The sequence below is a fragment of the Streptomyces sp. NPDC056296 genome, assembly GCF_042268605.1.
GTDB lineage: Bacteria > Actinomycetota > Actinomycetes > Streptomycetales > Streptomycetaceae > Streptomyces.
This window is the reverse complement of record NZ_JBHJRX010000003.1, coordinates 151,349-207,918: the sequence shown is the minus strand read 5'-3', so window position 1 is coordinate 207,918 and position 56,570 is coordinate 151,349. Positions and strand designations below refer to the sequence as shown.

The window sequence follows — 56,570 nt, the reverse complement described above, 5'->3', positions numbered from 1 at the left end:
CTCGCCGACGCGCTGGACCGGCTCTGTGCCACCACCGGTGACCGGCATCGCCTCGACGTCCGTTTCCGCCTCGCCGGCCGGCCCCGCCCGCTGCCCACCGCGCAGGAGGTGGCCCTGCTGCGCGTCGCCCAGTCCGCGCTGGCCAACACGGTGGGGCACGCCCGCGCCGGTGGGGCCGAGGTGACCCTGAGCTACCTCGACGACGCCGTCGCCCTCGATGTCACCGACGACGGGGTGGGGTTCGATCCCGCCGCCGTCCCCGCTCCCGGGCCGGATGGCGGCGGCTTCGGACTGGCCGCCATGCGGGCCCGTATGCACGCCCTGGACGGCACGCTCGCCGTCGAGTCCGCCCCCGGACGCGGTACCGCGCTGGCCGCCCGGCTCCCACTCGCATCCCCGCCCACGCCCGCCCGCGACACCGAAGCCGCCGACGACCCCGAGGCCCAGCCGTGACCGAGACCGCCCCGACGCCGATCCGTCTGCTGCTCGCCGACGACCACCCCGTCGTCCGTGCGGGGCTGCGCGCGGTACTGGAGACCGAGGAGGGCATCACGGTGGCCGCCGAGGCCGCGACCGCCGAGGAGGCCGTCGAGCGGGCGGTACGGGGCGACATCGACGTGGTCCTGATGGACCTGCAGTTCGGCAGGGGCATGAACGGCGCGGAGGCCACCGCCGCGATCACCGCGCGACCGGGGGCACCGCGCGTACTGATCGTCACGACGTACGACACCGACGCCGACACGCTGCCCGCCATCGAGGCCGGTGCCACCGGCTACCTCCTCAAGGACGCGCCGCCCGAGGACCTCGCCGCGGCGGTACGCACCGCGGCGACGGGCCGGACCGCGCTCGCGCCCACGGTCGCGGACCGGCTGATGACCCGCCTGCGTGAACCGCACACCTCGCTGACCCGCCGCGAGACCGAGGTCCTCGCCCTGGTCGCCGAGGGCCTGTCCAACCAGCACATCGCCGAGCGCCTCCATCTGACCGAGGGCACGGTCAAGTCCCATCTGGCCCGCGTCTACACCAAGCTGGGCGTGGACTCCCGCACCGCGGCGGTCGCCACCGCCGCCGCGCTCGGTCTCATCCGGCGCTGAACCGCACGCCGGACCGCGGCGGGTTTCGGATCTCCCTGTTGCATCCGGCCGTCCGAGGGGCACTCCTCCAGGGAGCGAGGAGGAAACGGTATGGAGGACTGGCGCGGCTTCGCACAGCAGATGGCGTCGTTGGCGCGCGATCTGCTGGCCCAGGAGTCGGTGAACGACACGCTGAGCCGGATCACCGGTTCGGCCAAGCAGCTGGTGGAAGGCTGCGACGCCGCCGGCATCCTCATCCTGCGCGGCAGACAGGTGCAGTCGCTCGCCCCCACCGACCAGGTGGTGGTCGACAGTGACGAACTTCAGGGACGGGTCGGGGAAGGGCCGTGTTTCGACGCCGCTCGCAGCTCCGAGGGCCAGCGGCAGTTCCGGATCGCCGACTTCACGGACGAGGCACGGCGCTGGCCCAAGTACCTGCCCGAGGCACGCAAGCTGGGCCTGGGCAGCATGATGGGCTTCCTGCTGTTCACCGAGGACGAGGATCTCGGGGCGCTGAACATCTACTCGTACCGGCCCGGCGCGTTCACCGACGCCAGCGAGACGGCCGGCTGGCTGCTGGCCTCGCACGCCGCGGTCGCCTTCTCCAGTGCCCGTACGCACGCCCAGCTTCAGGAGGCCATCGGCACCCGGCACACGATCGGCGAGGCCATGGGCATCCTCATGGGCAGGCACCGCATGACAGAGGACCAGGCCTTCGCCGCGCTGCGCAGGTACTCGCAGGACCGCAACGTGAAACTCCGTGACCTCGCCCGCCTGGTCTGCGAGCGGGGCGGCCTGCCCTGAGTCCTCGGGGCGCAAAATCGTCCGGGATTCAACCGGGCAACCGGCGTACGCCGGCGCGGCAGCGGGCACACGTCAGCGGTGACCTTGGCTGACTTCCTCTTCACCGTCCTCGGGGCGGGTGCCCTCGCGGCCGCCGTCCTCCCCCGGCTGGTGGCCGGACGGCCACTGTCCATGCCGCTCGTCTTCCTCGCCTGCGGGGCCGTACTGCAACTGCTGCCCACGCCGCTGCCCGAGATCGACCTGGTGCGCGACCGGGTGTGGGTGGAGCACCTCACCGAGATCTGCCTCATCGTCTCGCTGATGGGTGCCGGTCTCGCGCTGAACCGTCCCCTCGGGCTGCGCCGCTGGCAAGCTCCCTGGCGGTTGATCGGCATCACGATGCCCCTGACCATCGCGGCCGCGGGGCTCCTCGCCTGGTGGCTGCTGGACTGGCCGCCGGCCGCCGCGCTGCTGCTGGCGGCCGTGCTCGCGCCCACCGACCCGGTGCTCGCCTCCGAGGTGCGGGTGGGCGCGCCCACCGACTCCGAGCACGACGAGGACGAGGTGCGCTTCGCGCTCACCAGCGAGGCCGGCCTCAACGACGGCCTCGCCTTCCCCGTCGTCATGGCGGCGATCGCCCTGACCGCTGCGGCGGGCACGGGCCTGTCCGGCGGCTGGGTCGGGCACTGGCTCCTGGTCGACGTACTGTACGGCTGCGTGATCGGGGTACTGGCCGGTCTCGCCGTCGGCAAGCTGCTCGGCTGGCTCTTCTTCCGCGCCGGCCGGGCGTCGGTGCGACTGTCCGAGCACCGGGAGGGCTTCGTCGCCCTGGGTGCCACGTTCCTCTCCTACGGCGTCACCGAACTCGCCCACGGCTACGGGTTCCTGGCCGTCTTCGTCACCGCCTGCCGCATCCGCGCCGCCGAACGCGACCACGGCTACCACGCCGTGCTCCACGACTTCGTCGAGCAGGTCGAACGGCTGCTCACCGCCGGGCTCCTGTTCCTCCTGGGCGTCTGTGTCGCGCAGGGCGCCCTGGCCGACCTGACCTGGCAGGGCGCCGCCGTCGGTCTGCTCGTGCTGCTCGTCGCCCGGCCGCTGACCGGCTGGGTCGCGCAGTTCGGCACGGCCGCAGGACCTCGGGAGCGCCTCGTGACCGCCTTCTTCGGCATCCGCGGCATCGGCTCGCTGTTCTACCTCGCCCATGCGCTCGGCACGGAGGGCTTTCACGTCCCGGCCGGGGAGCTGTGGGCCGTGGTGGCCTTCACCGTCCTCGCCTCCGTCGTCCTGCACGGGGTGACCGCCTCCCCCCTGATCTCCCGTCTCGACCGGCTGCGGCTGCTGAAGGCCCGCGACCGCCGGACCGCCGGGCAGACGCCCAGCGAGGACGACGTGGCCGGGGAGCGCCTGTGACCGTCGTACGCCTGTGACCGTCCGCGCGAGGAAGCGACGGAAAGCATGCGGTAGTTGAGCAAGACCCTTCTCAAATGGATTACTAACTCTCGTATAGTGATCGCCTGTTGCGTGCCGTGTGAGAGTTCTCGGCACACACGCGCCCCGAAGGACGACACGAGGGCCGCTCCGGCGGCCTGGCGAGGACCCGATTGATGACCGCGCCCGCCCGCCCCGGCGACCGCCCCGCTCCCCGTGTTCTCCTGGCCGTGGCCCTGCCCTGCGCGGTGGTGTCGGCGCTCGTCGTCGGCGGTGCCGTCGCCGCGGCGCCGCCCTCGGTACGCGTTCCGCTCGGCCTGGGCGCGAGCGCCGCGGCGATCCTGCTGTGCGCGGCGGTGACCGTGGCCGTGTACGCCGTCCGCCGGGAACGGGCCACCCGTCGCCTGCTGGACGCCGCCCGCGCGGACGCGGCCGGGCTCGCCCAGGACCGGGCGCGGCTGGCCGAGCGGGCGGGAGAGGAACAGGAGCGCCTGCGTGCGGAGGCCGACCGGGAACGGGCCCGTGTCGTGGCGGGGTTCGACCGGGAGCGGGAGCTACTCGCGGACGGTTTCGCGCAGGAGCGGGTACGTCTCGCCGAGCAGCGGGCCCAGGAGGTCGCGCGGCTCACCGAGGAGACCGTCCGGCTGCGGGCGCGGCTCGACCGGGCGACCGGTGAGCGCGCCGCCGCCGTCTCCGCGACGGCCAACGCGGCCGGCCGGATGCAGGCGCTGGCCACCGGGATGCTCGCCGACCTGCGCGCCATGGAGGAACGGCACAGCGACGAGGACGTCCTCGCCGACCTGCTCCACCTCGACCACCGCACCGCGCAGGCGGGCCGGCTCGCCGACTCCGTCGCCGTCCTCACGGGGGCCCGCTCCGGGCGTCGTTGGGCGCGGCCCATCGGTATGGAGTCCATTCTGCGTGGCGCCATGGGACGTATCGCCGGCTACCAGCGAGTGCGCGTGCACTCGGCCAGCGACGCCGCGGTCGCCGGGCACGCCGCCGAGGGCGTCATGCACGCCCTGGCCGAACTCCTCGACAACGCCGCGAACTTCTCCCCGCCGACCGCCGAGGTCCATGTGTACGTCGAGGAGGTGCCGGCCGGCGTCATCGTGTCCGTGGAGGACAGCGGGCTGGTGATGGGCGAGGTGCAACTGCGCCGGGCCCAGCAGGCGGTGGCCGGCGAGTCGGCCGGGCTCGGCGGCCTGACCGGTACCCGGCTGGGGCTCTCCGTGGTGGGCCGGCTGTCAGCCAAACATGGGCTCAAGGTGTCCTTCCGGCCGTCCGCGCGCGGCGGTACGGGCGTGCTGATGCTCGTCCCCCAGGACATCCTGAGCGGTCCCGCCGCTTCCGACGGTCCGGCGGCCTCCCCACCGCCCGCCACCCCGGCCGACCTGCCGCACACCTCCACACCGGCCGCCCTGCCACCCACCTCCGCACCGGCCGCCCTCGCACCGTCCACCGCCGGGCCGTCCACCGCCGGGCCGTCCACCGCGGGGCCGGATCCCGCCCTCGCTCCGTCCACCGCCGAGCCGGATCCCGCCCCCGCACCGGCCACCGCCGGGGCAGAGCCCGCCCCCGCCGACGTGGCCCCCGAGCCGCCGCCCACCCACGAGTCCGCGGACCGCGAGCCCGACCCGGCGGACCGCGCGCCTGACCCGTCGGCCGAGTCCGCCGAGTCCGCCGAGCCGTTCACGGGGCTGCCCAGGCGCCGCCGCGGCCGCACCCTCGCCGCGGCCGAGCACGCCCGGGCCACCGCCCGGTCCGCCGAGCCGCGTGCCACGCCGCCCGCCGACGACGCGAAGGCACGCGCGGCCCGCTTCAGCAGCTTCCGCCAGGCCGTACGGGCCACCGGTCCCGCCACCTCACGGGACAGTGCCCCGCAGGCGGAGCCCGCCGCATCCGCACCGGCCGAGACGGCCCCCGACCATCCGTCCCACTCGCACGCGCACCCGGAAGGCGACACCACCTCATGACCGGCTCGACCACCGCCGACGAGAAGCTCACCTGGCTCATCGAGGGCCTCCTGGAGCGCACGCCGGGCGCGCGGCACGCGCTCGTCCTGTCCCGCGACGGACTCAAGCTGTGCCGCACCCCGGAGCTCTCCGTCGACCAGGCCGACCAACTGGCCGCGATCGCCGCCGGCATCCAGTCGCTGTCCCACGGCGCTTCCGTGGAGTTCGGCGACGGCAGCGGCGGGGTGCGCTCGGCCATGACCGAGTTCTACGGCGGGGTCCTGTTCATCGTGGAGGCGGGTGACGGCGCGCACCTCGCCGTCGTCACCTCCGAGGACGCGGACCCGGGACTCGTCGGGCACAACATGAGCGAACTCATCGAGCAGCTCGGCGAGCACCTCACCGCGCCACCCCGTTCGTCATGAGCCGCCCCGGCAGGGACGACGCGCCCGACCGTCTGTACACCGTCACCCAGGGACGCAGCAGGTCGAGCCCCGGCAACCCCTTCGACCTGGTCACCCTCGTCGTCGCCGAATGCGAGCCGGCGCCCGGCATGCAGTCGGAGCACACGGCGATCCTCAGGATGACCGAGGCCCCCACCGCCGTCGTGGAGATCGCCGCCGAACTGCGGCTTCCGGTGAGCATCACCAAGGTCCTGCTCTCCGATCTCCACGCCGCCGGCCGAGTGAGCGCACGTCACCCGCACACGGCGGCCGTCCCCGATCCCGACATCCTGGAGCAGGTGCTCGTTGGACTCCGCAACCTCTGACGCCCGTACCCCAGCACGCGTCCCGCTGGGTGCGTCCGCCGACAACGGCCTGAAGATCGTGGTCGTGGGCGGGTTCGGCGTCGGCAAGACGACCATGGTCCGCTCGGTCAGCGAGATCCGCCCCCTCAACACCGAGGAGACGATGACGCAGGCCGGCGAGGCGGTCGACGACATCAGCGAGGTGCGCGGCAAGACCGCGACGACCGTGGCCTTCGACTTCGGCCGCATCAGCCTCGACGCGCGCAACGTGCTGTACCTGTTCGGCGCGCCCGGCCAGGAACGCTTCTGGTTCCTGTGGGACCGGCTGTTCTCCGGCACGCTCGGCGCGGTGGTCCTGGTGGACACCCGCCGCATCGACGACTCCTGGTACGCCATCGACCGCCTGGAGCACCACGGCACGCCGTTCATCGTCGCCTGCAACGACTTCGGCGGGCCCCGGCATTCGCCCGAGGCCGTGCGCGAGGCGCTCGACCTGGACCCGCGGGTGCCGCTGGTCTTCTGCGACGCCCGGTCCCGCGAGTCCGGCAGACAGGTGCTGATCGCGCTCGTGGAACACCTCCAGGCGCGCTACGCCGCCCAGCCCCGACAGGAGTTCGTGTGAGCACCCACGCCACCGACGCCACCGACGCCGTACCGCTCAGCGGCCCCCGCTTCCAGACGGATCCCGCCCTGCTGTACCGGGAGATGCGGCGCGAGCACGGTGCCGTCACCCCGGTGCTGCTGGACGGGGAGGTCCCGGCCTGGCTGGTGCTCGGCTACCGCGAACTGCACCAGGTGACCGGCGATCCGGTGCTGTTCAGCCGGGACTCCGATCTGTGGAACCAGTGGGAGAACATCCCCGACGACTGGCCGCTGCTGCCGATGATCGGCCGCAAGCAGCCGTCGATCCTCTACACGGTCGGCGAGCGGCACCGTGCACGCGCCGCCATGATCAGCGACGCGCTGGAGGCGGTCGACCCGCACGTCCTGCGCGGTCACGCCGAGCGGTTCGCCGACGAACTCGTCGACCGGCTGTGCGCCAAGGGCGAGGCCGACCTCGTCGGCGACTACGCCATGCTGCTGCCGGTGCGGGTCCTGGCCCGCCTGTACGGCTTCTCCGACGAGCAGGGTCCGGCGCTCGTCACCGCTCTCAACGACATGATCGACGGCAGGGAGCGGGCCATCGCCGGCCAGGCGCACCTCGCCACGTCGATGGTGCGGCTCCTCGCCGAGCGGGAGGCGGCGCCCGCCGACGACGTCGCCTCCCGGATGCTGGCCGAGGACAGCGGCTTCACCGGGGAGGAGGTCGCCCAGGACCTGATGGTGATGCTGGCCGCGGGCCACCAGCCGACCGCGGACTGGATCGGCAACTCGCTGCGCCTGATGCTGACCGACGACCGCTTCGCCGCGTCCCTCTTCGGTGGCCGCAACAGTGTCGCCGAGGCCATGAACGAGGTGCTGTGGGAGGACACGCCCACCCAGAACGTGGCCGGCCGCTGGGCCTCGCGCGACACCCGGCTCGGCGGGCGCCACATCCGCGCCGGCGACCTGGTGCTGCTCGGTCTGCAGGGCGCCAACTCCGACCCGCAGGTCCGCACCGACGGCTCCGCGCTCACCGGCGGCAACAACGCGCACTTCTCCTTCGGACACGGCGAGCACCGCTGCCCCTTCCCCGCGCAGGAGGTCGCCGAGGTCATCGCGCGCACCGGCATCGAGGTCGTCCTCGACCGGCTGCCGGACATCGACCTGGCCGTACCCGCCGGGTCCCTCACCCGTCGCCCCTCGCCCTGGCTGCGGGGGCTGACCGAGTTGCCCGTGCGGTTCACCCCGACCACTGCCCTGGGAGGCACGTCAGCATGACGACCGGAACCGATGAAGCCCGGATCCCGCTGGACCCGTTCGTCACCGACCTGGACGGCGAGAGCGCCCGGCTGCGCGCGGCCGGACCGCTGGCCGCCGTGGAGCTGCCGGGCGGCGTCCCCGTCTGGGCGGTCACCCACCACGCGGAGGCCAAGTCCCTGCTCACCGATCCCCGCCTGGTCAAGGACATCAACGTGTGGGGGGCGTGGCAGCGCGGCGAGATACCCGCCGACTGGCCGCTGATCGGGCTGGCCAACCCCGGCCGCTCGATGCTCACCGTGGACGGCGCCGAGCACCGCAGGCTGCGTACGCTCGTGGCGCAGGCGCTCACGGTGCGCCGGGTGGAGCACATGCGCAAGCGGATCACCGAGCTCGCCGACCGGCTGCTCGACGAGCTGCCCGCGGACGGCGGCGTCGTCGACCTCAAGGCGGCCTTCGCCTACCCGCTGCCGATGTACGTCGTCGCGGACCTGATGGGGATCGAGGAGGCCCGGCTGCCGCGGCTGAAGGTGCTGTTCGAGAAGTTCTTCTCGACCCAGACGCCGCCCGAGGAGGTCGTCGCGACCCTCACCGAGCTGGCCGGGATCATGGCCGACACGGTCGCCGCGAAACGCGCCGCGCCCGGCGACGACCTGACCAGCGCGCTGATCCAGGCGTCGGAGAACGGCGACCACCTCACGGACGCGGAGATCGTCTCCACGCTCCAACTGATGGTGGCCGCCGGTCACGAGACCACGATCTCGCTCATCGTGAACTCCGTGGTCAACCTCGCCGCGCATCCCGAGCAGCGGGCCCTGGTGCTGTCCGGGGAGGCGGACTGGTCCGCGGTGATCGAGGAGACGCTGCGCTACTCGACCCCGACCTCGCACGTCCTGATCCGCTTCGCGACCGAGGACGTCCTGGTCGGCGAGAAGGTGATACCCGCCGGGGACGCGCTGATCGTGTCGTACGGCGCGCTGGGCCGGGACGAGGGGGCGCACGGCCCGACGGCGGGCGAGTTCGACATCACCCGTGCCGCGCAGAACCGGCACATCTCCTTCGGCCACGGCCCGCACGTGTGCCCGGGCGCGGCCCTGTCCCGGCTGGAGGCCGGCGTGGCGCTGCCCGCGCTCTACGCCCGCTTCCCGCACCTGGACCTGGCGGTACCGGCCTCGGAGCTGCGCAACAAGCCGGTGGTCACGCAGAACGACCTGTTCGAGCTGCCGGTGAGGCTGGCGTAACGGCCTCCGGAGCCGCCGGGTCGACGGCGGTCTCCTCACCCGCGGGGCGTTTGCTCCCCGCCCTGCGGGTAACTCCGGCATTCCGGACGCCGATCCCCGGGAGTCGCCATGTGGAAGCGCAAGGCCAGGAAGGGCCGTCGGACCGCCAAGCCGGTCCCCATGGAGCTGTGCGACCTGTGTGCCAGGGTCTTCCCCGAGGACGAGGCCGTGAGCGGCTACGTACCGGACTCCTCCGCGGCCCATCTCACCAACGAATGGTTCGACGGGCTGCGGCTCATCACCGCGTGCTGCGACGACCACTTCGACGTGATCAAGAGCGGTTACGCGCACCGGCCCTTCGTGGACGAGGAGCTGTGGGCGGCGAAGCTCACCCGCGCCCTGACCACGGGCCCGCCGGCGCTCTCCATGGACCAGCTCGGCTGCCGGACCGGCCTCCAGGAGCCGCAGATACGCGCCGCCATCGCCTGGCACAACGAGCGCATGCGTGAGCAGCAGCGCATGGACCCGTGAGGCCGTCCGAGGCTCAGGACGGGCGGGTACCGGACACGCGGTACGGCTCCGCGTCGGCCCACTTGACCTCCAGGCCGAGCCCCGGTCGGCCCCTGTCGGGGCGTAGGGCTCCGCCGTCGGGCGACAGGACGCCGTCGAACAGCAGCCGCTCGACGCGCACGTGGTCGTGGAAGTACTCCAGGTGCCGCAGCCGGCGTACGGCGCAGAAGGCGTGGGCGGACACCGCGGGGGCGCAGTGCGCGGACAGGTCGAGGTGGTGGCCGGCCGACAGACCGGCGACCTCCAGCACGCCGGTGATGCCGCCGCAGCGGGTGACGTCGGCCTGTAGGCAGTCCACGGCCGGCCCGTCGACGAGGTTGGCGAAGTCCTGGGCGGTGAAGGCGTACTCCCCCGCCGTGATCTCCAGTCGGACCGGGCCCCGGTCGCGCAGCATCCGCAGCCCCGCCAGGTCCGCGGAGCTCACGGGTTCCTCGAACCAGCGCACGTCCCACTCGTCGTGGAACCTGTGTGCCCAGTACAGGGCCTCCTTGCGACCGAGCGCGCCGTTGGCGTCGGTGAACAGCTCCGTCCCGTCGCCCACCGCCCGGCGTACGGCGGTCAGGCGCCGCGCGTCTGCCTCCGGTTCCCGCGAGGTCTTCAGTTTCACGCGCGGGATGCCCTGCTCGACCCATCCGGTGAGCTGGTCGGTGAGGCGGTCCTGGGAGTAGTTGGTGAAGCCGCCGCTGCCGTAGACCGGCACCCGGTCGTGGTGGGTCGGCAGGAGGTGGACCAGGGGGAGGCCGAGCAGTCGCGCCTTGAGGTCCCACAGCGCCACGTCGACCGCGGACCGGGCCATGGCCCCGACGCCGGGGCGGCCGGCGTTGCGCATCCGCGCCCCCATCCGCTCCCACAGCGCCGGCGGCGAGGCGACCGGCCCGCCCTCGACCACCGGCGCCAGCACGGAGTGCGCGAAGGCCGCCACGGACACGTCCCCGTAGGTGTAGCCGAGGCCGGTCCCGCCGCCCGCGTGCACCCGTACCAGGACCATGGTCGTGGAGTCCCACTCCAGGGTGCCGTCCTGCTCCCGGCCGTCCGGGCCGTCGGTGGGCACCTCGAAGGCGTGGACGTCGACCGCGTCGACCGTGCACTCGTCCAGCGCCCTCGCGTCGAAGCCGGTTGCCGGCGTCATCCCGTACTCCCTCGGTCCGTCACGTACGCGCAGGCGAGCGGTCAGTCCGCGCCGCCCTCCAGCATGATCACCGTTTTGATGTCGTCGGCACTCCGCTCGAACGCCCGTGTCGCCCGGTCCAGCCGCACACGGCGGTTGAGGAGCCGGTGGAGCCACTCCCGGTCCGCTCGTGCCAGGGCGCCGGCGGCCTGCCGGAAGTGGCGGAGGTTGGCGTTGACGGAGCCCACCACGACGTCGTTCTCCAGCACGATGTCGCGGTTCACCGTGCCCGCGTCCACGGTCAGGCTCCGTCCGGCGGGCGAGACGCCGGTGAGACAGACGATGCCGTACGCCGCCGTCCCGCGCATCGCGTCGAACACCAGCCGTCCGACCCCGGTGGCCTCCACCACGACGTCCGGACGTACGGCGGCGAACACGTCGTCGGCCGCACCGCTGTGGTACGTGGCTCCGAGGGCGCGCACGAGGTCCGGCTTGGGCCCGTCCGTGACCCGGTCCAGGACGTGTACGTCGAGGTCGCGTTGCCGGCCGAGCAGCGCGGCGAGGAGTCCGATGGGGCCGGCGCCGGTCACCAGGACGCTGCGGGGCTCGAACCAGGCCCTGGCGCCCACCCTCTCGATCTGCTCCCAGGCCTTGGCCACCACACTGGTCGGCTCCATGAGCACGCCCGCGAGGCCCAGTCCCGCGTCGACGCGCACGGCGTAGTCGGTCTCCAGGCACCAGAGCTCGGCGCCGTACCCGTCGAGTTCCTTGATGCCGCGTTCGCGGTAGCGGCCGTTGCGGCACATGTCGAACTCGCCGTGCGCGCAGGCTCCGCAGGGCTCCGGGTCGGGGCGCCGCACCACGCCGGCCACCAGGTCGCCGACGGCGAATCCGCTGCCGTGCGGCGCCTCGGCCACGCGGCCGAGGGACTCGTGGCCGAGGATCAGCCGGTCGCGATCCGGCGGTGCCTGGCCGTACGCGCCGGAAGCGATCTCCCGGTCCGTGCCGCAGACCCCCAGGGCCACCCCTCGGACCAGCAGCTCACCTGCGGCCGGCTTCGGCTCCCCCACCTCCTCCACCCCGAGCGAGCCGTCGCCGCCGGGGCGGACGGTCAGTGCGCGCATGATGCTCATCCTCTCGGCTCACCTTCCCGGAGCCGGTTCCCCGCATCCTCGGGCCCATGCGGGGCCGTCCGGTCGGCGCGCGGCGGGCGTACGGGTGGCGCCACGTTTGTCCGGCCCGCCGACGGGTCACTCAGTTCCGCATCCGCGAGCCATCGAAGGGACCGCCCGAGGAGCATCCCGTGAACCGCTTCCGGCAGCCGTTCCACCGTGTGTGGGACCGGTTGGCCGCGTCCGCCCTCGTCCGGCGCGGCCGGGACCTGGAGCTGATGCACCGGGCACTGGGGTTCGCCACGCTCGCCCTGGTCACGCTGGCGCCGCTGCTGATCGTGGTGGCCGCCTTCGATCCCCTGGGGGCGCGCGGCGGGTTCGCCTCCTGGCTGGCCGACGGCATGGGGCTGTCGGGGCGGTCCGCCCGGGTGCTGACCGACATCATCACTCCGCCGACCAAGATCGTCGGCACCACGAGCGTATGGGGCGGTATCGCGCTCGCCGTGTTCGGCGTGTCCTTCGCGGCGAGCGTCCAGAACGGCTACGAACGCATCTGGGAGCTGCCGTCCGGCCCGTGGCACCGCGTCTGGCGCCAGGGGACCTGGGTGGTCATGCTGACCGCCTACCTCTACCAGGAGGTGCAGACCCGCACCGCGCTGCACGGATCGGTGCGGATCGCCCTGTCCACGGCCACGGGCATGCTGTTCTTCTGGTGGGGCCAGCACTTCCTGCTGGGCGGTCAGGTCCGCTGGCGTGACCTGCTGCCGGGGGCGATCGCGACCATGGTGGGCCTGATCGGCCTGCGCGGCTTCTCGTACCTGGTGTTCACGCCGCTCATCCTCGACAACGCGATCAGTTACGGCACGGTCGGCATCGTGCTGGTGGTGGAGTCCTGGCTGATCGGGGTCGGGTTCGTCGTCTTCGGCGGCGCGATGGTCGGCCACTGGTTCTGCGAGCACCACTGGTGGACCCGGAACATCGACCGTGAATGACCCGTTCGCCTCCGACGCCCCGTCCGGTTTCCAGGAAGGCAGACAGCGCATGACCCGTCCGCTCACGAGCACCACCGTCCGGCGTCGTGCCCGCGGTACGGGTCTGTCCGCGCTCGTCGTGGCGGGCGCGCTGCTCGCCACGGGCGCCGCGTGCGACGGCCCGCCGTCCTCGCCCCACCCGGAGGTGCTGCCACAGGTCGAGGCGCCCTACGACCGGGCCGTCCGTGCGGCGCTGGACGAGGTTTCCGGCAGCCGCCTGCTCTCCGTGGCGCTGCGCCGGGTGTCCGATCCGCAGCCCGTCTGGTACACCCGGGTCGCCGCCCAGGACGGAACCGTGCACCTGGTCCGCGTCGACGCCGTGCACGGGCGGCTCCTCGGCACCGCCGTGCCGGACGGGCAGTCGGCCGCGGACAAGGAGCGGGTCTCCGCCCTGGCCGCCTCGGCGGAGGTGCTGCCCGAGGAGGCCGTCGAGCAGGTGAAGAGTCCGGACTTCGGCAAGGTGACCGGCATCCGACTGGAGGAGGACCGGCAGCACGAGGCCGTGTGGTCCGTCGACGTCACCACCGTCCGGCGGGACGACACGCAGACGTACCTGGTCGACGCCGTGACGAAGGACGTCCTCGACCGACGGACGGCTCCGCCTTCGGCCTGAGCGGCCCGGAGGGCCGGGGGCCTGGGAGGACGGCGTGCCGGGAGGACGGGCGTGCCGGGTACGGGCGTGCCGGGGACACCATCCTCCACGCCGTACCGCCATGGCGCTCCGCGGCCGTCGGCCGGGCACCCGGCGCGCGGCGCCCGCGCCCGGCCCCGGGCATCGCGTCACCATCGCGTCACCGACAACGTCGGCGCATCCCGTCGGCCAGTACCGCGGCGACCGTTCCGGTCACGGCGGCGCCCAGCGCGAGCGGCCGGCGGTGGCGGGAGAGCCAGAACTGGAGGCTGCGGGCATGGGACTCGTCGTCGAAGATCCCGTGCGCGCCGTAGTCGGCCGGTGCGGTGTCGTCCGGCGGCTGCCAGAGGTTGACCGGGCGGGACGGATCGACGGGCTCGTCCGTCTGCTGCCCGTCGTAGCCGGTCCGGGCCAGGTAGCGGTCCAGTAGCCCGGGGGCGAGCTTCTGGCCGAGCAGGGTGGCGACGGTGGAGCCGCCGACCCAGTACTCGCGCCGCTCGGGGCGGTCGGCGGCGTACAGGACCGCCTCGGCGGCGACCTCGGGCTGGTAGACCGGGGCCACCGGGCGCGGATGCCGGGGCAGCCGGCTGAGGACCCAGCTGAACTGGGGCGTGTTGAGCCCGGGCATCTGGACCATGGTCACCCGGACCCCGCTGCGGTCGTGCAGCAGCTCGCAGCGCAGGGAGTCGGTGAAGCCCTGGATGGCGTGCTTGGCCCCGCAGTACACCGCCTGGAGCGGGACGCTGCGCTGGGCCAGGGCCGAACCCACCTGGACGATGGTGCCGCGATCGCGCGGCGTCATGTGCCGCAGGGCGGCCTGGGTGCCGTGGACGAAGCCGAAGTAGGTCACCTCCGTGGCCCGCTTCAGTTCCTCCGGTTCGATCTCCGCCACCGGGGCGAAGACGGTCGAGAACGCCGCGTTCACCCAGACGTCGATCGGGCCGAGCTCCTCCTCGATCCGGGCGGCCGCCGCGTCCACGGCCCCCGGCTCGGCGACGTCCACCACCAGGGGCAGTGCGCGTCCGCCCGCCTTCCGGACCTCCTCCGCCGCCTGCTCCAGGGCGTACTCACCGCGCGCGAGGAGGGCCACCGAACTCCCGCGGGCGCCGAAGGCCCGGGCGGTGGCCCGGCCGACGCCGCCGGTCGCCCCGGTGACGACCACGACTTCCGCCCTGGAGTGCCGGCCCCCGCGGCCGCTCACTTCTTGCCCCGGCCGGGGAGGTGCTCGGCGTACTCGGTGAGCTTCCGGCGTACGCCCTTGGTGGCGATGCCGGTGGCCTGCGGGTCGTGCAGCGCCGCTTTGACGGCCTTCTTGCCCTGCTCCTTCATGATGTGCGGCGGGATCGGCGCGATCTCCGCGTCGACCTTGAACTCCAGGACCACGGGCCGGTCGGCGGCGAGCGCCTCGTCCCAGGCGGATCCCACCTTCTTGGGATCGGCGCAGACGATGCCCTTGAGGCCGAGGAGCTCGGCGTAGGCGGCGTAGGGGACGTCGGGGATGTCCTGCGAGCCCGGGTACTTGGGGTCTCCGGCCATGGCGCGCTGCTCCCAGGTGACCTGGTTGAGGTCCTGGTTGTTGAACACGCAGAAGATGAGCGGTGCGGTCCCGGTCAGCCGGTCCAGGTAGCGCTTGACGGTGATCATCTCGTTCATGCCGTTCATCTGGAACGCGCCGTCCCCGATGAAGGCGATCACCGGCCGGTCGGGGTACGCGAACCGCGCCGCGATGGCGTACGGCGTCCCCGGCCCCATCGTCGCCAGCGTGCCGGACAGCGAGGCCCGCATGCCCTCGCGCAGCTTGAGGTGCCGGGCCCACCAGTTGGTGCCGGAGCCGGAGTCGGCCGTGAGGATGGCTCCGTCGGGCAGGCGGGGCGACAGTTCGGCGGCGACGGCCTGAGGGTTGATCGTCTTGCCGAAGTGCTCGCCCGCCCAGCGGTCGCACAGGTCGTGCCATTCCCGGACGTCCTTCTCGATCTTCTCCTGCCAGCCGCGGTCCTTCTTGCGCTGGAGCATCGGGATCAGGGCACGCAGGGTCTCCCTGGAGTCACCGACGAGGTGGGCGTCCATGGGATAGCGGATGCCGATCATGCGGCCGTCGATGTCGATCTCGACGCCCCGGGCCTGGCCCTCCTCCGGCAGCCACTCCGAGTACGGGAAGCTGCTGCCGACCATCAGCAGGGTGTCGCAGCCCTGGATCATGTTGTCGCTGGCCTTGCTGCCCAGAAGGCCGATGGGCCCGGTGACGTACGGCAGGTCGTCGGGCAGGACCTCGCGGCCGAGCAGGGCCTTGGCGACGCCGGCGCCGAGCAGTTCGGCCACCTCCATCACCTCGGCCTCGGCGTTCGCCGCGCCCTGGCCGACCAGCATGGCGACCTTGTCGCCCGCGTTGAGGACGTCGGCGGCCTTGCGCAGCTCGTCGAGGTCGGGCAGGACCCGGGGCCTGCTCCAGCCCACGCTGGAGAAGACGGATCCGTGCTCCCTGGGCGGGGAGGGCTGGGCCTCCTCCTCCTGCACGTCGTTGGGGATGATGATCGTGGCGACGCCCCTGGTGGTCAGCGCGGTCTTGAAGGCCCGGTCGATCACGTGCCGGGCCTGGCCCGGGTGCACGACCATCTGGCAGTACTCGGACACGTCCGCGAACAGCTGGTCGAGGGCGATCTCCTGCTGGTAGTGGGTGCCGAGCGACAGCCGCTTCTGCTGGCCCACCACCGCCACCACGGGCTGGTGGTCGAGCTTGGCGTCGTAGAGGCCGTTGAGCAGGTGCACGGCGCCCGGACCCGACGTGGCGATGCAGCAGCCCACCTCGCCGGTGAACTTGGCGTGGGCGCAGGCCATGAACGCGGCCATCTCCTCGTGCCGCGCCTGGATGAACTCCGGGTCGCCGTCGGCCCGGTCGAAGGCGCCGAGCAGGCCGTTGATGCCGTCACCCGGATAGCCGTACACACGCTGGACGCCCCACTCGGACAGGCGCTGGAGCACATAGTCGGCGACTTGGGTCATGAGGCTCTCCTGGGCGTGGGGGGGACGACGGTCGGCTTGTGGAGTTGCCTTCCCCGGCAGCCCGTAAACCGGGCGGTACTCACCCGTTCGGCCAGGAACCGACCGACCTTTGCATAGGACAAAGGAAGGTGAGCACCCGTCCGCCGTCCGACGGCACGGGCCCACGAGCGCACGGGCTCCCGCGCCGCACACCATGGACCGGAAATCGGACGCGCATGTCTGTCACCAGCACTCCCCCCGTACGCCGCAGTCCTCCGCCGGGGCGGCGCGAGAGCCGGCCGGGACGAGTGGCCGGACGCCCGAGGAGGAACTCGTGCACCGGATGGCCGCCTGTCCCGGGGTCCGGACCGCGAGGCCCTGCGCGAGGCGGCGATCACGGCGTACCTGCCGGCCGCCCGGCGGATCGCCCGGCGCTACGGCTCCCCCGACCGGAGCCGTGAGGACCTCCACCAGGTGGCGCGCCTCGGGCTCGTCAAGACGGTGGACCGCTTCGATCCCGGGCTGGGGCACGCTTTTCTCTCCTACGCCGTGCCCACCATCGACGGTGAGCTGAAGCGGTATCTGCGGGACTTCACCTGGCAGGTCCGTGTGCCGCGGCGACTGCAGGACAAGCGCCGCCGGGTGCGGCTCGCCCAGGAGGAGATGAACAGGGCCGGGCGCGCCGACGGCGGGACCGTCCGCGACATCCAGCGGCTCACCGGCATCGACGAACAGGACGTGCGGTTGGCCCTACGGGCGGACCTGGTACGCAACCCCCTGTCCGTGGACGAGCAGCGCGGCACAGGGAAGGACTCACCCTCGCGGAGACCATCGGCGGGGACGACCCGAGGCTCGAACAGGTCACCGACCTGGTGGCGCTCAGGACCCTAGCTACAGTGTCTCTCCGATCAGCAGCTCGTTGTTCTGGTCATGCTCAGCAGGGGCGATCTGACTGACGACGAGTGGGCGGTGCTGGAGCCGCTGCTGCCGAAGAGCAATAACCGGTGCGGGCGGTGGCGGGACCACCGGCAGGTGATCAACGGGGTCATCCGCCGGCTCAGCACCGGTTGCCAGTGGCGCGAGCTGCACGATCGCTTCTTCCCGTGGCAGACCGTCCACAAGCGGCACATGCTCTGGTCGGCTGACGGCACCTGGGAGGTCCTGCTCCAGCATGTCCAGGCTGTCGCCGACGCCAAGGGCGACATCGTCTGGGACATCAACGTCGACTCCACCTCGGTCCGGGCCCACCAGCACGCTGCCGGGCACTAAAGGCGCCGCGGGCACCGTCCAACTCCTCAAGAGGGGCCGCACAAAGATCAGGTCACCCGCGCGCGCACTTTCGCCTGCGCTCGTTCCTGGAGGGGGCGGTGCGGCAGGCGAAGTTCTCGGCCGCTCGCGCGGCAGGCTGATGACGAAGCTGCACCTAGCGGCGGAGGGGAAGTGCCGCCCGCTGTCGCTGGTCATCACCCCGGGGCAGCAGGCGGACTGCACCCAGTTCGAGCCGGTCATGAACAAGATCCGCGCCCCCCGGCCGGGCCTGGGGCGGCCCTGCCCCAGGCCCGACAGTGTCAGTACCGACAAGGCGTACAGCAACAGAAAAACCCGTACCTACCTGCGCAAGCGCGGTATCCGCCATGTGATCCCGGAGAAGCGGGACCAGGTGGCCGGCCGCCTGCGCCGAGGCTCACGCGGAGGGCGCCCCCCAGGCTTCGACACAGAGCGGTGCAAGAAGCGAAGCGCTGTCGAGCGGTCGATCAACAAGTTGAAGCAGTTCAGAGCCGTCGCCACCCGCTATGACAAGCGTGGATACATCTACTTGGGCACCGTCACCGCCGCCGCTGTCCTCATCTGGCTCCGATCATGACCGGAGAAGCAGGCGCTATCTGATCACGTTCGTCTGCTGCCTGGGCGGCCGTGCAACCTCTCCGCGACCCCGGCGGGACAGCGGCGAGTTCGCTGCCCCAGCCTGGGTGCGCGGTGGTGGTCATCGGCTTGCAGGTCGTGCTCAGACCAGGGTGGATATGCAGAACGGGTGGCCTGCGGGGTCCAGCAGGACCCGCCACCGGTCGGGGTCCGGCTGGAACTCGGGCTTGACGCCCCCCAGGGCCAGCAGCCGGGCCTGCGCGGCATCCAAGTCATCGACGCCCAGTTCAATGTGGGCTTGCTTTGCCTGGGAAGCGGCCGGCCAGGTGGGACGGCGGTAGTCGGCCAGCCGGTTGAATCCGAGTCCTGCCGCGCCCTCCTGGCCGAGGAGGACGAAGTCGTCGGTGGAGAAGACGACGGGCAGACCGAGGGCCTCGGCGTAGAAGAGGGCCAGTTCGGCGGGGTCCGGGCAGTCGAACGTGACGGCCGAGTAACGGAACGTGGGGGTGGAGGTGTCTTCCGTGGTCATGAAGAGGACCCTAGGCCGGGACCAGGACAAATTCGGTCCTGGTCATGTGGAACAATCAGGAACGTGATCAGCGCATCCGCCCGCCTGCTGCGACTGGTTTCCCTGCTTGCCGCCAAGCCGTCGTGGACATGCGGCGAGCTGGCCGACCGGATGGCGGTCACCGACCGCACAGTGCGGCGGGACATAGCCAAGCTCCGGGAACTCGGCTACGCCATCGAGTCCGACCCGGGGCCATGGGGCGGTTACCGTCTCCGCGCCGGAGCCCGGACGCCGCCGTTGATCCTCGATGACGAAGAAGCACTCGCCGTTGCTGTCGGACTGCGCGAGGCCGCGCTCAGCGGTGCTCTCGGCGGCGACCAGGCCGCGCTGTCGGCGCTGCTGAAACTGCAGCAGGTTCTGCCCCAGCGCATCGCGGACCGGCTGACCGAGATGGACGACGCCTTCGTGCACACCCCCAGACCCGACGAGCCGCAGATCACGCCCGGCATGCTGCTGGAACTGGCCGCCGCGTGCCGCCGAGGCGAGCGTGCCCAACTGTCGTACCGCGACTGGGAAGGAAACGCCACGGTCCGGGACATCGACCCGTACCGCCTCGTTCACACCGGACGCCGCTGGTACTTCGTCGCCCGGGACGTGATGCGGGACCAATGGCGAACCTTCCGGGCCGACAGGGTCGACCGACTGCAGCCAACCGGGCACGCGGTGGAACTCATCGACCCACCCGACCCGGCGCTGCTCGTCTCCCGCTCCGTCGCCACCGGCCCCTACCCGCTCTCTGCCACGATCCGTCTCCCAGTGTCCATGAACCAAGCCCTGCGGCTGATTCCTGCGACGGTCGGCACCCACCGTCCCGAAAGCCCCGACACCACGATCGTCGACATCGGTGGTCCCGACGCAGACGGGCTCGCGAGGTACCTCCTCAGCCTGGCCACACCCCTGCGAGTCCTCTCACCGGACGCTGTCCGGCAGGCCCTGCTACGTCGTACCCAGGAACTCTCCGAGGACAACGCGAAAGGTCAGTCCCGGTAGAGCGACGTTGCGCAGGAACGAGCTCTGGCTCAACGACCAGAACAAGGCGCTACTGATCGGGAACGCACATCTGCGGCGTTGTCGTCGGTTGCCAGGGCTCCGCCCTGTCACCCTCCTCCGCCTTGGCAGCTGCACGCACCAGACCCCGCTCGGCCCCGCTGCAAGACGCCGTCACTTGGAGCCGACCTGATCCAAACAACACCCCCCAGTCGCGGAACTGCCGGCCGGGAGCGCGCCATCCTGAAGCTCTACTTCGTCAACTCCCTGCCCCAGCGGCAGGTGGCGGAGATCGTCGGCCTCTCGCAGATGCACGTCTCACGTCTGCTGGACCGGTCCCGCACCTTCCTGCGGCGCGGCCTCCTCGGGAGCTGACGGCCGCCGGCCCGGCGCGCGGCCGGGCCCCGACGGACCCTTGACCGTCGCCCTCGGGGCAGGGTAGACATGCGGCCATTGATGTTTACGTAAACATGAACCACACCCCTGACAGTGAGAGCACCTTCGCCATGCTCGATGTTTACGCAAACAGGACGAGTGACCACACCTTCCAGTCGGGAGCACACGATGGCACGCCGTACGCGCAGCAGACGCCTCCTCGGGGCCGCCGCCCTGACCGCCCTGGCCACGGGGGCCGCCCTGATCAGCGTTCCCGCCCAGGCCGAACCGGCCGCGGCCGCCGCCTCCGTCACCGTGCGGCCCGACCCGTCGTACCAGCAGGAGGAGTTCGAAGGCTGGGGCACCAGTCTGGTCTGGTTCGCCAACGCCACCGGCGACTACCCTCCCGAGATCCGCGAGAAGCTGGCGCGGCTCCTCTTCGGCGACGACGGCCTGGGCCTGAACATCGCCCGCTACAACATCGGCGGCGGCAATGCCCCGGACGTCAAGGACTACCTGCGCGCCGGCGGCGCCGTCGAGGGCTGGTGGAAGGCGCCCGCGGGCACCACCCGCGAGGACACCGACTGGTGGAGCGCGGACGATCCGGCCGACTGGAACGAGGACGCCGACGCCACCCAGCGCTGGTGGGTCGAGCGCATCAAGGACGACATCGACCACTGGGAGACGTTCAGCAACTCCCCGCCCTGGTTCATGACCGTCAGCGGCTACGTCTCCGGCGGCTTCGACTCCTCCGCCGACCAGCTCAGGACCGAGTCGGTCGACGACTTCGCCGCCTACGTGGCCGGTGCGACCAAGCGGCTGGAGAAGGCCGAGGGCATCGAGGTCGACACCGTCGACCCGTTCAACGAGCCCAACACCCCCTACTGGGGCACGCGGCTGGGCGCGGACGGCGAACCCGTCGGCGGCCGGCAGGAAGGGGCGCACATGGGCCCCGGCCTCCAGCGCGAGGTCCTGCGGGCCCTCGCCCCCGCGCTGAAGAAGGCGAAGGTCAAGGCGGGCATCTCGGCGATGGACGAGACCAACCCCGGTACCTTCGCGACGAACTGGAACGCCTACTCCCAGGCCGACCGCGACCTCGTCGACCAGATGAACGTCCACACCTACGGCACCGGGCAGCGCACCACCGTGCGGGACCTGTCCAAGGCCGCGGACAAACGCCTGTGGATGAGCGAGGTCGGCGGCGACTGGGGCGACGGCCAGGACTTCGAGGACATGCGGCCCGGCCTCGGTCTCGCCCAGCAGATCGTCGAAGATCTGCGTGAACTGGAGCCCCGCGCCTGGGTGTTCTGGCAGCCCGTCGAGGACTACGACAACATGAAGCCGGGCGGCGAGTCGGCCAAGGGCGGCAACTGGGGCAGCATCCAGCTCCCGTTCAGCTGCACCGCCGAGGACACCCTCGAGACCTGCCCGATCCGGACCAACACCAAGTTCGACACCGCCCGCAACTTCACCCACTTCATCCAGCCCGGCGACCGGCTGATCAAGACGGACGACACCTCCAGCGCCGCCGCCGTCACCCACGACGGCAAGGGCGCCTCGCTCGTCCACGTCAACCGCACCGCCGAGGCCCGCACGGTCACCGTCGACCTGTCGAAGTTCCGCCACGTGCGCCGGGACGCCACCGTCACCCCGGTCGTGACCAGTACCGACGGCAAGCTCGAACAGCGGGCCCCGATCAGGGTGAGCGACCGCGCGGCCACCTTCACCGTGCCCGCGCGGTCCGTGACCTCCTTCGCGATCAAGGGCGTCTCCGGCGTCGCGAAGGACGCCGCACTGCTGCGCGAGGGCCACACCTACACGCTGACCGGCGTACAGAGCGGCAAGGCCGTCACCGTCGCGGCGGGCGGCACCGACCTGGTCCTCGGCACCGCGGCCGGGGCCGGCGCCCAGCAGTGGCGGCTCAGCGCGGTGCGCCACGACAGCGGCGTACGCGACCGCTATGTCTTCACCGACCCGGAGAACGGCACGCGGCTGGCCGTACGCGACGACGTCCCGGTGGCCGAACCCGACACCGGCAGGCGTGACAAGTCCGCCGAGTGGCTCATGTCGACCACCGGCGACGGCACCTGGACGCTGGTCAACGCGGCCACCGGACGCCTGCTCGAAGTCGGCGGCCAGGCGACGCACGAGGGCGCGGCCGTCACGACGTGGCCGCCCAACTCCGGTACCAACCAGCGCTGGACGGTAACGGACGTGTCCGCCGGCTGACACTCCCCGCCTCATGGCCGAACGGCCCCGCCCGCATCCACCCGCGATGCGGGCGGGGCCGCGGCCCGTACAGACAAGAACTGGCTCGGACCGAACCCGTACAGGCAGAAGGAGACGGCATGACCATCGACCCTCGCGAGCTCGACGTCCGCCGCAGGATGGCGGCGCGGGAGCTCTACTCGGACGGTGCGCCGGGGCTGGAGGGCCTGGCGGAGGAGCGGCTGCGGGGCAAGGAGCTGGCCGACGCCTACAACCGGACCGGCGCCCGGGACGAGGAGGGCCGCCGGGCGCTCCTGAAAGAGATGCTCGCCTCCGTGGGCACGGGCGTGTGGATCGAGCCGCCGCTGCACGTGGCCTACGGCAATCGTGTGCACCTGGGCGACGACGTGTACGTCAACTTCGGCCTCACCCTCGTCGACGACGTCGAGGTCCTCGTCGGGGACCGGGTGATGTTCGCCCCGCACGTGACCATCAGCACCACCGGGCACCCCGTCCACCCGGACCTGCGCAGGGACGGTACGCAGTTCTCGGCGCCGGTGCGCGTCGAGGACGACGTGTGGATCGGAGCCGGCGCGCTGATCATGCCGGGGGTCACCGTCGGCCGCGGCTCGGTGGTCGGCGCGGGCAGCGTGGTGACGGCGCACGTGCCGCCCATGGTGGTCGTCGCCGGGACGCCGGCACGGGTGATACGCGAGATCACGGACGCGGACCGGGAGTGGACCTACCGTCCGCCCCGCACCCTGGGCCGCAGCTCCGAGTGATCGCGGGACGACCGTCGGGTGGTCCAGTCGCGCTCGGCAACTCCCGCCGTCCGCCCCGCACATGGCAGGGGGACGCGGCGCAGTACGATGATCGGAAATTGCGGCGGAGCGTCACCTCCCGGACCACGGAGCCTGCCATGACGACGGACCATTCCCAGCCACCCCACATCGACACCGGCCGGGCCCATCCCGCGCGTGTCTACGACTGGCTGCTGGGCGGCAAGGACAACTACCCCGTCGACGAGGCGGTGGGCGAGACACTGCCGCCCGAGGCGCGGGACGCGGCGCGGCAGAACCGCGCGTTCATGAACCGTGCGGTGGCCCACCTCGCCGCGCGGGGCATCGACCAGTTCCTGGACATCGGCACGGGCATCCCGACCGAGCCCAACCTCCACCAGATCGTCCAGCGGACGGTGCCGACGGCCAAGGTCGTCTACGCCGACAACGACCCGATCGTCCTGCGGCACGCGGAGGCCCTGCTGGTCAGCAGTCCCGAGGGGGCCACGGACTACATCCAGGCCGATGTCCGCGAGCCGGACGAGATCGTGCGGCACGCACGCGAGATCCTGGACTTCGACCGGCCCGTCGCGCTGTCACTGATCGCCCTGATGCACTTCGTTCCGGACGAACAGGACGCCCACGGCATCGTCCGCGGCCTGGTCGAGACCCTCCCGCCGGGCAGTCACCTGGTCCTGTCGCACGCCGCGATCGACCTCTTCCCGGAGCTCGCCGAGCAGGTGATCGCCCAGTACGCCAAGGGCGGCATCCGTCTCGGCTTCCGTACCCGGGCGGAGGTGACCCGCTTCTTCGACGGACTGGAACTGCTGCCGCCCGGCCTGGTCACGACCACCGAGTGGTACGGCGCGGGCCAGGAACCGCCCGCGCCGGAGGAGAGCGGCATCTACGCGGGCGTGGCGCGGATCCGCTGACGCCGGCGCGGGCGTGGCGCGGATCCGCTGACGCCGGGGAGACGCGCCGGGGCTCAGCGGCGCCGCCCGCGCGTCGCCCAGCCACTGCCGATCCCGGCGACGTGCAGGGCCAGCAGGGCGAGGCCGACGAGCATGACGTTGGTAGCGGTGAAGATGTCGTTGGTCGAGATCTCCGCCGCGTTGATCAGCCAGGCGATGAGGAACAGAACCGCCGCGATGATGGCGAGCACGGTGTACACCCCTTCGGATCGGCGGCACCGGAGCGGTGCCGTGTCACGCGTATGCCCCCGACCGGTCGCGTGACACGGCGGAAGGCACCGCGCGCTTCGTACGGTGTTCGTACAGTGGAGGGAACGGGACCGTCCGCGGCGCATCGAGGCCGGGTACGGTCCGTCCCGCACCCGCCCACCGGAGCACCCACCCATGCACGACCCGTCCACCGCACCGGACGACGGCTCCGGCACCCTGTTCGGCCTCGACGCCCTGACGCCCGGTCCGCCGGACGCCGCGCCCGCCGCCGGACCGCTCTTCCGGGACTCCGCCGCCGCCCGCCGGCTGCTGCCCGTACGGGAGATCCACGCCGAGCCGGCGGCGGCCGCCTCTCCGCGCGGCCGGCAGGTGATCGCCCGGTTCCCCGAGGCCCGTGTGGTCGAGGTGGACTCGCACTGGGGCGTCCCCGGCCTGCACGGCAACGAGGGCAACGTGGAGCGCTGGGTGCGGGTCAAGGGCGAGACGCTGGTCCTGGGCGAGAGGAAGACGCTGACCAGCCGCCCCAACGGCCGCTCCGCCGACTGGATCGCCCCCGGCGCCTCCAACGGCTGCGCCATGGCCTGCGCCTACTGCTACGTGCCGCGCCGCAAGGGGTACGCCAACCCCGTCACCGTCTTCACCAACATCGACCGGATCATCGCCCACCTCGGCCGGCACATCGCCCGGCAGGGACCCAAGCCCGAGCCGAACCAGTGCGACCCCGCAGCCTGGGTCTACGACGTCGGCGAGAACGGCGACTGCTCGGTGGACGCCCTGATCTGCGACAACACCGCGGACCTGGTGCACGCCTTCCGGCAGTGGCCGACGGCCAAGGCGTCCTTCGCCACCAAGTTCGTCAATCCCGACCTGCTCGCCCTCGACCCGCGCGGGCGGACCCGGATCCGCTTCTCCGTGATGCCGCCGGACGACTCCCGGCTGCTGGACGTGCGCACCTCTCCGGTCGCCGAGCGCATCGCCGCGGCGGGCGACTTCCTGGACGCCGGCTACGAGGTGCACTTCAACCTCTCCCCCGTGGTGGTGCGGCCGGGCTGGGAGGAGGCGTGGGCGGAGCTGCTGCGGCACCTCGACGACGTCCTGCCGGACCGGGTCAAGCGCCAGGCCGCCGCCGAGGTGATCATGCTGACCCACAACCGGGAACTGCACGAGGTCAACCTCGGCTGGCACCCGCGCGCCGAGGAGGTGCTGTGGCGGCCCGAGCTCCAGCAGGCCAAGCGCTCGGAGAACGGCGCGCTGAACGTGCGCTACCGCAATGACGTCAAGGCCGGGGCGGTGGAGCGGCTCCGCGCGCTCGTCGCCGCCCGTGCGCCCTGGCTGCGCGTCCGGTACGCCTTCTGAGGGTCGCACCGCCCTGCCCGCGCTCCGCGTCGCTCCGGGCGGCGGGTAAGGCGGACCTAACATCAGATAACGTGCCGGGTGCAACCATCCGCCGGAAGGCCACACTTCCGGCAAGCACACACCTGGGGAGCCGGCCTTGCCGCACACGATCGACGCGACCGGAGAACGACCGGACGCCGTCACCGAGGAGGGCTGGGTCGAGCTCGGCTCGCGCGCGGAACTGCGCGAGCTGCTGGGCGAGCCCTGGCCCATCGTCATTGACAAGGTCCACGACCGGCTCACGGACGAGGACCGGGAGATACTGGCCCGCTCCCCGTTCTGCCTGCTGGCCACCTCGGACGCCGAGGGCAACTGCGACGTCTCGCCGCGCGGTGACACCCCGGGCTTCACGCACGTCCTCTCACCCGGCACCCTCGCCCTGCCGGACCGGCCGGGGAACCGCCGGGGGGACAGCTTCCACAACATTCTCGACAATCCGCACGCCGGACTGCTCTACCTGATCCCCGGTGGCAAGGAGGTGCTGCGCGTCAACGGCCGGGCCCGTCTCCTCACCGACGCCCCCTTCTTCGACGCGATGGCACGGGACGGGCGGCGTCCGGACCTCGCCCTGCTCCTGGAGATCGACGAAATCTATCTTCACTGCCCGCAGTCCCTGAACCGGGCGGGTCTGTGGAAACCCCAGTCGTGGAAGGCGAGTTGAGCCCGTCGTCCGGCCGGCGGCGAACGGGGCGCCAGGGTCGCCGCCGGGGCGGTGTTAGCCCCGCCCCTACCAGCGCTTTTTAGGTTAGGCTAACCTTCGCCACGTGAGATCTGGTGAAGACGCAGCCGGCCCCCCGCGCCTGCGCGGTCATGAACTGTCGGCGACCGGTGTGACCGTGGCGTACGCCGGTGTCGATGTCGTGCACGACGCGGAGGTCCGGCTCAGGCCCGGTGAAGTGACCGTCCTGGTGGGCCCGAACGGCAGCGGCAAGTCGACGCTGCTGCGGACCGTCGCCCGGCTCCAGCGTGCCCGCAGTGCCACGCTCAGGATCGACGGGGACACCGACGGCCTGGCGCTGACGTCCCGTGAGTTCTCGCGGTACGTCGCCCTGCTGACGCAGGGGCGTCCGACCCCCGGCGGGCTGACCGTCCGGGACGTCGTCGAGTTCGGCCGCTATCCGTACCGGGGCCGCTGGGGGCGGCCGGATCCGGACGGCCCGGCCGCCGTCGACCGGGCGCTCGCGCTCACCGGCGTCGACGGCCTCGCCGACCGCGGCGCGGACCACCTGTCCGGCGGGCAGTTGCAGCGGGTGTGGCTCGCGAGCTGTCTCGCCCAGGAGACCGGGGTCCTGCTCCTGGACGAACCGACGACGTACCTCGACCTGCGCTACCAGATCGAACTCCTCGACCTCATCCGCGACCTGGCGGACGACCACGGCACCGCCGTCGGTGTCGTCCTGCACGACCTCGACCAGGCCGCGGCCGTCGCCGACCGGATCACGCTCCTCGAAGCGGGCCGGATCGTCGCCGACGGCCCGCCCGAGGACGTGCTGACGCCGGAACGCCTCAGTGCCGTCTACGGCATCCGGATCGAAGTCGACACCGACCCCCTGACCGGCCGGCTGCGCACCCGCCCGATCGGCCGCCACCACATACGAACCCCCGAAAGGCTCGGCACCACCTCATGAGACGCCTCCTGCTCACCGCGGCCGCCACCACCGCCGCGGCGCTCACCCTCGCCGCCTGCGGCACCACCGAGCCCGCCGCCGACAAGACCGAGAAGAAGGCCTCCGAGGCCATCACGCTCAAGGACGGCAAGGGCACCGAGGTGAAGCTCGACGGCCCGGCCACCAAGGTCGTCGCCACCGAGTGGAACGCCGTCGAGAGCCTCATCTCGCTGGGCGTCGACCCGGTCGGCGTCGCGGACGTCAAGGGCTACAAGACGTGGGACACCTCGGTCCCGCTGAAGAACGAGCCCAAGGACATCGGCACGCGCGGCGAGCCGAGCATGGACACCGTCGCCTCCCTCGCTCCCGACCTCATCGTCGCCACCACGGACCTGCCGCCCGCCGCCGTGAAGCAGCTGCGCGAGGTCGCCCCGGTGCTGGAGCTGAAGTCCGCCGACGGCACCGACCAGATCGGGCAGATGCTCGACAACATCGACCTCATCGCCAAGGCCACCGGCACCACGGACAAGGCGAAGACGCTCCGCGCCGACTTCGAGGCGAAGGTCGCCGAGGGCAAGAAGGCCCTGGCCGACGCCAAGATGGCCGACCAGGAGATCGCCTTCGCCGACGGCTACGTGACCTCCAACCAGGTCTCGATCCGTCCCTACACCGCGACCTCCCTCATCGGTGAGGTCAACGAGGCCATCGGCCTGAAGAACGCCTGGAAGATGAAGGGCGACGAGGCCTACGGTCTCGCCTCCACCGACGTCGAGGGCCTGACCGCCCTGCCGAAGGACACCCACTTCGTCTACATCGGCAACGACGAGGACCCGGCCGCGACCCCGTTCACCGGCGCGCTGGCCAAGAACTCGGTGTGGAAGTCCCTGCCGTTCGTGCAGGCCGGCGACGTGCACCGGCTGAACGACGGAATCTGGATGTTCGGTGGCCCCGGGTCGATGCAGGCGTACATCGACGCCGTCGTCGGCGCGCTGACGAAGTAGCGAGGCCATGGCCGTCACCGCAACCAAGCCCGCTGCCCGTCCGTCGACGGCTCCCACGTCCCGGTCGGGTGCGGCCGCGGTGACGGCCGGACTCGTCCTGCTGGTCGCCGTCCTGGCCGTCGTCGACATCACCCAGGGCACCGCAGCCGTGGGACCCGCCGAGGTGTTCAAGGCCCTGACCGGGCAGGCCGATCCGGACGACGCGTCCGTCGTGATCGCGTCCCGGCTGCCCCGGATGGCCGCGGGGCTCCTGGTCGGTGCCGTCCTCGGCACGGCCGGTGCCGTGCTCCAGGCGGTCAGCCGCAATGTGCTGGCATCCCCCGACACCCTGGCCGTGAACGCCGGTTCCTACCTGGCGCTCGGGCTGGTCGGCGCCACCGGCGTCTCGCTGCCGATGATCGCCTCCTCCGGCGTCGCCTTCGCCGGCGGTCTGGCGGCGGCGGCCGTCGTGCTCGGTCTGTCCGGGCTCGGCACGGGCACCGTCCGGCTGGTACTCGCCGGCACCGCGCTGATGCTGGGCCTGAACTCCATGACGGAGGGACTGCTCCTGCTCTTCCCCGAGCAGACGGACGGCCTCTACCAGTGGAACCAGGGCAGCATCGGCCAGAACGGCTTCGACGGCATCCTGCAGATGCTGCCCATCGCCCTGATCGGGCTCGTCGGGCTGATGCTGACGGCCCGTCGGGTGGACGCGCTCGCGCTCGGCGACGACGCCGCGCGTGGACTGGGCGTCCCGGTGCGGGCCACCCGGGTCACGGTCGTCGTCCTGGCAGCGCTGCTGTCGGCCGCCGCGGTCACGCTCGCCGGGCCGATCGGATTCGTCGGCCTGTGCGCACCCGCCCTCGTCCGCCCGCTCGCCCGCCGGTTCCGCGGCTTCGCGCGATCCCGTACGACCATGCTCGCGGCGGCGCTCACCGGCGCGGCCCTGGTCCTCGGTTCCGACGTGCTGCTGCGGACCCTCGTCGCGGACGACCTCTCGGTGGCCGTCCCCACGGGTGTCGTCACCAGCCTGGTCGGCGCCGTGTTCCTGGTCGTCATGGCGCTGCGGCTGAAGGACACGGCCGGGGCCGGCGCGCCCGACCGGCTGCGCATCCCGAGCCGGACGGTGTTCCTGGCCACCGTGGCGGTCCTGGCCGCCGCCCTGGTCGGCCTCGTGATCGCCGCCGTGCTGGTCGGCGACAGCAAGCTGCTGCTCGGTGACGTCGTCAACTGGGCGCAGGGGCGGGCCGGACGGACCGTCTCCTTCGTCCTGGACACCCGGGTGCCCCGGGTGCTCGCGGCGCTCTGCGCGGGCGCGGCGCTGGCCCTGGCCGGCACACTGGTGCAGGCCGTGACCCGCAACCCGCTCGCGGAACCCAACGTCCTGGGCGTCACCGGCGGCGGCGCGCTGGGGGCCGTGATCCTGGTGACCACCGCGCCCGTCGCCGGCACGTGGGGCGTCGCCGGTGCCGCCTTCGCGGGGTCCGCCGTCACCGCGGTCCTCGTCTTCGGGCTCGCTGCCCGGGGCGGCTTCCAGCAGAACCGCCTGGTCCTCGTCGGCATCGGCACGGCCTCCGGGACGGCGGCGCTGATCAGCCTGCTGATCGTGCTCACCGACCCGTTCAACGCGACGAAGGCACTGACCTGGCTGTCCGGTTCCACCTACGGGCGGACCATGCCGGACATCGTGCCGGTCGCGCTGGCCCTGGTCGTCGGCATCGGCGTGGCGGTCGCCCGGCGCACCGAGCTGGACCTGATCTCGCTGGACGAGGACACACCGCGGCTGCTGGGCCTTCCGCTGGGTCCGGGACGCCTCGGCTTCCTCGTGCTCAGCGTCGTACTCAGCTCGACGGCCGTGGCCTGCGCGGGCACCATCGGCTTCGTCGGGCTCGTGGCCCCGCACGCCGCCCGCGCCCTCGTGGGCCGGCGGCACGTGCGGGTCCTGCCCGTCGCGATCCTCCTCGGCGCCACGCTCGTCTGCGCGGCCGACCTCATCGGCCGCACAGTGATCGCGCCGGCGCAGCTCGGCGCGGGGCTCATGACGGCGGTCATCGGTACGCCGTACTTCCTGTATCTGCTGGTGCGCAGCCGCCGGTAGGCGAACCTCACGGCACCGGTGCTCCAGCCGACCGACCGGGCTTGGCCCGCTGCCCTGACGGGGTGGCGGGCCATACCGTTTCCCGTCGGCAAGTCGGGCACGTCCTCGTTCGCGGCGTGACCGTTGTTAGACAATGCGTCAAGTTACTGAACCGTAATAAGCATGACGCTACCCGGGGTAACTCCTGGCCGGTTACGGTCCCGTCACCCCACAGGAGCAGCGCGACCACGGCCCTGACCCCACCGGGCCGCGGACGACCGGTTCCCGGCCCTTCCCCAGGAGGTTCGCCATGCCCCCACGCCCACGCACGCTCGCCGCGGCCGTCACGGTCGCGCTCGCCCTCGGTGCGCAGGCCGTCCCGGCCGCCGCTGCCGGCGGGTCGGCCGCCGACGTGGCCACGGAGGTGTCCCGCGGCGTCGAGATACCCGCCTTCTACACGCCGCCGTCCACGCTGCCCGACGCCGACGGCGCGCTGGTCCGCAGCGAACCGCTGCGCCTCGCACTGAGCCTGCCCAGTCTCGACGGCCCCCTTCCGGGACGGGCGACCCGGCTGATGTACAAGTCCACCGACGCGAACGGCGAACCGGTCGCCGTCACCGGCGCCTACATCGAGCCGGCCGCGAAGTGGCGCGGCGGCGGACCGCGACCCCTGGTCGCCGTGGCACCCGGCACCATGGGCCAGGGCGACCAGTGCGCCGCCTCGATGGCCCTGGAGCACCCTCTGTTGCTCAACGGCGAGACGGTGTCGGTGGGTTACGAGGACTTGTCGATCTACCGGCTGCTGCTGCGCGGCGTCGCGGTCGTCGTCACCGACTACGTCGGCCTCGGCACCACCGACCGGCTGCACACCTACGTCAACCGCGTCGACGGAGCACACGCCGTACTGGACGCCGTACGCGCCGCGCGCTCCCTCGACTCGGCGTCGGTCACCCCCGAGTCCCGGGTCGGCCTCTTCGGGTACAGCCAGGGCGGCGGGGCGACGGCCGCCGCGGCCGAGCTCCAGCCGTCCTACGCCCCGGACGTCGAGTTGGCGGGCACCTACGCGGGCGCTCCGCCCGCCGACCTGACAGAGGTGACCGCGGCCATCGACGGCGGCGACCTGGCGGGCGCGCTGGGCTGGTCGCTCAACGGCTTCCTGCAGACCGAGCCGGCCCTGCGGCCCATCGCCGACCGGTACATCAACACGGCCGGCGAGGAGGCGCTCAAGGACCTGTCGACCATGTGCGTCGGCGACGCGCTCTTCGAATACGGAGGCGACAGCAGCACCGACTGGACGGAGACCGGGCAGTCGATCAGCGACATCATCCGGGCCGAGCCGACGCTGCAGGCCTTCCTGGCCGAACAGCGCATCGGCTCGCTGAAACCCGCCGGCCCGGTGCGCGTGGCCACAGGCGTCAGCGACGACCTGGTCCCCCACGAGCAGTCCCGCCGACTGGCCGTCGACTGGTGCCGCAAGGGCGCGAAGGTCACCTACGACGCGGTCCTGCTGCCCGGTGTCGGCAGTGGCCTGCTCAACCACTTCGCCCCGCTCCTCGCCGACCAGGGCAAGGCCATCTCCTGGCTCACCGACCGCCTCTCGGGGAAGCCGGCCGGCTCCAACTGCTGGAGCATGCCCGTACAGCCCTGAGCCCTGACGGTCGCACAGCGCCCCCGGCGGACATCCGCCGGGGGCCCGCCGTACGCCGTCGGCGCCGTCGCGATGATCGTCCGGGAATTCATCAGCACCTCGAAGGACCTCTACAGCTTCTCCAAGGAGCGCTCCGAGGTCCGCTGACGCGTCCCCGGCACGCGGCCCGGGCGCGCGAGCCTCAGCGACACGGCGCCCGACCCCACGGCGACCCCGGCGCAGACCAGGGCACTGCCCACGGCCTGCGCGGCGCCGTAGGAGCCCGTGCCGACGAGCGGTGCCGTGCAGGCGGCGGCGACGGGGATCAGGCCGGAGAACAGCGTGGCGCGCTCCGCCCCGATCCGCTGCATGCCCATGTACCAGCACACGAACCCGACGACGGTGACGACCACCGCCTGCCACAGGAGCGCACCGGCCTCGACCGCGTCCGGCCGCCGCAGCCAACCACCCCCGTCGGCCAGGACACCCACCAATGCCGACTCGACGGCCGCCACACCGCACACCACGGTGGACAGCAGCCGAGGGCCCAGGGGCCGCAGTACGGGCACCGCGAGGACGGCGAAACCGACCTCGCCGACCAGGGCGCACACGGAGAAGGCGATGCCCACGCCGTCGGTACGCCCCCACCCCTGGACCGTGAACGCGCCCACGGCCACGAACAACGCCCCGTACAGCACCACGCGTTGCGGTCGGCGCCCGTCCAGGAGGGGGACGAGGACGGCGACCACCACGGGCGCGCAGCCCACGAAGACGCCGGGGACCGCCGGTTCCGCCGTGCGTTCCGCGGCGAGAACGGCCAGGTTGAAGCCGACCATGCCGACGGCGGCGAGCAGCGCGAGGCGCAGCCAGCGGCCTGCTCCCAGCGTGCGCAGCCGGGTCGTCGCGCCGGGGCCGGCGAACGGGACGAGAAGCAGGAAGGCCAGGCCGTAGCGCAGGAACTGGCCGCCCGCGTACGGGTAGTCGCCGAGCAGGCTGTTGGCGGTGAAGGACCCTCCGACGAGGACACAGGCGAGCGCGGCGAGCAGGGCTCCGCGCGTGGTGGTGGCGTTCATGACCACGACGCTAGAAAGCGCGGCGGCCCGTGACGGGGTCCACTTCAGGGGCGTCATCGGGGACCAAACGACGGTCACCGCGCCCACACGCACATCACGGCTTCTTCATCACGTGCATGTCACAGGAATCCGGGGTAGTCGGAACATCCCGGTGCCAACACATCGGGAAAGCAAGGGATTTGACGGTAATGAACAGACATGGGAAAGGACTTCCAGTGCGCACCAGCAAAGTGGCAAGCGCTGTGGCGACCGCGAGCGTCTCGGTCGCCTTACTGGCCGGCTGCGGCGGCGATTCCGGCGACGAGAGCAAGCCCTTCGAGGGGCAGAGCGCCGACGACATCGCCGCGAAGGCGGTCGAGGCCACGCGGCAGGCCAAGTCCATGCACGTGAAGGGCGACAACCGTCTGGAGGACGGCAGCACCGTCACCATCGACGTCTCGGTCGACCAGGAGAAGAACTGTCAGGGCACCATCGGCACCGGCGAGTCCACCGCGGACGTGCGGCACACCGACGCGACCCTCTACCTGCGCGGCGACGAGCAGTACTGGCAGAACGCCCTGAAGCAGCAGCCCGAATCGGCGCAGAAGATGGCCCCGAAGCTGCGGGACAAGTGGGTGAAGATGCCCGCGAACGACGCCACGACCACCGGTGTCTGCGACAAGCAGGGCTTCATCTCCGCCATGGACGAGGACAAGTCCGAGCGCCAGGGCATGAAGCGCGGCGACACGACGGAGGTGGACGGCGAGGAGGCCCTGAAGCTCACCAAGAAGGGCTCGGCCGGGGAGACCCTCGCCCTGTACGTCGCCACGGAGGGCGAGCCGTACATCCTGAAGACCACGACCGAGGGCGGCAAGAACCCGGGCAGCGTCACGTTCAGTGACTACAACAAGCCGGTGAACGCCGAGCAGCCGCCTGCCGACCAGACCGTCGACATGAAGGAACTGGCCGGCGAGCAGCAGGCCTGACCCTACTGGGCGCCGCTCCCCGCCTCCCCACGCTCCCGGTCCGAGGCCGGCCACACATAGGGCAGGTCGTCCGGGACCCCGGGAAACAGCTCGGCGTAGACCTCCGGCTCCTTGCGCACCAGCGCCGACCGATGGCTGCGGTGGAAGGCGTCGTCCCCGAGCCAGGGCGGCAGTTCCCCGGCGCGCGCCAGTTCCGGCTGGTCCCGTACCGGCTCGTGCGGGCGGCTGACGGCGAGCCCGGCGACGAGCGAGGCGGCGCAGCTGTCCTGGTGGCCCTGCTCACGCCAGACCCGGCAGACCTCCAGGCCGTACCGGACGAGCGCCTCTTCGTAGCCCGTCCACATCCGCACCGCCGGATGCCGGCGCCAGCCGTAGCCGGGCACGGTCAGGCCGCGCAGCACCTGGAGCGCCTCGACGCGCTGTTTGCCCAGCCGGCGGCGGTCCAGGGCCAGCGCCGACGCCCGGAAGCCGGGGTGGGGGAGGAAGGTCTGCATGCCGGTCCTGCTCCGTTCAGCCGGGGAACTGGCCGCGCTCGCGCAGGTGTCCGCGGCGTTCGGCGTAGGCGAGGTCGTCGCGCCACAGGCGTCCGGCGGCGGCGCGCATCAGCGGACGCAGGGCCGGTGCCAGTCGCCTGGCCACGGGGAAGCCGGGCCGGTCAGAGGTGGCCAGCACCGCCTCGACGACCGCGGTGCGCGGTCGGCCGCTCCGGTCCGGACCCAGCGGCGTGGCATGGCTCTCCACGACGGACCCGGTGCCCTCGCCGTCGGTGATGCGCATGACGACGGTGCGGGGCTCCGGCGCGGTGAACTCGGCCCGTACGGGCACGACGAGCCGGCCGGTGAGCCGGAAGGACACGTGCACGACGAAGCGGTCGTCGTCCTCACCGGCGACCGCGCTGTCGCCGGATGTCTCATCGGGCGTCTCGACGACGGTGAGGTCCACGAAGGAGTACGGGTGGAACCAGGCGCCGTGCCACGGGTCGAGCCGGTTGGCGACGACGTCCTCGGGTTCGCAGACCCCGACCCCGCGCCATACGGACGTCAGGGCCGTCGCCAGCGGTGGCCTGCCGGGTACGAAGGGTGCGACCGTCGGCGTCTCCTCCCCCACCGCGTCCAGCCGCACCCACACCAGTACGCCGTCGTCGTGCGCCGGCAGCGGCTCCCAGCCGGCGAACGCGGCGCCGTCCAGGACGAGTCCGTGCCAGTGGCACACGAGCGTGCCGCACCGCACCGGGCTGTCGGCCAGTGGGGCGCCGAGGTGGGGGCACGCGCCGGGTCCGCCCACCAGGCGCCCGTGCGCGTCGCGCCAGACGACGACCTCGACGCCGGCGACCGTGCCGGACAGCGGGCGGGTGGCCCGTACCTCCGTACTCGCGCCGAGGACGTACCAGTTGCCGGAGGGGCGTGCCCGGGCGCGCTCGAGCGCTTGGGCGATGAGGGCGGGGCGTGCCTCGCGCCAGGTCGGGCGCTGGTTCTGCCAGGGGACGGGGCGGCGGCGCAGCCGCAGGGGGTAGCGGCCCCGGCGGGGGCTGGGGTCGGGCCTCATCCGGCCTCCTTCGCCGAGCAGGCGTCGTTCCGGCACGGCACCGGCGGCGTCCCGCGAGCGGCGCCGCCCCGCGCCCTCAGCCGGGCGGACAGCACTCGTAGCAGCCCGTCGGCGGCCACGGCGGCGCGCCGGCGGCGGCGCACCACCGCGCGCCGGTGCAGTACCGCGTACCCGCCGTCCGCGATGGCGTCGAGGATGCCGCGGTAGAGGACGTAGGCGGTCCGGATGCAGGGGCGCGCGACCGGGTCCAGCATCGCCAGCCCGGGTGCGGCCTCGCGGTAGACGGCGCGGGTGAGGTCCTCGGCGGCCCGCAGCGCGGCGGTGATGCGGGGGTCGTGGCGGCCGGTGCGCCTGCTCCACAGCAGCAGGTCCCGCTGGACGCCGTGCGCGGCCAGCAGGTCCGCCGGGAGGTAGATCCGTCCCCGGTCCAGGTCCTCGCCCACGTCCCGCAGGAAGTTGGTGAGCTGGAAGGCGACGCCCAGCGCGGCGGCGTGCGGCGCGGCCCGGGCGCGGGGGGTCACGGTGCCGAGCACGGGGAGCATCTGCAGGCCGATGACGGCGGCCGAGCCGTGCATGTAGGTGCGCAGGTCGTCGTAGGTGGCGTAGTCGGTGACCGTGAGGTCGCTGCGCATGGAGGCCATGAAGTCGGTGAAGTGCGCCGGGTCGATGGCGTACCGGGCGGCGGTGTCGGCGAGGGCGACCACCACGGGTTCACCGGCGGGCCCGGCATCGGTCAGCGCCTGCCGCAGCTGCTCCTCGAGCCGGGTGAGGGTCGCCGCGCGTTCGGCGGTGGTCGCCTCGGCCCCCATGTCGTCGACGATGTCGTCCGCCCACCGCGCGAACCCGTACAGGGCGTGCACGGCCGGCCTGCGGTCGGCGGGCAGGAGGCGGGTCGCCAGGAAGTAGGTGCGTCCGTGCCGGGCGTTGAGGAGCCGGCACCGGGTGTAGGCCGCGCGCAGGGCCGGGTCGGTGATGCCCGCGGCGTCCAGTTCACGGCGGGTCATCGGCGCCCGCCCGCCGTCGCCGTACGCCGTGCCGGTGTGCCGGTGATGCGGGCGGCGGCCAGCTTCCCGGAGATCAGCACGGTCGGCACGCCCACCCCCGGGGTGGTGCCGCAGCCCGCGAGGACCGCGTTCTCCGTGCCGCGCACCAGGTTGCGGGGGCGGAAGGGTCCCGTCTGGGCGAAGGTGTGGGCGACGGAGAACGGCGTGCCCGCGGCATGCCCCTGGGCGGTCCAGTCGGCGGGTGTCACCAGGCATTCCTCCTCGATGGCGGCGGCGATGCCGGTCAGTCCCCGGTGTTCCAGGGTGGTGAGCAGACGGTCGCGGTAACGCGGCGCGAGGTCGGTCCAGGCCCGGGCGTCCGGCCCGATGTCGGTGTTGGGGCAGGGCGCGAGGACGTAGTGGAGGTGACGTCCCTCGGGGGCCAGGGTGGGGTCGCCGGCGGTGGGCCGGGTGATCAGCAGGGACGGGTCGGTCATCAGGGTGCCGGTCCGGGTCAGTTCGTCGAAGGTCCGGTGCCATGCGGCGCCGAAGGAGAGCGTGTGGTGGGCGAGGTGCGGCCAGGTACGGGTGGTGCCGGCGTGCAGGACGACGGCGGAGGGCGCGTGCCGCAGCCCGACCGGGCGGCGCGGGCGGCGGCCCAGCAGCCGGTGGACGACGGGCAGGTCGGGGGTGAGGACGACGGCGTCGCAGGGGATGCGTTCGTGGGCGGTGACGACGGCGGTGACCCGGTCGCCGGACCGTTCCAGACGGGTGACGTCCTGTCCGAAACGCAGGTCGGCACCGGCGTCGGCGGCGGCGTCCGCCATGGCGCGGGGCAGGGCGTGCATGCCGCCGCGAGGGAAGTACACGCCGGCCACGGTGTCCATGTAGGCGATGACGGCGTAGGCGGCCAGCGCGCGGGCCGGTGCGACACCGGCGTACAGGGCCTGGAAGGAGAAGACCCGTTTCAGCCGTTCGTCCGTCAGGAAGCGTCCGATGCGCGCGTCCAGTCGGCCGAAGCCGCCGAGGGCGGCGAGTCTGGCCAGGTCGGGCGTGAGCAGGCCGAGCGGGGAGTCGAAGTTGGCGTCGATGAACCGGCGCATCTGCACCGCGTACAGCTGCCGGAGCCAGACGCGCAGCCGCCGGTACCCGGCCGCCTCCCGCGCCCCGGCGAACCGCTCCACCTCCGCCTCCATGGCGGCGGCGTCGGTGTGGACGTCCAGGGTGCCGCCGTCGGCGAAGCAGGCCCGGTAGGCGGGGTGCAGGGGAAGGAGTTCGACGCGGTCGGCAAGCCGGTCGCCGACGGCGGCGAACGCCTCGTCGGCCAGATGGGGCATCGTCAGTACGGTCGGGCCCGTGTCGAGGAGGTAGCCGCCGGTCTCACGCCGTCCGGCACGACCGCCGGGCAGCGGGTCGCGTTCCACGACCGTCACCCGCCGCCCGGAGCCCAGCAGGTGCAGGGCGGCCGACAGGCCCGCGAGCCCCGCACCGACGACCACGACGTGGTCGGTGCGACCGGTCACCGTCCGCGTCATCGCGGGCCCTCCGCCGCGTGCGGCAGGTCCCGCGGCTCTTCCCGGCCGTCGCCGGCCGTGCTGGGGCGCATCCCGGATCCTCTCGTCGTCGGCTGCGGCGCCGATCCGTGTCGGGTACGTCGGCCGCTGCGGGCTACTTCGGCCGGACGACGGGCGGTGGATGCACCGTCCGGCGTCGGCTCCCGCGGGGTGACTCGGCGTCATGCCTTCCCCCTTCACGTCCGGCATGACGCCACCCGAGCCCGTTCCCGCCCGGCAGTCACCCGCCCGGCGGGCAGCCACCGATCAGCCGCGTGAACGACCCCGCGGGTCGACACACCTGGGGCCGACCAGCGCGGTGCGTCCAAGGGCGGCACGGGGACGGAATACTCCGCCGGAACCGAGCCCGCGCACGCTCTTCGTACAAACGGAAACGGAAGGAGGTGGCCGTGGACGAGGCGGACATCGTCGTCGTCGGTGCCGGGGCGGCAGGTCTCTCCCTGGCGCACCGGCTCCCGGCCCACTCACCGCACGGCGCGGCGACCTCCGTCGTCCTGATCGATCCGCCGCCCGGTCCGCTGCGGGCACCGCGGCGCACCTGGTGCTTCTGGGAGTCGGGCCCGGGCCGCTTCGACCCGGCGACGACGGCGTCGTGGGAGTGGCTGCGGGTGCGGAGCCGGGACGGGGCGGTGGTCCTGCGGCACATCGCGCCGGCCCGCTACAAGATGATCCGCTCGGACGACTTCGAGGCGCTGGTGGACGGTGACCTGAAGGAGCGGGCCGGGCTCCGGCGCCTGGAGGCCACCGTCGGCACGGTCACCGGCCTGCCGGACGGGACCGCCTGGGTGCCGGCCACCGACGCCGCCGGGGCCGGCGTCGGCCTGCGTGCCCGCTGGGTCTTCGACTCCCGCCCGCCCGACCGTCTGCCGCCCGCCCGCACCCGCCTCCTCCAGCACTTCCGCGGCTGGTTCGTCCGCACCGAGCGGCCGGTCTTCGACCCGGCGGTGGTCGACCTGATGGACTTCCGCACGAGGCAGCCGGAGCGCGGCCTGTCCTTCGGCTACGTGCTCCCGACCGGGCGGCACACCGCGCTGGTCGAGTACACCGAGTTCGGCCCGACGCCGCTGACGTCCGCCGCGTACGACAGCGCCCTGGAGGACTACACGCGCCGCGTCCTGCGCACCGGTGCCACGGAGATCCTGTCGACGGAGCAGGGGGTGATCCCGATGACCGACGCCGTGTTCGAGCGGCGGGCGGAGGGCTCCGGTGCCGTCTTCCGGATCGGGGTGGCGGGCGGGGCGACGCGCGCGTCCACCGGCTACACGTTCGCCGCCGTGCAGCGGCAGTCCGACGCCGTAGCCCGGGCGGTGCGCGCGGGCCGCCGCCCGGTGCCGCCGCCCCCGCACCCGGTGCGGGCCCGGCTGATGGACGCGGTGCTGCTGCGCGCGCTGGACACCGGCCGGGTGGACGGCCCCGACCTCCTCTTCCGGCTGTTCGACCGCGTACCCGCCGGGCGGCTGCTGCGTTTCCTCGACGGACGGTCCCGGCTGTACGAGGACCTCGCGGTCGGGATGCGCACCCCCGTCCTGCCGATGCTGCGCACGGCAGCCGAGCTGCCGTGGATGCCGCGCCGCCACATCTCCGTCCGTTGAGCGGGGCCCGTCCGTAAGCGACCTGTCCGTATGCGACCCGTCCGCGCGGAACCCGGGGCGGGTCCCCGCCCCCCGTCTGTTGGCAACACCCGTCCGTCAGCAACACCATGTGTACCCGGAGACCCGCGAGGCCCGGATCGTGGCCGCACGGCACGAGTGGCGGGCGGACTGCCCGCCGTTCACCGTCGGCGGCTACCGCGACCGTCCGACGGTCCGCACGCCCGACCCGGCCGTCGTCGTCGCCGGGGACCTGGTCCGGACGGATCTGCCCGTGGCCCTGACGGAGCGCGCCGCGACCTCCGGGTTCCTCGCGGCCAACGCCCTGCTGGAGCGGTGGGGCGTACGGGGGAGACGCTGTGGACGGTGCCTGACCGGGGACGGTCGGTACTGCTGCGTGCCGTGGCGCGACGGTTCGGGTCGCGCTGACCTACGCGGTGCCCTCTACGCCCCCGTTTCCTCCGCCGCGCGGTCGGCCAGCCCGCCCGCGCCGAGCGCGCCGGTGGGGCCCATGGCGCCCTCGGCCTCCAGCCGTGGCAGCTCACGGCGGGACAGCCGCAGCACCACGGGCGGCAGGGTCGTGCGCCCCACCTGTGCCAGGCGCAGCCAGCCGGGCACGTACACGGCGGTGCGGCGGCGCTCCACGGCGCGCACCAGCCGGTCGGCGGCGTAGTCCGCCGGGAAGGTGCGGCGGGCCGGAGCCGGCATGTGTGCCCGCAACTCGCGCAGGACCGCGTACCGGTCGGCGTCACGGATCATGTCGGTGTCGAGCCAGTTGAGATAGGCGATGCCCACGGCGACCCCGTGGTGGGCCACCTCGGCGCGCAGTGAGTGGGTGAAGGCCTCCACGCCCGCCTTGGAGGCGCAGTAGGCGCTCATCATGGGGGCGGCGCCGAGCGAGGCCAGCGAGGCGATCTGCAGGTGGTATCCGGCGGTGCGGAGCAGGTCCGGCAGGAAGGCGCGGGCCGTGTGGGCGCTGCCGGTCAGGTTCACGTCGACGACGCGGCGCCACTCGGCCGGGTCCGACGTGGCGAACGGGCCGCCTTCCGCGATACCCGCGTTCGCCACCACGACCGACGGCGGCCCCAGGCGCCCGCGGATCTCACCGGCCGCGTCGTCCAGCGCGGCGGGGTCGGTCACGTCGGCCTCGACTGCGAACGCCTCGGTCGGCAGGTCTGCCGCCACGGCGTCCAGTCGCGACTTCTCGTGGCCGAGCAGCGCGATCCGGGCACCTCGGCGGGCGCACGCGTGTGCCAGGGCGGCGCCAAGTCCGCGTGCGGCGCCGGTCACCACGACGGTGCGGTTCTGGAGGGGGCTGTCTGTCACCGGTCGGCCCTTTCTCGGGGAACACGTGGACGGTCGATCGCGACCGGTGGCATGTGGCCGGTCGATCGCGGCCGGTCGCACATAGCCAGTCCCGCGTGACGGTCGCACGCGGCCGGTCGTACATAGCCAGTCCCGCGTGGCGGTCGCGCATGGCCGGTCGCACGCAGCCGGCCACACGCGGCGGTCGCACGCAGCCGGCCACACGCGGCAGTCGCACGCAGCCGGTCACCGCTTGTCGCCGGTGCGGTCGCGGCGGGTGAGGGTGCGCTGCACCCGCGCGAGTCCGGCGAACCGGTGCTGACGCAGCGCGGCGCGCGCGGCGTTGGCGCCCGGCGCCCCGTGCACCCCGCCTCCCGGATGGGCGCCCGCGGAGGCGAGGAAGAGGCCGGTCACCGGGGTCTCCGGGCGCCCGGTACCGGGCACGGGCCGGAAGACGAGTTGCTGGTGAATGGCCGTGGTGCCGCCGTTGATGGCGCCGCCCTCCAGGTTGGCGTTCATGCCCTGGAGCGTCGGCGGGGCCAGTACGCGCCGGGCCCGGATCAGTGACCGGAAGCCGGGCGCGAAGCGCTCCACCTGGCGCTCGACGCGGTCGGCCATCAACTCCTGCTCCTTGGTGTCCCAGCGCCCGGTGATGCCCTCGTCGCCCGCGTCGGCCCCGATGTCGTGGGGGACGTGGGTGTAGGCCCATGCGGACTCCGTGCCGCGCGGTGAGCGGGACGGGTCCGTGGTCGTCATCTGACCGAACAGCGCGAAGGGGCGGTCGGGGACCTGCCGCATGGCGATCTGGGCGGCGAACCGGGTCAGCTCGTCGAGACCGTCGGCCAGATGCACGGTCCCGGCCCGGGCCGCGTCCTCGCACCGCCAGGGCACGGGGCCGTCCAGCGCCCAGTCCACCTTGAAGGTGGCGAAGTCCCACTGGAAGCGCCGCAGATCGGCGAGGACCTGGTCCGGCAGGTCCTCGGGGGCGACGAGATCGCCGTAGAGGGCGGGCACGGACACGTCCGCGAGGACGGCGCGCCGGGCGGCGACCGTCTCCCCGCCGGCCGTGCGGACGCCCACCGCGCGCCGGTCACGCACCAGGACGTGCTCGACGCGCTGCCCGCAGCGCAGGGTGCCGCCGCGGGCCCGCAACCGGTGGACCAGGGCCGCGGTGAGGGCGCCGGAGCCGCCGACCGGCACGGGAAACCCGTAGGTCTGTCCGAGCATGGACATCAGCCAGCCGAAACCGCCGCTTCCGGCCGCCTCGGGCGCGAGGTCGGCGTGCAGGGCGTTGCCGGCCAGGAGCAGCTTGCCGCCCTCGCCGCGGAACTCCTCCTCCCCCATGCGCCGCACCGGCAGCACCAGGGTGCGCGCAAGTCGCAGTCCGCCCCCGCCGCGCAGCCGCAGGGCCAGCCGGGCGCCGGCGCGTACCGGGGGGAAGGGGGTGAAGAGGGCGTCCAGGATGTCGGCCCGATACCGGTCCCACACCTCGTGCAGGCGTTCCCAGGCGGCGCCGTCCCCGGGCACGAAGGCGTCGAGGGAGGCGGCGGTGGTGCCGACGTCGCGGTCGAGGACGGCGCACGTGCCGTCGGTCAGAGGGTGGGCCAGCACGTGGGGGGCGTGCGCCCAGCGCAGCCCGTGGTCCTCCAGCCGCAGTCCGGCGAGGACCGGGGAAGCGGCGGCGAGCGGGTAGAAGGAGCTGAACAGGTCGTGGACGAAGCCGGGGGCGACCTCGCTGTCGTGGCGCACCGCCCCGCCCGGCTCGGGCTGCTCCTCCAGGACCTCCACGCTCCAGCCGGCGTCCACCAGCAGGTTCGCCGCCACCAGCCCGTTGGGGCCGGCCCCGATCACGACGGCGTCAGGCACGGCCGGCTCCGGGTCCGAAGTCCACGGACCCGGTCGACTCCGCCGGGTCCGGCCGGCACTCTTCCCCGGCCTCGGACTCGCACAGTTTCGCGAGCCGGGCGAGCATCGCACGGTGGCGCACCTGGATCAGCGCCTCGACACCCACGTTGTGCAGCAGGCCGCCGGGGCCGCGCAGTGGGTGTTCGTCCACGATCACCAGGCACTGCTCGCCCCAGGGGCGAAGCTCGATGGCGATCCGGGCCGTGCCGAGCCTGCCCGCCTTCGCCTCCAGCTCCAGCACGGAGCCCTCCACACAGTGCCGGACCACCGACTCGTTGTTCAGCCGCACCGGCCCGAACCGCACCTCGTAGGCGATCGTCGCGCCGACCTGCGGCCACTGTCCGGCCTTGGGGGTGACCTCCGACGGGCCCACCACCCACTCCACGTACTGGTCGCCGTCCGCGAGGACGTCCCACACCGCCGCCGGGCTCGCCTGGATCAACCGATGCCGAACCGCCACACGTGCCTCCCACGTCCAGAAGCCGTCACTGCAAGGACGCAGCACTGAGTGCCCCGTCCGGGACCGGCCAACCGGGGCAGGCTCTCCCGCCCCTCCGTGCCGTCTCCTGCCGCCCGGCGGACAAGCTCCCCGGAAAGCCCCTGCATTGGCATGGACCTGATGTCGCACCCTGGCTAAGCTCGAAACCAACCCGATGAGAGCGCTCTCAGACTGCGGTTGTTCCACCCCACCTTGCTGGAACGACGAAGGGCAACTCCCGTGAGACGCAGCAGACTCAGGCACCTCGGCCTGGCCACCCTCCTCGTGCTCGGCAGCCTCACCGCGGTCGGCACGCTGCCGGCCTCGGCGGCCGACTCCCCCACCGACTCAGCCAAGGACCCGGCCGCTTCCGCGGGTCTTCTGGACGCCATGCAGCGGGACTTCGGCCTCACCCGGGCCGAGGCCGAGGACCGGCTCGCGGCCGAACGCCGCGCCACCGACCTCGCACCCACGGCACGCAAGGCCGCCGGGAACGCCTTCGGCGGCTCCTGGTTCGACGCCGGCCGCGGGCAACTGACCGTGGCCGTCACCTCGGAGGCGTCGCCCGCGACGGTCAGGGCCGTCCGCGCCACCGGTGCGCACGTCCGCACCGTCGAGCACAGCGCACGGCGGCTCGACGCCGCCAAGACGCGCATCGACCGCCTGGACGCCCCCGCCGGCGTCAGCAGCTGGCACGTCGACCCGGCCGCCAACGCGGTGGTCGTCGACGTGGTCGCGGGCGAACATGCCGACAACGATGTCCAGCGCTTCGTGACCCGGGCCCGCGAGGCCGGGCCGGTCACCGTGCGCACGGTGTCGTCGGCCCCGCGGACCTTCGCGGCGGGCACGGTCGGCGGCGACCCCTACTACACCGGCAACGTCCGCTGCTCCATCGGCTTCTCGGTGCACGGCGGGTTCGTCACCGCCGGGCACTGCGGCGGTGTGGGAGGGGCGGTCCGCGGCTGGGACGGCTCGCACATCGGAACGTTCCAGGGCTCGTCGTTCCCCGGCAACGACTACGCCTGGGTCAGCGTGGGCAGCGGCTGGTGGACGGTGCCGGTCGTGCTCGGCTGGGGCACGGTCTCCGACCAGCTGGTGCGCGGCTCGAACGAGGCACCCGTCGGCGCCTCGATCTGCCGCTCCGGCTCCACCACCCACTGGCACTGCGGCAGGGTGCTGGCCAAGAACGAGACGGTCAACTACAGCCAGGGCGCGGTGCACCAGATGACCAAGACCAGCGTCTGCGCCGAGGGCGGCGACTCGGGCGGCTCCTTCATCAGCGGTGACCAGGCGCAGGGCGTCACCTCGGGCGGCTGGGGCAACTGCTCCAGCGGCGGGGAGACCTGGTTCCAGCCCGTCAACGAGATCCTGAACCGCTACGGGCTGACCCTGCACACGGCCTGACCCGGGGGCGGCGGGGAGGACTTCGCCGGGCGACCGGTGGGGTTCTCCTCCCCCAGCCGTCGGCCGGGACTCCGCCCCGTCAGACGGCCTCGCGCGGTCAGAGGTCGCCCGGTCCGGCGCCCGGCTCCGGTGCGTCGGGTCCGGTCGCCGTGGTCAGTCGGCGGTAGGCGGCCCGGGCATGGACCAGGCGGGCCAGTGCCGTGCCGACCAGGGCCGCGACGAGCAGACAGCCCAGCCAGACAGCGTCCCGCCGGCCGGCCCACGTAAGGGTGCCGGCCGGCGGGATGGCGAAGCCGTTGAGGGACAGCCAGCAGAGGACGGCGGTTCCGGGGGCGGCCGTGAACCGGGCGCAGAGCCCGAGCAGGGCCGCCAGCAGGGAGAGCACGGCCAGAGCGAGTCCGGGACGGCCGTATCCCACCGTGCCGTTGATGAGCGCCACCAGGGCGAGGGCGCCGCCGAAGGCCCCCGCCCACACGAGCGGGGCCGCGACCGGCCGGGGTACGGGTCTGGCACCGCTGCCCAGGGGCACCCACTCGATCATGCTGACGGCTCCTTCCGGTCCCGGACGGCTCCGACCACGCCGTCGGACACCGACCCTGCGGGCAGATTGTCCCACCGGGGTGTCCAGTGACGTACCGGCCGGGGTGGTGACCGGGGCGCACCGGGCACCGCGGCGACCGTACCCGCGTGCCCGGCCCCCGCAGACCCCTGTAACGGCCATCGTCAGAACCGCCGGGTCCCTGCCCCGCCCTACCGGTCGGCTTCCGCGTGCTCCGAGGACGAGGCCGGCGCCGACACGGACGCCGGCTGTTCGCCCGCCTCCGCGTCCCCGCCGGACGGGACGCCGGCGCCGTGGTGGGCGTCCTGGCCCCGGGGAGCATCCGGCCGGCGGCCCGCAGCGCTCCGGCGAGCACATGCGCCCGTCCCGCGACGATGGGACCGAGGACGGCGAGGACGAGGACGTATCCGGCGATGAAGGGGGCGAGCCGCCCGTCGAGTCCCGCGCCCGCCGCCATGGCGGCCAGGATCAGCGCGAACTCCCCGCGGGCGACCAGGGTGGTGGCGATCTCCGCGGCGGGTTCGGAGCCGTAGTGGTACACACGGGCGACGCACAGCCCGGCGATGACGTTCATGACGACGGTCAGTGCCGCGGCCGCGGCGACCGGGCCGGCGACGGACGCGAGGTCACCGGGGTCGATGGCGAGCCCGAAGGCGAAGAAGAAGATCGCCGCGAAGGCGTCCCGGAGCGGGTGCACCAGTTCACGGATCCGCGGTCCGGAGGGAGTACCGGCGAGGATGAGCCCGACCATGAAGGCGCCGATGGCGTCGGCGACGCCGAGGACCTCGGAGACACCGGCGACGAGCACCGCTGCCCCGAGGAAGCTGATGACGAGCAGTTCGTTGTCCCGGGTCGCGATCAGGCGGCCCACGAGCCGGGTGCCGTAGCGGGCCGCGGCGGCCAGCAGCAGCAGGAAGCCGAAGGCCTTGCCGGCTTGGAGGGCCATGTCCGCGAAGCCCTGCGCACCCGCGATGATCGGCTGCAGGGCGGCCAGGTACAGCGCGAGGAAGATGTCCTCCACGACGATGACACCGAGGATGAGGCGGGTCTCCGGGCGGCCGATCCGGCCCAGGTCGATGAGGATCTTGGTGACGATCGCGGAGGAGGATATGCCGAGCACGCCGGCGAGCACCAGCGCCTCCCGCACGCCCCAGCCGAGGACGAACCCGAAGCCCAGTCCGGCGCCGACGTTCAGCAGCAGGTAGATGCCGCCGGCCGTCAGCAGCCGTTTGCCGCCGCTCTTGAGGTCGTCGAGGTGGAACTCCAGGCCCAGGTAGAAGAGCAGCAGCACCAGTCCGAGGGCGGAGAGCATCTCGAAGTCGTGCGCGTCCTCGACCAGGACGAAGCCGGGTGTGTGGGGGCCGAGCAGGATGCCGGCGAGCATGAAGAGGGGGATCGTCGGAAGTCCGATCCTGCCGCCGAGGCGGGCGAGGAACGCGGCGGCCAGGAAGGCGCCGCCCATGGCGAGCAGGGTGTCAGCGTGTCCCACGGGTCACCCCCTTCGACCGTGCGGAGGGTCGGGAGGGCTTCACTTGACGGGGATGGATGCGGGTTCTCCTTCATCTGTGGTGCGTCATGCGTCATGCGTCATCTGCCGTACGGTCGGGCGTCGTTGACCGGTACCGTGCCGTGACACCACTCCCGGGCCGAGCGGGGCGCCGGCCGGGCAGCGGCGCACCCGGACGGGCGGGCGCCCGAACCCGGGGCGCGCCCACGGCAGTACGCCACGATGACCACCGGCCGCCGCGGCACTCGGGGCGCGGACAGCACACCCGGAACAGACCACGCGGCAACGCCCGCAAACGGGCGAGATGGGGCTCCCCCGCAACGTCCCCCGGCCCCCGAAAAAGCCCCCGGGGCGCGGCGTCACTCCACGGTCACACGCCGGAGTGGGGCCACGCCATCGGGGGCGGCACCCATAACCTCCGGGCGTCGACACCCATCATCGGCCCGGGACACGCGTCGCCCGGCGGCCGAGGAGGTCACCCGCGGTACGGCCAACGGGGGTGCGCCGCGGCCGATTCGGGGATCCCGGCCGCGGCACATCCCGCCGCCCCGGTGCGGGAGGAATGCGCACCGGGGCATGACCTGCGGCTTCCCCGGGTCGGCACCACGACACTGCGCCAGGCGAGTGACGGTCACGGCCGGTCAACCGGCGCGGCGCCTCAACCCTTTCGGCTGACAGCCGCCACCCGGCGGGCATGGCCTGTCACCATTCGATCGCCGGTTCTCCATGATCGTGGGCGAATCCCCGACCCTTTATCCGGAAGGTGCGTGTTGCCATGGGATCCCCCGCGTCCCGCGTATCCGGCGTGGAATTGCCGCCGGTCTTCTGTCCTTTCGAGTCCGCCATTCACCCCCGCGTCCGGCTGGTCGAGAAACGAGCGGTGGAGTGGATCGGCGACAGCGGCATGTGTGCCACTGAACGGGAACGGGCCTGGGCCGTGGCGACGCACAGCGCCGACTTCTTCGCCCGGTTCGCCCCGGTCGCGGACGACGACCGGCTGCTGGCGGCGGCCCTGTGGGTGTACTGGGGTTTCGCCTTCGACGACGCCCGCTGCGACAGCGGACCGCTCAGCGGCCGGCCCGCGCAGTTCAACGCGCTGGCCGGCCAGGTGCAGCGGGCCTGCGAGACGGATTCGGCCGCGAGCACGGACCGGTTCGTCGGCGCCCTGCGGGACATCATGCGCCGCTTCCGCGGCTTCGCCCCGCCCACGCAGGTGACCCGGTTCGTGCACGCCCACCGCGCCTGGCTGTCGGGTGTGGCCTGGCAGATCGGCAACCAGGCGGCCGGCCGCATGCCGGGCCTGGACGACTTCCTGGCGATGCGGCTGCTGTCGTCGGGCGGCGAGCCGACCTTCGCCCTGCTGGAACTGGCGACGGGCGCCGAGGTCCCCGACCGTGAACTGCACCGGCCGGCCGTCCGCGCGCTGACCGAGATGGCCATCCTCGTGGCCGCCGTGGACAACGACCGGCACTCGCTGCACAAGGAGTTGTCGGGCGGCGAGGCCGACCAGAACCTTTTCACGGTGCTGATGCAGGAGCTGGACTGCCCGCTCCAGGACGCGGTGACGGCCGGCACCGGGCTGCGGGACCGGGTCCTGCTGCGGTTCGTGCGGCTCCACGACCGGGTCCGGCCGACGGCGAGCAGCGAACTCGCCGGCTATCTCCAGGGGCTGCGGTACGGCATCCGCGGCAACAACGAGTGGGGGCTGCGGGTGCCGCGCTACCTGAGCGGCGGGCACTGGCCGGACGAGATGGACGACACGCTGCTGTCCTGGGCCGACGAGCCGTCCGACGTCCGTCCGGGGCCGGTGGAGGGCGCCCCGTCCGTCGCCTGGTGGTGGGACCCGGGCCTCGCCTGACGCCTCGGCACGTGCGGACGCCTCACCGGCCCGAGGCCAGGTCGAGGGTCCACCAGGGGCCACCGGAGCCCTTCGCCCTGCCGACGCCCGCGTGGGTGTAGCGGCAGGTGAGGAGGATGTCGCGGTGCGGGGCGCTGCGCATCCACGCGGTGACCGCGGCCTCCGCGGTGTCGGACCCGGCGGTGACGTTCTCGCCGGCGGAGCCGACCCGGTAGCCGGCGGCCCGCATCCGGTCGGCGGGGCTGCTGCCGTCGGCTCCGGTGTGGGTCAGCCGATGGCTTCGCGCCATCGCGGCACTGTGTTTCCGGGCGGCCCTGCTGAGCGCCGGGTGCAGCCGCACGGGAGAGCAGCCGGCCTTCTTCCGCTGCCGGTTGACGGCGGCGACCATGCGGCCGTCCGTCCCGCCGGGGCGACTCGCCTGCGGCCGGGACCCCTCGGAGGCGGCCGGGCCGGACGCCGCCGGCCCGGGCGCGGGCTGCCACCGGCCGGGCTCGGGCACCGGCCACAGGGGCGCCCGGTAGGGGGTGGGCGGGGTCGGTGCGGGCGGCGGCCCGGCATGGGCGGGCACCGCGGCGACGTGCAGGGCGGTGAGGACCGCGCAGAGGACGAGCACCGTCCGCCGCATCCCGGTCATATTGATTTCACCTTTCTTTTCCGACTACTGCTTCAGTGACGTTCATCGCGTTTTCTGCTGGTGTATCCAGCGCTTCATTCGGGGGAATTCAGCCTTTCGCTGACAGCGCGGGGAAGCCGCATTGGCTAGGCTTGCAATTGCCCACTCCCCCTCTTTCCGTGAATCATTTCGGAGGTTTTTCATGTCGTTTTCGCTGCGCCGCGCCGCCGTGGTGTCCTTGGCCGCTCTGGCCCTGACGGCGGGCGGGGCCGTGTCGGCCGCCAGTGCCGCTCCGGTGTCGGCTCCGGCCGTCGCCTCGCCCGGCCCCGGCGGTGGTGGCGGCGGGTTCAACGGCGGCCACGAGCCGCCGATGCACTTCGGCCCGTTCGAGATCCCGAAGTTCGGCAGTGTCTCCGGCGGCTTCTCCTGGGGCCTGGCGCGCTAGCCGAACCCGACAGCAGGAGCACGCGGATGAGGGCCGTCGGTGGACGGCCCTCATCGTCGTTTGAGCGTCGCGGCGCTGGCCACTAGCACCACGACCACGCACACGAGGATCAGCACCGCGTCCCGGACGAACACCCCGGTCACGCCGTCGTGCGTGGCCGCCTCGCCCGCGGCCTGCACCGCGTACGTCATCGGCATCGCCCGGGCCATCGCCGCCAGGGCGCCGTGCATCTCCTCGCGGGGCACGAACAGCCCGCACACCAGGAACTGGGGCAGGACTCCGGCCGGCAGGAACTGCACCGCCTGGAACTCGTTGCGGGCGAAGGCGCTCACCAACAGGCCGAGGGCCAGGCCCAGCAGGGCACCGAGCATGGCGATGACCATCAGAAGATAGGCGGGGCCCTTGATGTCCAGGCCCAGCGGGCCCACCGCGAGCAGCGTGGACAGCACCGCCTGGAGGAGCGCCAGGAACGCGAACGCGAGGCTGTAGCCGAGGACGATGTCCAGCCGCCGTACCGGCATGGTGAGCAGCCGCTCCGCGGTGCCGGAGGTGCGTTCCCTGAGCGTCGACACGGAGGCCACCAGGTACATCACGATGACCGGGAAGATGCCGAAGACCTGGGGCCCGACCCGTTCGAAGGTCTCCTCCGCGTCGTGGAACATCAGCTTGAGCAGCACCATGAGCATGCAGGGGATGCCCAGCAGCAGGGCGGTGCTGCCGCGGTCGCGGGAGATCTGCTGCAACACCCGTACCGCGGTGGCGGAGGTGATGCCGGGTGAGAACGGCAGCCGATCGGTCAGGTGGGTGGCAGTCATGTGAGGGTGTCCGCAGCGAAGAAGGTACGTTCGGCGTCGGGCGCGCCGGGCTGGTCGAGCAGGTGGGGCGAGAGGCCGTTGAGGGCATCGTGCTGCCGGGACCGCGCCTCGGCCGCCGCGGCGGCCCTGACGAGGTGCAGGAACGCCTCCTCCACCTCGTCGCAGCCGGTGTGCTTCAGCAGGCTGTCCCGGTCGGCGCTGGCCAGGAGCCGGCCCGAGCGCATCAGCAGCAGCCGGTCGCAGCGGTCGGCCTCGTCCATGACGTGGCTGGAGACCAGGAGCGTGGTGCCCTCCTCGGCGAGCCGCTGGAAGACCAGCCACAGCTCCCGGCGCACCATCGGGTCGAGGCCGACCGTCGGTTCGTCCATCACCAGCAGGTCGGGGCGGTTCAGCAGGGCCACGGCCAGGGAGACCCGCGAGTACTGGCCGCCCGACAGCCGGGCGACCGGCTGGTCCGCGTACGCCACGAGGTCCACCTCCTTCACGACGCGGACCACGGCGTCCTCCCGGTGCCAGCCCCGCATGCCGAGGGCGGCGGCGAAGTACCGCAGGTTCTCCAGGACCGTCAGGTCCGCGTACACGGAGGGTGCCTGGGTGACGTAGCCGACGCGGGTGCGCAACGGCCAGGCACCCGCCGCGTGGCCGAGTACCTGGACATGGCCGGCGCCGGGCTGCTGGACGCCGACCACGCACCGCAGGAGCGTGGTCTTGCCGCAGCCGCTCGGGCCCAGCAGGCCGACGATGCGGCCGCGGGGGATGGTGAAACTGACGTTGCGCAGCACCGGTTGGGTCCCCCGGGCCACCTGCAGCCCGTAAGCGGCCACGGCCGGAAAGTCACCCGGAGGCGTTGCGCTGTGCTCGGTGTGCTGCACGGCTCCACTGTTTTTCGTCGGATCGGGGCCTCGGCGGGCAGCCTCGGCGCGGCCACGCGGGGTGGCGGGGGATGGTCCGGGTCAGGCTTCGCGGCGGGTCATCGCCCACGCGATGTCGTGCAGTTGGCGGTAGGCGTCGGCGGTCGGCCGGGCCAGTGACAAGGACCGCAGCGCGGCCGCCATCTGGCGGCGGGCCTCCTCCTCGGCCGCCTGCCGTCCGCCGGCCCGCTCCACGAGGTGACGCGCCAGGTCGATGTCGTCCTCGTCCAGTGGGTGCGGTGCGCTGTACAACTCGCGCAACCGCTCGGCCTCCGCGCCCGGAGCCGCGAGGGCCGCCGCCACCGGCAGCGACTTCTTGCGCGCGGCGAGGTCCGCGCCGACCGGCTTGCCGCTGCGCGCGGTACGGCCCCAGATGCCGAGGATGTCGTCCGCGCACTGGAACGCCACGCCGAGTCGCCGGCCGAACTCCCGCAGGCCGCCGACCCGGACGTCGTCCGCGCCGGCCAGCACGCCGCCGAGCGCGCAGGCGCAGCCGATCAGGGCGCCCGTCTTGCCCGCGGCCATGTCCAGGTAGTCCGCGACCGACACCTCGTGGGCCTTCTCGAACGCGACGTCGTCGCTCTGCCCCTCCACCAGTTCCAGGAGGGCGCCCACGAGTTCCTGCACGGCTGCCTCGGCCCGCCCCGGCGGGGCCTGGGCCAGCGCGCGCAGCGCCGCGACCAGCAGCGCGTCTCCGGTCAGTACGGCCGCCGGGGTCCCGAACAACGACCAGGCGGCGGGCCGGTGGCGGCGCAGCGCGTCGCCGTCGATGACGTCGTCGTGCAGCAGGGTGAAGTCGTGCACCAGCTCGACCGCCACGGCGCCGGGCACCGCGGCCGACGGATTCCCTCCGACGGCCACCGCCGACAGCAGAGTGAGTGCCGGGCGCACCGCCTTGCCACCGCCGGACTCGGCCGCGCGGGGTGCGCCGTCGGCCTCGCACCAGCCCCGGTGGTACCGGGCCACCAGGCTCTCCGCGGCCGGCAGCGCCTCGACCGCGGCCCGCAGGGCGGGCGAGAGCACGTCGTCGACCCAGTCCAGACGCGGAAAGGCACCTACCGGGGCCGAGTCGGTGATCTGCGACACGTACTGCTCCTCACGTTGGCAGGGCACGTTGGCGGAAAGCGGGAACCGACGGCACTCGCACCGCGCCGCGTCGGCCGCACCGCCAGTCAATCGGCTGCCGCACCGCGGGGAGAGTCCGCGGCGCACCACCCGGCGAAAGATCACCGGAGCAGCCCAGCTCTATGACCATGCACCCAGCCGACAATCACGCCGACCGCCCGCCACGGCTCCCGCCGACCGCCTCACGCGATCCGCAGTCCGCCCCGCCGCGGGATGCGACGGGGCGGACGGTTGCGGACGGTCCGTCAGCACGGTGTGACCGCCATCAACTTCTCGAAGGAAGCCATGCAGTCCGGGCAGTGACGTGCCCGTTCACCGTCGGATGCCTCGATACGTTCACGGAGTCGCTGTCCGCACAGGGTGGCCGCGGCCTGTTTGGCCATCACGTGCCACACCAACGCTCCGCCCGCCTTCTCCGGGCCCACGCACATTTCGTACATGATCGGCCTCCCAGCCTGGACGCCGCTGACACTCTCCAGGAGACACCGGATCGGCCGTCACCAGTACTGTGCGGGGGCCATTCGGGTGACGGCCGCTTCGTCCCTCCGAGGTGACGACGCACCCGGACGGATAGAAACGATCAGCCAATCGGTCCTACATGGGTGGTCGCGTGACGTGGCGTCGACGTGGGCCGCCGGGGGTCGGCTGCTCTGGTCGGATGGCGACACAGACCGAACCGATCGCGCCGGTCCCGGCGGCGGAACACCGCGGCAAGGGGCGGGTGGTCGTCTCCTGGTTGACCACGACCGATCACAAGCGGATCGGCCATCTCTACCTCATCACGTCGTTCGCGTTCTTCCTGATCGCCGGGGTGCTGGCGATGCTGATCCGGTTCGAGTTGGCCCGCCCGGGTCTGCAGCTGCTCTCCAACGAGCAGTACAACCAGGCGTTCACGATGCACGGCACGATCATGCTGCTGCTGTTCGCCACCCCGACCTTCGCCGGATTCGCCAACGCCGTCATGCCGTTGCAGATCGGTGCGCCCGACGTGGCCTTCCCGCGGCTGAACATGCTGGCGTACTGGCTGTTCCTCTTCGGCGGTCTGATCGTGCTCGGTGGCTTCCTCACCCCGCAAGGCGCCGCGGACTTCGGCTGGACCGCGTACGCACCGCTGAGTGGGCCGATCCGGTCCCCGTACCTCGGCGGCGACCTCTGGATCATGGGGCTGGCGCTGTCCGGGTTCGGCACCATCCTGGGGTCGGTCAACTTCATCACCACGATCATCTGCATGCGCGCGCCCGGCCTGACCATCTTCCGCATGCCGATCTTCGTCTGGAACGTGCTGCTGACCTCGGTCCTGGTGCTGCTGGCGTTCCCGGTGCTGGCGGCGGCGCTGCTGGTGCTGGAGGCGGACCGGCACTTCGGTGCGCACGTGTTCGACGCCGAGAACGGCGGGGCGATCCTGTGGCAGCACCTGTTCTGGTTCTTCGGCCATCCCGAGGTGTACATCCTCGCGCTGCCGTTCTTCGGGGTGATCACCGAGATCATCCCGGTCTTCGCCCGTAAGCCGATCTTCGGTTACATGGGCCTGGTGGGTGCCACCATCGCCATCGCCGGGCTGTCGGCCACCGTCTGGGCGCACCACATGTTCGCCACCGGTGCGGTACTGCTGCCGTTCTTCTCGTTCCTGACGTATCTCATCGCCGTCCCCACCGGGGTGAAGTTCTTCAACTGGATCGGCACGATGTGGAAGGGGTCCCTGTCCTTCGAGCCGCCGATGCTGTGGGCGGCCGGCTTCCTGGTGACGTTCCTCTTCGGGGGCCTGACCGGAGTGATCCTCGGCTCACCGCCGCTGGACTGGCACGTCACCGACTCGTACTTCGTCGTGGCGCACTTCCACTACGTCCTGTTCGGCACGATCGTGTTCGCGATGTTCGGCGGATTCAGCTTCTGGTGGCCGAAGATGACGGGCCGCATGCTCGACCACCGTCTGGAGAAGGTGCACTTCTGGACGCTGTTCGCCGGTTTCCACACCACGTTCCTGGTGCAGCACTGGCTCGGCGTCGAGGGCATGCCGCGCCGGTACGCCGACTATCTGGCCGTCGACGGATTCACGGCCCTCAACACCCTCTCCTCCATCGGCGCGTTCCTGCTGGGCCTGTCCACGCTGCCGTTCCTCTACAACGTGTGGCGGACCGCCAAGTACGGCCGGCCGATCGAGGTCGACGACCCCTGGGGCTACGGGCGCTCGCTGGAGTGGGCCACGTCCTGTCCCCCGCCCCGCCACAACTTCCGCGAAATGCCGCGCGTGCGCTCCGAGTCGCCGGCCTTCGACCTGCACCATCCCGGCCTCGCCCGGCTCGACCAGGCGGAGCAGACCGGGCGGCGCGACGCGGTGGAGCCGGGGTGAGGGGCACAAGGGCGGCGACCGTACGTCCTGACGCGCGTCAGGGCACGCGTACGCCGGTGACGGCGAAACCGCTGCGTGGACGGGTCGGGACGCGGCGCAGCGGGATGCGCAGATCCTGCTCGGGGACCGTGTACTCCAGACGGGCCAGCCGCACCGTCAGGGATTCCAGCAGGCCCACGGTGACGCGCTCGCCGGGGCAGCGGTGGCCGGTGGCCGGATCGCCGCCGCCCTGCGGGATCAGCTCGTCGGGGTCGACGGGCCGCTCCAGAAACCGTTCCGGCCTGAAGGTGTAGGGGTCGCCCCAGAGCTTCTCGTCGTGGTTCTGGCCGTAGACGTCGAGCAGCAGCATCCCGCCGGCGGGGACGGACTCGCCGTGCCAGGTCAGCTCCTTGAGGGTCCGGCCGCCGAGGAACGGGGCGAACGGGTAGAAACGGCGGACCTCGTGCGCGAACGCCGTGGCGAACGCTCGGTCACCGGCGCGCAGCCGCTCCTGGTGGGCCGGCCACCGGTGCAGGGCGTGGGCGGCGAAGGCCACGAACCAGCTCACGGCGGCCGTGGGGCGCAGCACGTTCAGCAGTTCCACCGCCGCCGTACGGGCGTCCAGCGGTTCGTCCGACGCGTCGTGGTGCCGGGCGACCCGCTCCAGCACCGAGCCCCCGGGGGCGGTGACCTTCCCGGACCGTACGTCCTCGATCAGGCGGGCCATGCGGGCCTCCTGCCGGGCGCGGGCGCGGCGGGCCCGCAGATGGCGGGGCCCGAGGGTGGCGAAGCCGTCGACCATGGCGATCAGGTCCCGCGCCAGTGGCTCCGCGTCGACGGCCTCGGCCGGGAGCCCGGCCCAGCGGCAGACCCCTCGGGTGAGTACGACGCCCGCCTCGTCGAACAGCACGACGCGGGGGCGTTCCCGCCAGGAGCGTGCGGCCTCGTCCCAGGCCGCGGTGACGTGCTCGGTGAGGCCGGCGACCCGGTCGGGGTCGAGCAGCGGAAGGAACAACTCCTTGCGCACGCGGTGGGCGTCCCCGTCGAGGGTGTGGACCGCGCCCTGCCCGAACAGCGTGTCAAGGACGGGTGCGGGGACGGCGCCGTGACGATGGACGTTTCCCTCGTCGTAGAAGAAGCGCACCGCCTCCGGTCCGCGCACGGCCAGCGCGGGTTTGCCGAGCAGCCGGGTGCGCACCACGGAGTCGGCGCTGTCCCGCATGCGGTTGGGCAGCCAGGCGTACCCCTCGGTCAGCAGGGGCAGAGTGCGGTCCATCAGCGGGCGGCGGTGCTCGTCCATGGCCGGCGAGTGCCCCGGGCCGCAGCGCGGACACCTGGCCGCTACGTCACGGCGGGCCGCCCTCGGCCCGGACGACGGGCCGCCCGCCGTGACGTCGCGGGCGGCGACCGCCGCGGCCGTTCAGTTCAGCTTGTCGACGGCAGTGACCGTGGTGGCCTTG

The 56,570-nt window shown here is 72.7% G+C and carries 53 protein-coding genes and 2 pseudogenes (2 of these 55 running past the window's edge); 33 read left to right on the top strand and 22 right to left on the bottom strand.

The window, feature by feature from the left end; all coding sequences use genetic code 11:
- The 11 genes from ACFCZF_RS03990 to ACFCZF_RS03940 all read left to right on the top strand — a co-directional run.
- A protein-coding gene (locus ACFCZF_RS03990) for a sensor histidine kinase (protein ID WP_376670281.1) crosses the window boundary here: on the top strand, positions 1-453 show its final stretch. The gene continues 780 nt to the left of window position 1, outside the view; only the last 453 of its 1,233 coding nucleotides appear in the window; the start codon falls outside the window, past its left edge; the stop codon is at positions 451-453.
- A complete protein-coding gene (locus ACFCZF_RS03985) occupies positions 450-1,094 on the top strand; it encodes a response regulator (protein ID WP_376670280.1) in 645 nt (214 codons plus the stop codon). Before ACFCZF_RS03990 ends, ACFCZF_RS03985 begins: the two co-directional genes overlap by 4 nt.
- Positions 1,095-1,184: 90 nt before the next feature.
- On the top strand, positions 1,185-1,877 hold the full coding sequence (locus ACFCZF_RS03980; RefSeq protein ID WP_376670279.1) for a GAF and ANTAR domain-containing protein: 693 nt from the start codon (positions 1,185-1,187) through the stop codon (positions 1,875-1,877).
- Positions 1,878-1,955: 78 nt separating this feature from the next.
- Entirely contained in the window at positions 1,956-3,269 is a 1,314-nt protein-coding gene (locus tag ACFCZF_RS03975; protein ID WP_376670278.1) for a cation:proton antiporter, read from the top strand.
- Positions 3,270-3,463: 194 nt separating this feature from the next.
- Positions 3,464-5,263, top strand: coding sequence for an ATP-binding protein (locus tag ACFCZF_RS03970; RefSeq protein ID WP_376670277.1), 1,800 nt, complete (start codon positions 3,464-3,466; stop codon positions 5,261-5,263).
- On the top strand, positions 5,260-5,667 hold the full coding sequence (locus ACFCZF_RS03965; RefSeq protein ID WP_376670276.1) for a roadblock/LC7 domain-containing protein: 408 nt from the start codon (positions 5,260-5,262) through the stop codon (positions 5,665-5,667). Before ACFCZF_RS03970 ends, ACFCZF_RS03965 begins: the two co-directional genes overlap by 4 nt.
- Positions 5,664-6,011 carry a DUF742 domain-containing protein gene (locus ACFCZF_RS03960; protein WP_375918064.1) on the top strand — a complete coding sequence of 116 codons (348 nt, stop codon included), beginning with the start codon at positions 5,664-5,666 and terminating at the stop codon, positions 6,009-6,011. Before ACFCZF_RS03965 ends, ACFCZF_RS03960 begins: the two co-directional genes overlap by 4 nt.
- A complete protein-coding gene (locus tag ACFCZF_RS03955) occupies positions 5,992-6,612 on the top strand; it encodes an ATP/GTP-binding protein (RefSeq protein ID WP_376670275.1) in 621 nt (206 codons plus the stop codon). Before ACFCZF_RS03960 ends, ACFCZF_RS03955 begins: the two co-directional genes overlap by 20 nt.
- A complete protein-coding gene (locus ACFCZF_RS03950) occupies positions 6,609-7,850 on the top strand; it encodes a cytochrome P450 (protein WP_376670274.1) in 1,242 nt (413 codons plus the stop codon). Before ACFCZF_RS03955 ends, ACFCZF_RS03950 begins: the two co-directional genes overlap by 4 nt.
- Positions 7,847-9,070 (top strand): cytochrome P450, encoded by a 1,224-nt coding sequence (locus tag ACFCZF_RS03945; protein ID WP_376670273.1) that lies wholly within the window; start codon positions 7,847-7,849, stop codon positions 9,068-9,070. Before ACFCZF_RS03950 ends, ACFCZF_RS03945 begins: the two co-directional genes overlap by 4 nt.
- A gap of 108 nt (positions 9,071-9,178) precedes the next feature.
- Positions 9,179-9,580 carry a hypothetical protein gene (locus ACFCZF_RS03940; protein WP_376670272.1) on the top strand — a complete coding sequence of 134 codons (402 nt, stop codon included), beginning with the start codon at positions 9,179-9,181 and terminating at the stop codon, positions 9,578-9,580.
- 13 nt (positions 9,581-9,593) lie between these two features.
- Here ACFCZF_RS03940 and ACFCZF_RS03935 read toward each other — a convergent pair whose 3' ends face one another.
- Together ACFCZF_RS03935 and ACFCZF_RS03930 are read right to left on the bottom strand one after the other, a co-directional pair.
- A complete protein-coding gene (locus ACFCZF_RS03935) occupies positions 9,594-10,748 on the bottom strand; it encodes an enolase C-terminal domain-like protein (RefSeq protein WP_376670271.1) in 1,155 nt (384 codons plus the stop codon).
- A gap of 41 nt (positions 10,749-10,789) precedes the next feature.
- The gene (locus ACFCZF_RS03930) at positions 10,790-11,851 is read right to left on the bottom strand and encodes a glucose 1-dehydrogenase (RefSeq protein WP_376670313.1); all 1,062 of its coding nucleotides are present in this window, start codon (positions 11,849-11,851) and stop codon (positions 10,790-10,792) included.
- A 179-nt stretch (positions 11,852-12,030) separates the two neighbouring features.
- Here ACFCZF_RS03930 and ACFCZF_RS03925 point away from each other — a divergent pair, with 179 nt between their 5' ends.
- Both ACFCZF_RS03925 and ACFCZF_RS03920 read left to right on the top strand, forming a co-directional pair.
- On the top strand, positions 12,031-12,831 hold the full coding sequence (locus ACFCZF_RS03925) for a ribonuclease BN (RefSeq protein ID WP_310875051.1): 801 nt from the start codon (positions 12,031-12,033) through the stop codon (positions 12,829-12,831).
- 49 nt (positions 12,832-12,880) lie between these two features.
- Positions 12,881-13,483, top strand: coding sequence for a PepSY domain-containing protein (locus ACFCZF_RS03920; RefSeq protein WP_376670270.1), 603 nt, complete (start codon positions 12,881-12,883; stop codon positions 13,481-13,483).
- 178 nt (positions 13,484-13,661) lie between these two features.
- On the opposite strand, the gene ACFCZF_RS03915 is transcribed toward ACFCZF_RS03920, so the two are convergent.
- Together ACFCZF_RS03915 and ACFCZF_RS03910 are read right to left on the bottom strand one after the other, a co-directional pair.
- A complete protein-coding gene (locus tag ACFCZF_RS03915) occupies positions 13,662-14,702 on the bottom strand; it encodes an SDR family oxidoreductase (RefSeq protein WP_376670269.1) in 1,041 nt (346 codons plus the stop codon).
- Positions 14,699-16,501, bottom strand: coding sequence for a thiamine pyrophosphate-requiring protein (locus ACFCZF_RS03910; protein ID WP_376670268.1), 1,803 nt, complete (start codon positions 16,499-16,501; stop codon positions 14,699-14,701). The genes ACFCZF_RS03915 and ACFCZF_RS03910 overlap by 4 nt, the downstream gene beginning before the upstream one ends.
- Before the next feature lie 204 nt (positions 16,502-16,705).
- On the opposite strand from ACFCZF_RS03910, the gene ACFCZF_RS03905 reads away from it, so the two are divergent.
- Together ACFCZF_RS03905 and ACFCZF_RS03900 are read left to right on the top strand one after the other, a co-directional pair.
- Positions 16,706-17,371, top strand: a complete 666-nt coding sequence (locus ACFCZF_RS03905) for a sigma-70 family RNA polymerase sigma factor (protein ID WP_376670312.1) — start codon at positions 16,706-16,708, stop codon at positions 17,369-17,371.
- A 39-nt stretch (positions 17,372-17,410) separates the two neighbouring features.
- A protein-coding gene (locus tag ACFCZF_RS03900) for an IS5 family transposase (RefSeq protein WP_376670267.1) occupies positions 17,411-18,344 on the top strand; the annotation gives its coding sequence in 2 pieces (ribosomal slippage) (positions 17,411-17,745 and positions 17,744-18,344; 936 coding nt in all).
- Between the two features lie 141 nt (positions 18,345-18,485).
- On the opposite strand, the gene ACFCZF_RS03895 is transcribed toward ACFCZF_RS03900, so the two are convergent.
- Positions 18,486-18,872 (bottom strand): VOC family protein, encoded by a 387-nt coding sequence (locus ACFCZF_RS03895; protein ID WP_376670266.1) that lies wholly within the window; start codon positions 18,870-18,872, stop codon positions 18,486-18,488.
- Between the two features lie 63 nt (positions 18,873-18,935).
- Between ACFCZF_RS03895 and ACFCZF_RS03890 the strand changes: the two genes are divergently transcribed.
- From ACFCZF_RS03890 to ACFCZF_RS03870, 5 genes are all read left to right on the top strand, one after another.
- Positions 18,936-19,901, top strand: coding sequence for a helix-turn-helix transcriptional regulator (locus ACFCZF_RS03890; protein ID WP_376670265.1), 966 nt, complete (start codon positions 18,936-18,938; stop codon positions 19,899-19,901).
- Between the two features lie 279 nt (positions 19,902-20,180).
- Positions 20,181-20,273: a hypothetical protein gene (locus ACFCZF_RS03885; RefSeq protein WP_376670264.1), complete on the top strand. Its 93-nt coding sequence runs from the start codon at positions 20,181-20,183 to the stop codon at positions 20,271-20,273.
- A gap of 189 nt (positions 20,274-20,462) precedes the next feature.
- The gene (locus tag ACFCZF_RS03880) at positions 20,463-22,502 is read left to right on the top strand and encodes an RICIN domain-containing protein (RefSeq protein WP_376670263.1); all 2,040 of its coding nucleotides are present in this window, start codon (positions 20,463-20,465) and stop codon (positions 22,500-22,502) included.
- 119 nt (positions 22,503-22,621) lie between these two features.
- A complete protein-coding gene (locus ACFCZF_RS03875; protein WP_376670262.1) occupies positions 22,622-23,263 on the top strand; it encodes a sugar O-acetyltransferase in 642 nt (213 codons plus the stop codon).
- A 137-nt stretch (positions 23,264-23,400) separates the two neighbouring features.
- Complete coding sequence (locus ACFCZF_RS03870; protein WP_376670261.1) at positions 23,401-24,192, top strand: SAM-dependent methyltransferase; 792 nt, start codon at positions 23,401-23,403, stop codon at positions 24,190-24,192.
- 53 nt (positions 24,193-24,245) lie between these two features.
- Here the strand turns inward: ACFCZF_RS03870 and ACFCZF_RS03865 are convergent, their stop codons facing one another.
- Positions 24,246-24,422: a hypothetical protein gene (locus tag ACFCZF_RS03865; protein WP_375919755.1), complete on the bottom strand. Its 177-nt coding sequence runs from the start codon at positions 24,420-24,422 to the stop codon at positions 24,246-24,248.
- Between the two features lie 193 nt (positions 24,423-24,615).
- Here ACFCZF_RS03865 and ACFCZF_RS03860 point away from each other — a divergent pair, with 193 nt between their 5' ends.
- From ACFCZF_RS03860 to ACFCZF_RS03835, 6 genes are all read left to right on the top strand, one after another.
- Entirely contained in the window at positions 24,616-25,797 is a 1,182-nt protein-coding gene (locus ACFCZF_RS03860; protein ID WP_376670260.1) for a spore photoproduct lyase family protein, read from the top strand.
- Between the two features lie 136 nt (positions 25,798-25,933).
- Positions 25,934-26,497, top strand: a complete 564-nt coding sequence (locus tag ACFCZF_RS03855) for an MSMEG_1061 family FMN-dependent PPOX-type flavoprotein (RefSeq protein ID WP_376670259.1) — start codon at positions 25,934-25,936, stop codon at positions 26,495-26,497.
- Positions 26,498-26,600: 103 nt separating this feature from the next.
- Positions 26,601-27,464 (top strand): siderophore ABC transporter ATP-binding protein CdtA, encoded by an 864-nt coding sequence (gene cdtA, locus ACFCZF_RS03850; RefSeq protein WP_376670258.1) that lies wholly within the window; start codon positions 26,601-26,603, stop codon positions 27,462-27,464.
- The gene (locus ACFCZF_RS03845) at positions 27,461-28,444 is read left to right on the top strand and encodes an ABC transporter substrate-binding protein (protein WP_376670257.1); all 984 of its coding nucleotides are present in this window, start codon (positions 27,461-27,463) and stop codon (positions 28,442-28,444) included. The genes cdtA and ACFCZF_RS03845 overlap by 4 nt, the downstream gene beginning before the upstream one ends.
- A gap of 7 nt (positions 28,445-28,451) precedes the next feature.
- Positions 28,452-30,521 carry an iron ABC transporter permease gene (locus tag ACFCZF_RS03840; RefSeq protein ID WP_376670256.1) on the top strand — a complete coding sequence of 690 codons (2,070 nt, stop codon included), beginning with the start codon at positions 28,452-28,454 and terminating at the stop codon, positions 30,519-30,521.
- 289 nt (positions 30,522-30,810) lie between these two features.
- Positions 30,811-32,148, top strand: coding sequence for a lipase family protein (locus tag ACFCZF_RS03835; protein ID WP_376670255.1), 1,338 nt, complete (start codon positions 30,811-30,813; stop codon positions 32,146-32,148).
- 110 nt (positions 32,149-32,258) lie between these two features.
- Here the strand turns inward: ACFCZF_RS03835 and ACFCZF_RS03830 are convergent, their stop codons facing one another.
- The gene (locus tag ACFCZF_RS03830) at positions 32,259-33,200 is read right to left on the bottom strand and encodes a DMT family transporter (protein WP_376670254.1); all 942 of its coding nucleotides are present in this window, start codon (positions 33,198-33,200) and stop codon (positions 32,259-32,261) included.
- Between the two features lie 215 nt (positions 33,201-33,415).
- Between ACFCZF_RS03830 and ACFCZF_RS03825 the strand changes: the two genes are divergently transcribed.
- Positions 33,416-34,165: a hypothetical protein gene (locus ACFCZF_RS03825; protein ID WP_376670253.1), complete on the top strand. Its 750-nt coding sequence runs from the start codon at positions 33,416-33,418 to the stop codon at positions 34,163-34,165.
- 2 nt (positions 34,166-34,167) lie between these two features.
- Here ACFCZF_RS03825 and ACFCZF_RS03820 read toward each other — a convergent pair whose 3' ends face one another.
- Genes ACFCZF_RS03820 through crtI form a run of 4 tightly spaced genes read right to left on the bottom strand, consistent with a single transcriptional unit; the run spans position 34,168 to position 38,228 of the window.
- Positions 34,168-34,659: an MSMEG_6728 family protein gene (locus tag ACFCZF_RS03820; protein WP_376670252.1), complete on the bottom strand. Its 492-nt coding sequence runs from the start codon at positions 34,657-34,659 to the stop codon at positions 34,168-34,170.
- A gap of 16 nt (positions 34,660-34,675) precedes the next feature.
- On the bottom strand, positions 34,676-35,710 hold the full coding sequence (locus tag ACFCZF_RS03815; protein ID WP_376670251.1) for a DUF5914 domain-containing protein: 1,035 nt from the start codon (positions 35,708-35,710) through the stop codon (positions 34,676-34,678).
- The gene (locus tag ACFCZF_RS03810; RefSeq protein WP_376670250.1) at positions 35,707-36,714 is read right to left on the bottom strand and encodes a phytoene/squalene synthase family protein; all 1,008 of its coding nucleotides are present in this window, start codon (positions 36,712-36,714) and stop codon (positions 35,707-35,709) included. Before ACFCZF_RS03810 ends, ACFCZF_RS03815 begins: the two co-directional genes overlap by 4 nt.
- A complete protein-coding gene (gene crtI / locus ACFCZF_RS03805; RefSeq protein WP_376670249.1) occupies positions 36,711-38,228 on the bottom strand; it encodes a phytoene desaturase family protein in 1,518 nt (505 codons plus the stop codon). Before crtI ends, ACFCZF_RS03810 begins: the two co-directional genes overlap by 4 nt.
- A gap of 428 nt (positions 38,229-38,656) precedes the next feature.
- On the opposite strand from crtI, the gene ACFCZF_RS03800 reads away from it, so the two are divergent.
- Entirely contained in the window at positions 38,657-39,859 is a 1,203-nt protein-coding gene (locus ACFCZF_RS03800) for a lycopene cyclase family protein (RefSeq protein ID WP_376670248.1), read from the top strand.
- Positions 39,860-39,950: 91 nt separating this feature from the next.
- A pseudogene (locus tag ACFCZF_RS03795) lies at positions 39,951-40,285 on the top strand (FAD-dependent oxidoreductase); the annotation flags it as partial.
- Between the two features lie 15 nt (positions 40,286-40,300).
- On the opposite strand, the gene ACFCZF_RS03790 reads toward ACFCZF_RS03795, so the two are convergent.
- The 3 genes from ACFCZF_RS03790 to ACFCZF_RS03780 form a co-directional block, all read right to left on the bottom strand.
- On the bottom strand, positions 40,301-41,182 hold the full coding sequence (locus ACFCZF_RS03790; RefSeq protein ID WP_376670247.1) for an SDR family oxidoreductase: 882 nt from the start codon (positions 41,180-41,182) through the stop codon (positions 40,301-40,303).
- A 225-nt stretch (positions 41,183-41,407) separates the two neighbouring features.
- On the bottom strand, positions 41,408-43,027 hold the full coding sequence (locus ACFCZF_RS03785) for a phytoene desaturase family protein (protein ID WP_376670246.1): 1,620 nt from the start codon (positions 43,025-43,027) through the stop codon (positions 41,408-41,410).
- Positions 43,020-43,526, bottom strand: a complete 507-nt coding sequence (locus tag ACFCZF_RS03780) for an SRPBCC family protein (RefSeq protein ID WP_376670245.1) — start codon at positions 43,524-43,526, stop codon at positions 43,020-43,022. The genes ACFCZF_RS03785 and ACFCZF_RS03780 overlap by 8 nt, the downstream gene beginning before the upstream one ends.
- A 258-nt stretch (positions 43,527-43,784) precedes the next feature.
- Between ACFCZF_RS03780 and ACFCZF_RS03775 the strand changes: the two genes are divergently transcribed.
- Positions 43,785-44,948, top strand: a complete 1,164-nt coding sequence (locus ACFCZF_RS03775; protein WP_376670244.1) for a S1 family peptidase — start codon at positions 43,785-43,787, stop codon at positions 44,946-44,948.
- Positions 44,949-45,045: 97 nt separating this feature from the next.
- Here ACFCZF_RS03775 and ACFCZF_RS03770 read toward each other — a convergent pair whose 3' ends face one another.
- Both ACFCZF_RS03770 and ACFCZF_RS03765 read right to left on the bottom strand, forming a co-directional pair.
- Positions 45,046-45,489 (bottom strand): hypothetical protein, encoded by a 444-nt coding sequence (locus ACFCZF_RS03770; RefSeq protein ID WP_375919698.1) that lies wholly within the window; start codon positions 45,487-45,489, stop codon positions 45,046-45,048.
- 209 nt (positions 45,490-45,698) lie between these two features.
- Positions 45,699-46,996 (bottom strand): annotated as a pseudogene (locus tag ACFCZF_RS03765) (cation:proton antiporter).
- A 793-nt stretch (positions 46,997-47,789) separates the two neighbouring features.
- On the opposite strand from ACFCZF_RS03765, the gene ACFCZF_RS03760 reads away from it, so the two are divergent.
- Positions 47,790-48,872 (top strand): hypothetical protein, encoded by a 1,083-nt coding sequence (locus tag ACFCZF_RS03760; protein ID WP_376670243.1) that lies wholly within the window; start codon positions 47,790-47,792, stop codon positions 48,870-48,872.
- A 22-nt stretch (positions 48,873-48,894) separates the two neighbouring features.
- On the opposite strand, the gene ACFCZF_RS03755 is transcribed toward ACFCZF_RS03760, so the two are convergent.
- Positions 48,895-49,506: a CAP domain-containing protein gene (locus ACFCZF_RS03755; RefSeq protein WP_375919689.1), complete on the bottom strand. Its 612-nt coding sequence runs from the start codon at positions 49,504-49,506 to the stop codon at positions 48,895-48,897.
- A 181-nt stretch (positions 49,507-49,687) separates the two neighbouring features.
- Between ACFCZF_RS03755 and ACFCZF_RS03750 the strand changes: the two genes are divergently transcribed.
- Positions 49,688-49,930 carry a hypothetical protein gene (locus tag ACFCZF_RS03750; RefSeq protein ID WP_376670242.1) on the top strand — a complete coding sequence of 81 codons (243 nt, stop codon included), beginning with the start codon at positions 49,688-49,690 and terminating at the stop codon, positions 49,928-49,930.
- 50 nt (positions 49,931-49,980) lie between these two features.
- On the opposite strand, the gene ACFCZF_RS03745 is transcribed toward ACFCZF_RS03750, so the two are convergent.
- The 3 genes from ACFCZF_RS03745 to ACFCZF_RS03735 all read right to left on the bottom strand — a co-directional run bounded on the left by ACFCZF_RS03745 (position 49,981) and on the right by ACFCZF_RS03735 (position 52,742).
- Positions 49,981-50,745: an ABC transporter permease gene (locus tag ACFCZF_RS03745; protein WP_375919683.1), complete on the bottom strand. Its 765-nt coding sequence runs from the start codon at positions 50,743-50,745 to the stop codon at positions 49,981-49,983.
- Positions 50,742-51,569, bottom strand: a complete 828-nt coding sequence (locus ACFCZF_RS03740) for an ABC transporter ATP-binding protein (RefSeq protein ID WP_376670241.1) — start codon at positions 51,567-51,569, stop codon at positions 50,742-50,744. Before ACFCZF_RS03740 ends, ACFCZF_RS03745 begins: the two co-directional genes overlap by 4 nt.
- Positions 51,570-51,698: 129 nt before the next feature.
- On the bottom strand, positions 51,699-52,742 hold the full coding sequence (locus ACFCZF_RS03735; protein ID WP_376670240.1) for a polyprenyl synthetase family protein: 1,044 nt from the start codon (positions 52,740-52,742) through the stop codon (positions 51,699-51,701).
- A 697-nt stretch (positions 52,743-53,439) separates the two neighbouring features.
- On the opposite strand from ACFCZF_RS03735, the gene ctaD reads away from it, so the two are divergent.
- Positions 53,440-55,131: a cytochrome c oxidase subunit I gene (gene ctaD, locus ACFCZF_RS03730; RefSeq protein ID WP_376670239.1), complete on the top strand. Its 1,692-nt coding sequence runs from the start codon at positions 53,440-53,442 to the stop codon at positions 55,129-55,131.
- 37 nt (positions 55,132-55,168) lie between these two features.
- Here the strand turns inward: ctaD and ACFCZF_RS03725 are convergent, their stop codons facing one another.
- Both ACFCZF_RS03725 and ACFCZF_RS03720 read right to left on the bottom strand, forming a co-directional pair.
- Complete coding sequence (locus ACFCZF_RS03725) at positions 55,169-56,410, bottom strand: cytochrome P450 (RefSeq protein ID WP_376670238.1); 1,242 nt, start codon at positions 56,408-56,410, stop codon at positions 55,169-55,171.
- A 120-nt stretch (positions 56,411-56,530) separates the two neighbouring features.
- On the bottom strand, positions 56,531-56,570 hold the final stretch of the coding sequence (locus ACFCZF_RS03720; RefSeq protein ID WP_376670237.1) for a hypothetical protein. Its footprint extends 602 nt past the window's final position; only the last 40 of its 642 coding nucleotides appear in the window; its start codon lies beyond the right edge, outside the window — the gene reads right to left on this strand; its stop codon occupies positions 56,531-56,533.

Coding starts and splice junctions, on each gene's coding strand:
- ACFCZF_RS03980 (WP_376670279.1), top strand. CDS start 1,185: ATGGAGGACTGGCGCGGCTTCGCACAGCAGATGGCGTCGTTGGCGCGC.
- ACFCZF_RS03970 (WP_376670277.1), top strand. CDS start 3,464: ATGACCGCGCCCGCCCGCCCCGGCGACCGCCCCGCTCCCCGTGTTCTC.
- ACFCZF_RS03965 (WP_376670276.1), top strand. CDS start 5,260: ATGACCGGCTCGACCACCGCCGACGAGAAGCTCACCTGGCTCATCGAG.
- ACFCZF_RS03960 (WP_375918064.1), top strand. CDS start 5,664: ATGAGCCGCCCCGGCAGGGACGACGCGCCCGACCGTCTGTACACCGTC.
- ACFCZF_RS03945 (WP_376670273.1), top strand. CDS start 7,847: ATGACGACCGGAACCGATGAAGCCCGGATCCCGCTGGACCCGTTCGTC.
- ACFCZF_RS03940 (WP_376670272.1), top strand. CDS start 9,179: ATGTGGAAGCGCAAGGCCAGGAAGGGCCGTCGGACCGCCAAGCCGGTC.
- ACFCZF_RS03935 (WP_376670271.1), bottom strand. CDS start 10,748: ATGACGCCGGCAACCGGCTTCGACGCGAGGGCGCTGGACGAGTGCACG.
- ACFCZF_RS03930 (WP_376670313.1), bottom strand. CDS start 11,851: ATGCGCGCACTGACCGTCCGCCCCGGCGGCGACGGCTCGCTCGGGGTG.
- ACFCZF_RS03920 (WP_376670270.1), top strand. CDS start 12,881: ATGACCCGTCCGCTCACGAGCACCACCGTCCGGCGTCGTGCCCGCGGT.
- ACFCZF_RS03910 (WP_376670268.1), bottom strand. CDS start 16,501: ATGACCCAAGTCGCCGACTATGTGCTCCAGCGCCTGTCCGAGTGGGGC.
- ACFCZF_RS03895 (WP_376670266.1), bottom strand. CDS start 18,872: ATGACCACGGAAGACACCTCCACCCCCACGTTCCGTTACTCGGCCGTC.
- ACFCZF_RS03880 (WP_376670263.1), top strand. CDS start 20,463: ATGGCACGCCGTACGCGCAGCAGACGCCTCCTCGGGGCCGCCGCCCTG.
- ACFCZF_RS03875 (WP_376670262.1), top strand. CDS start 22,622: ATGACCATCGACCCTCGCGAGCTCGACGTCCGCCGCAGGATGGCGGCG.
- ACFCZF_RS03870 (WP_376670261.1), top strand. CDS start 23,401: ATGACGACGGACCATTCCCAGCCACCCCACATCGACACCGGCCGGGCC.
- ACFCZF_RS03860 (WP_376670260.1), top strand. CDS start 24,616: ATGCACGACCCGTCCACCGCACCGGACGACGGCTCCGGCACCCTGTTC.
- ACFCZF_RS03845 (WP_376670257.1), top strand. CDS start 27,461: ATGAGACGCCTCCTGCTCACCGCGGCCGCCACCACCGCCGCGGCGCTC.
- ACFCZF_RS03840 (WP_376670256.1), top strand. CDS start 28,452: ATGGCCGTCACCGCAACCAAGCCCGCTGCCCGTCCGTCGACGGCTCCC.
- ACFCZF_RS03835 (WP_376670255.1), top strand. CDS start 30,811: ATGCCCCCACGCCCACGCACGCTCGCCGCGGCCGTCACGGTCGCGCTC.
- ACFCZF_RS03830 (WP_376670254.1), bottom strand. CDS start 33,200: ATGAACGCCACCACCACGCGCGGAGCCCTGCTCGCCGCGCTCGCCTGT.
- ACFCZF_RS03820 (WP_376670252.1), bottom strand. CDS start 34,659: ATGCAGACCTTCCTCCCCCACCCCGGCTTCCGGGCGTCGGCGCTGGCC.
- ACFCZF_RS03815 (WP_376670251.1), bottom strand. CDS start 35,710: ATGAGGCCCGACCCCAGCCCCCGCCGGGGCCGCTACCCCCTGCGGCTG.
- ACFCZF_RS03810 (WP_376670250.1), bottom strand. CDS start 36,714: ATGACCCGCCGTGAACTGGACGCCGCGGGCATCACCGACCCGGCCCTG.
- crtI (WP_376670249.1), bottom strand. CDS start 38,228: ATGACGCGGACGGTGACCGGTCGCACCGACCACGTCGTGGTCGTCGGT.
- ACFCZF_RS03770 (WP_375919698.1), bottom strand. CDS start 45,489: ATGATCGAGTGGGTGCCCCTGGGCAGCGGTGCCAGACCCGTACCCCGG.
- ACFCZF_RS03760 (WP_376670243.1), top strand. CDS start 47,790: ATGGGATCCCCCGCGTCCCGCGTATCCGGCGTGGAATTGCCGCCGGTC.
- ACFCZF_RS03755 (WP_375919689.1), bottom strand. CDS start 49,506: ATGACCGGGATGCGGCGGACGGTGCTCGTCCTCTGCGCGGTCCTCACC.
- ACFCZF_RS03750 (WP_376670242.1), top strand. CDS start 49,688: ATGTCGTTTTCGCTGCGCCGCGCCGCCGTGGTGTCCTTGGCCGCTCTG.
- ACFCZF_RS03745 (WP_375919683.1), bottom strand. CDS start 50,745: ATGACTGCCACCCACCTGACCGATCGGCTGCCGTTCTCACCCGGCATC.
- ctaD (WP_376670239.1), top strand. CDS start 53,440: ATGGCGACACAGACCGAACCGATCGCGCCGGTCCCGGCGGCGGAACAC.
- ACFCZF_RS03725 (WP_376670238.1), bottom strand. CDS start 56,410: ATGGACGAGCACCGCCGCCCGCTGATGGACCGCACTCTGCCCCTGCTG.